51 protein-coding genes (1 of these 51 cut by a window edge) are annotated in these 56,679 nt (G+C 71.4%); 15 read left to right on the top strand and 36 right to left on the bottom strand.

The genetic code is table 11. From position 1 onward, the window contains the following. Window positions 1–783 carry the 5' portion of a hypothetical protein gene (locus ACZ5D2_RS03585; RefSeq protein WP_371679345.1) on the bottom strand. Its footprint begins 12 nt before the window's first position, so only the first 783 of its 795 coding nucleotides appear in the window; it begins with the start codon at window positions 781–783; its stop codon lies off the left edge, out of view. Window positions 784–1,007: 224 nt separating this feature from the next. On the opposite strand from ACZ5D2_RS03585, the gene ACZ5D2_RS03580 reads away from it, so the two are divergent. Next, on the top strand, window positions 1,008–2,201 hold the full coding sequence (locus ACZ5D2_RS03580) for an amino acid deaminase/aldolase (protein ID WP_371679344.1): 1,194 nt from the start codon (window positions 1,008–1,010) through the stop codon (window positions 2,199–2,201). Here ACZ5D2_RS03580 and ACZ5D2_RS03575 read toward each other — a convergent pair. The 4 genes from ACZ5D2_RS03575 to ACZ5D2_RS03560 form a co-directional block, all read right to left on the bottom strand. Beyond that, a complete protein-coding gene (locus ACZ5D2_RS03575) occupies window positions 2,198–3,502 on the bottom strand; it encodes a haloacid dehalogenase-like hydrolase (RefSeq protein ID WP_371679343.1) in 1,305 nt (434 codons plus the stop codon). The genes ACZ5D2_RS03580 and ACZ5D2_RS03575 overlap by 4 nt on opposite strands. Before the next feature lie 108 nt (window positions 3,503–3,610). Continuing rightward, window positions 3,611–4,396 carry a 3-oxoacyl-ACP reductase gene (locus ACZ5D2_RS03570; RefSeq protein WP_030233697.1) on the bottom strand — a complete coding sequence of 262 codons (786 nt, stop codon included), beginning with the start codon at window positions 4,394–4,396 and terminating at the stop codon, window positions 3,611–3,613. A gap of 5 nt (window positions 4,397–4,401) precedes the next feature. After that, window positions 4,402–5,766: an aldehyde dehydrogenase family protein gene (locus tag ACZ5D2_RS03565; RefSeq protein WP_468926937.1), complete on the bottom strand. Its 1,365-nt coding sequence runs from the start codon at window positions 5,764–5,766 to the stop codon at window positions 4,402–4,404. A 61-nt stretch (window positions 5,767–5,827) separates the two neighbouring features. Continuing rightward, window positions 5,828–7,192, bottom strand: a complete 1,365-nt coding sequence (locus ACZ5D2_RS03560; protein ID WP_371679341.1) for a glutamine synthetase family protein — start codon at window positions 7,190–7,192, stop codon at window positions 5,828–5,830. 77 nt (window positions 7,193–7,269) lie between these two features. Here ACZ5D2_RS03560 and ACZ5D2_RS03555 point away from each other — a divergent pair, with 77 nt between their 5' ends. From ACZ5D2_RS03555 to ACZ5D2_RS03540, 4 genes are all read left to right on the top strand, one after another. After that, window positions 7,270–8,016, top strand: a complete 747-nt coding sequence (locus ACZ5D2_RS03555) for a FadR/GntR family transcriptional regulator (protein WP_468926933.1) — start codon at window positions 7,270–7,272, stop codon at window positions 8,014–8,016. 134 nt (window positions 8,017–8,150) lie between these two features. Beyond that, window positions 8,151–9,608, top strand: coding sequence for an ethanolamine permease (eat, locus tag ACZ5D2_RS03550; protein WP_371679339.1), 1,458 nt, complete (start codon window positions 8,151–8,153; stop codon window positions 9,606–9,608). Between the two features lie 48 nt (window positions 9,609–9,656). After that, window positions 9,657–10,364 (top strand): gamma-glutamyl-gamma-aminobutyrate hydrolase family protein, encoded by a 708-nt coding sequence (locus tag ACZ5D2_RS03545; protein WP_371679338.1) that lies wholly within the window; start codon window positions 9,657–9,659, stop codon window positions 10,362–10,364. Window positions 10,365–10,487: 123 nt separating this feature from the next. Beyond that, window positions 10,488–11,273: a hypothetical protein gene (locus ACZ5D2_RS03540; protein WP_371679337.1), complete on the top strand. Its 786-nt coding sequence runs from the start codon at window positions 10,488–10,490 to the stop codon at window positions 11,271–11,273. A gap of 383 nt (window positions 11,274–11,656) precedes the next feature. On the opposite strand, the gene ACZ5D2_RS03535 is transcribed toward ACZ5D2_RS03540, so the two are convergent. Next, a complete protein-coding gene (locus ACZ5D2_RS03535; RefSeq protein WP_371679336.1) occupies window positions 11,657–12,580 on the bottom strand; it encodes a LysR family transcriptional regulator in 924 nt (307 codons plus the stop codon). A 70-nt stretch (window positions 12,581–12,650) separates the two neighbouring features. Between ACZ5D2_RS03535 and ACZ5D2_RS03530 the strand changes: the two genes are divergently transcribed. Continuing rightward, window positions 12,651–13,775, top strand: coding sequence for a TDT family transporter (locus ACZ5D2_RS03530; protein WP_468926927.1), 1,125 nt, complete (start codon window positions 12,651–12,653; stop codon window positions 13,773–13,775). Here the strand turns inward: ACZ5D2_RS03530 and ACZ5D2_RS03525 are convergent. From ACZ5D2_RS03525 to ACZ5D2_RS03510, 4 genes are all read right to left on the bottom strand, one after another. Continuing rightward, the gene (locus tag ACZ5D2_RS03525) at window positions 13,744–14,475 is read right to left on the bottom strand and encodes a helical backbone metal receptor (RefSeq protein WP_371679334.1); all 732 of its coding nucleotides are present in this window, start codon (window positions 14,473–14,475) and stop codon (window positions 13,744–13,746) included. The genes ACZ5D2_RS03530 and ACZ5D2_RS03525 overlap by 32 nt on opposite strands. 4 nt (window positions 14,476–14,479) lie before the next feature. After that, the gene (locus ACZ5D2_RS03520) at window positions 14,480–15,085 is read right to left on the bottom strand and encodes a helix-turn-helix domain-containing protein (protein WP_371681333.1); all 606 of its coding nucleotides are present in this window, start codon (window positions 15,083–15,085) and stop codon (window positions 14,480–14,482) included. Window positions 15,086–15,213: 128 nt separating this feature from the next. After that, complete coding sequence (locus ACZ5D2_RS03515; protein ID WP_468926923.1) at window positions 15,214–17,178, bottom strand: Dyp-type peroxidase; 1,965 nt, start codon at window positions 17,176–17,178, stop codon at window positions 15,214–15,216. A gap of 474 nt (window positions 17,179–17,652) precedes the next feature. Next, window positions 17,653–17,787, bottom strand: coding sequence for a hypothetical protein (locus ACZ5D2_RS03510; RefSeq protein WP_468926920.1), 135 nt, complete (start codon window positions 17,785–17,787; stop codon window positions 17,653–17,655). A gap of 203 nt (window positions 17,788–17,990) precedes the next feature. Here ACZ5D2_RS03510 and ACZ5D2_RS03505 point away from each other — a divergent pair, with 203 nt between their 5' ends. The 3 genes from ACZ5D2_RS03505 (at window position 17,991) to ACZ5D2_RS03495 (ending at window position 20,844) form a co-directional block, all read left to right on the top strand. Next, window positions 17,991–18,896, top strand: a complete 906-nt coding sequence (locus tag ACZ5D2_RS03505) for a 5'-3' exonuclease (RefSeq protein WP_371681332.1) — start codon at window positions 17,991–17,993, stop codon at window positions 18,894–18,896. A gap of 48 nt (window positions 18,897–18,944) precedes the next feature. Further along, window positions 18,945–19,790, top strand: a complete 846-nt coding sequence (locus tag ACZ5D2_RS03500; protein WP_371679331.1) for a siderophore-interacting protein — start codon at window positions 18,945–18,947, stop codon at window positions 19,788–19,790. Window positions 19,791–19,866: 76 nt separating this feature from the next. Next, a complete protein-coding gene (locus tag ACZ5D2_RS03495; protein WP_371679330.1) occupies window positions 19,867–20,844 on the top strand; it encodes a pseudouridine synthase in 978 nt (325 codons plus the stop codon). Here the strand turns inward: ACZ5D2_RS03495 and ACZ5D2_RS03490 are convergent. From ACZ5D2_RS03490 to ACZ5D2_RS03430, 13 genes are all read right to left on the bottom strand, one after another. After that, window positions 20,780–21,484: a TetR/AcrR family transcriptional regulator gene (locus ACZ5D2_RS03490; protein ID WP_371679329.1), complete on the bottom strand. Its 705-nt coding sequence runs from the start codon at window positions 21,482–21,484 to the stop codon at window positions 20,780–20,782. The two genes, ACZ5D2_RS03495 and ACZ5D2_RS03490, sit on opposite strands and share 65 nt — an antisense overlap. Before the next feature lie 90 nt (window positions 21,485–21,574). Continuing rightward, window positions 21,575–24,427: a DEAD/DEAH box helicase gene (locus ACZ5D2_RS03485; protein WP_468926915.1), complete on the bottom strand. Its 2,853-nt coding sequence runs from the start codon at window positions 24,425–24,427 to the stop codon at window positions 21,575–21,577. Between the two features lie 46 nt (window positions 24,428–24,473). Beyond that, complete coding sequence (locus tag ACZ5D2_RS03480; RefSeq protein ID WP_371679327.1) at window positions 24,474–25,361, bottom strand: diacylglycerol kinase; 888 nt, start codon at window positions 25,359–25,361, stop codon at window positions 24,474–24,476. Window positions 25,362–25,445: 84 nt separating this feature from the next. After that, window positions 25,446–26,408, bottom strand: coding sequence for a twin-arginine translocase subunit TatC (gene tatC, locus ACZ5D2_RS03475; protein WP_371679326.1), 963 nt, complete (start codon window positions 26,406–26,408; stop codon window positions 25,446–25,448). Between the two features lie 54 nt (window positions 26,409–26,462). Continuing rightward, the gene (gene tatA / locus ACZ5D2_RS03470) at window positions 26,463–26,759 is read right to left on the bottom strand and encodes a Sec-independent protein translocase subunit TatA (protein WP_266838152.1); all 297 of its coding nucleotides are present in this window, start codon (window positions 26,757–26,759) and stop codon (window positions 26,463–26,465) included. A 201-nt stretch (window positions 26,760–26,960) separates the two neighbouring features. Beyond that, the gene (locus tag ACZ5D2_RS03465; RefSeq protein WP_356215615.1) at window positions 26,961–27,161 is read right to left on the bottom strand and encodes a hypothetical protein; all 201 of its coding nucleotides are present in this window, start codon (window positions 27,159–27,161) and stop codon (window positions 26,961–26,963) included. Between the two features lie 23 nt (window positions 27,162–27,184). Then, a complete protein-coding gene (locus ACZ5D2_RS03460; protein ID WP_266838156.1) occupies window positions 27,185–27,412 on the bottom strand; it encodes a CpXC domain-containing protein in 228 nt (75 codons plus the stop codon). Between the two features lie 15 nt (window positions 27,413–27,427). Next, a complete protein-coding gene (locus ACZ5D2_RS03455) occupies window positions 27,428–28,396 on the bottom strand; it encodes a helix-turn-helix transcriptional regulator (RefSeq protein WP_371679324.1) in 969 nt (322 codons plus the stop codon). A gap of 44 nt (window positions 28,397–28,440) precedes the next feature. Continuing rightward, a complete protein-coding gene (locus tag ACZ5D2_RS03450) occupies window positions 28,441–29,397 on the bottom strand; it encodes a helix-turn-helix transcriptional regulator (protein ID WP_371679323.1) in 957 nt (318 codons plus the stop codon). Between the two features lie 123 nt (window positions 29,398–29,520). Continuing rightward, complete coding sequence (locus ACZ5D2_RS03445) at window positions 29,521–29,913, bottom strand: FKBP-type peptidyl-prolyl cis-trans isomerase (RefSeq protein WP_266838160.1); 393 nt, start codon at window positions 29,911–29,913, stop codon at window positions 29,521–29,523. Between the two features lie 28 nt (window positions 29,914–29,941). Then, window positions 29,942–30,949 carry an FKBP-type peptidyl-prolyl cis-trans isomerase gene (locus ACZ5D2_RS03440; protein ID WP_371679322.1) on the bottom strand — a complete coding sequence of 336 codons (1,008 nt, stop codon included), beginning with the start codon at window positions 30,947–30,949 and terminating at the stop codon, window positions 29,942–29,944. A gap of 127 nt (window positions 30,950–31,076) precedes the next feature. Continuing rightward, window positions 31,077–32,438, bottom strand: a complete 1,362-nt coding sequence (gene pafA, locus ACZ5D2_RS03435; RefSeq protein ID WP_030233622.1) for a Pup--protein ligase — start codon at window positions 32,436–32,438, stop codon at window positions 31,077–31,079. A gap of 58 nt (window positions 32,439–32,496) precedes the next feature. Next, window positions 32,497–33,759 carry an MFS transporter gene (locus ACZ5D2_RS03430; protein ID WP_468926902.1) on the bottom strand — a complete coding sequence of 421 codons (1,263 nt, stop codon included), beginning with the start codon at window positions 33,757–33,759 and terminating at the stop codon, window positions 32,497–32,499. Between the two features lie 136 nt (window positions 33,760–33,895). On the opposite strand from ACZ5D2_RS03430, the gene ACZ5D2_RS03425 reads away from it, so the two are divergent. Next, entirely contained in the window at window positions 33,896–34,894 is a 999-nt protein-coding gene (locus ACZ5D2_RS03425) for a LacI family DNA-binding transcriptional regulator (RefSeq protein ID WP_285539288.1), read from the top strand. A 60-nt stretch (window positions 34,895–34,954) separates the two neighbouring features. Here the strand turns inward: ACZ5D2_RS03425 and prcA are convergent, their stop codons facing one another. The 6 genes from prcA to arc all read right to left on the bottom strand — a co-directional run bounded on the left by prcA (window position 34,955) and on the right by arc (window position 41,132). Beyond that, window positions 34,955–35,719: a proteasome subunit alpha gene (prcA, locus tag ACZ5D2_RS03420; protein WP_078950451.1), complete on the bottom strand. Its 765-nt coding sequence runs from the start codon at window positions 35,717–35,719 to the stop codon at window positions 34,955–34,957. Between the two features lie 46 nt (window positions 35,720–35,765). Then, complete coding sequence (gene prcB, locus ACZ5D2_RS03415; protein WP_030233611.1) at window positions 35,766–36,605, bottom strand: proteasome subunit beta; 840 nt, start codon at window positions 36,603–36,605, stop codon at window positions 35,766–35,768. Next, window positions 36,557–37,156, bottom strand: a complete 600-nt coding sequence (locus ACZ5D2_RS03410; protein WP_030234210.1) for an endonuclease VII domain-containing protein — start codon at window positions 37,154–37,156, stop codon at window positions 36,557–36,559. Before ACZ5D2_RS03410 ends, prcB begins: the two co-directional genes overlap by 49 nt. 36 nt (window positions 37,157–37,192) lie before the next feature. Then, a complete protein-coding gene (locus ACZ5D2_RS03405; RefSeq protein ID WP_030233608.1) occupies window positions 37,193–37,405 on the bottom strand; it encodes a ubiquitin-like protein Pup in 213 nt (70 codons plus the stop codon). 184 nt (window positions 37,406–37,589) lie between these two features. Next, complete coding sequence (gene dop / locus ACZ5D2_RS03400) at window positions 37,590–39,101, bottom strand: depupylase/deamidase Dop (protein ID WP_030233605.1); 1,512 nt, start codon at window positions 39,099–39,101, stop codon at window positions 37,590–37,592. 264 nt (window positions 39,102–39,365) lie between these two features. Further along, window positions 39,366–41,132: a proteasome ATPase gene (gene arc / locus ACZ5D2_RS03395; RefSeq protein ID WP_266838169.1), complete on the bottom strand. Its 1,767-nt coding sequence runs from the start codon at window positions 41,130–41,132 to the stop codon at window positions 39,366–39,368. Window positions 41,133–41,396: 264 nt separating this feature from the next. Between arc and ACZ5D2_RS03390 the strand changes: the two genes are divergently transcribed. Further along, window positions 41,397–41,717: a ferredoxin gene (locus ACZ5D2_RS03390; protein WP_030233599.1), complete on the top strand. Its 321-nt coding sequence runs from the start codon at window positions 41,397–41,399 to the stop codon at window positions 41,715–41,717. Between the two features lie 4 nt (window positions 41,718–41,721). On the opposite strand, the gene ACZ5D2_RS03385 is transcribed toward ACZ5D2_RS03390, so the two are convergent. The 3 genes from ACZ5D2_RS03385 to ACZ5D2_RS03375 form a co-directional block, all read right to left on the bottom strand. After that, window positions 41,722–42,318 carry a hypothetical protein gene (locus ACZ5D2_RS03385; RefSeq protein ID WP_371679320.1) on the bottom strand — a complete coding sequence of 199 codons (597 nt, stop codon included), beginning with the start codon at window positions 42,316–42,318 and terminating at the stop codon, window positions 41,722–41,724. 181 nt (window positions 42,319–42,499) lie between these two features. Further along, the gene (locus ACZ5D2_RS03380; RefSeq protein WP_007263187.1) at window positions 42,500–43,396 is read right to left on the bottom strand and encodes a tRNA (adenine-N1)-methyltransferase; all 897 of its coding nucleotides are present in this window, start codon (window positions 43,394–43,396) and stop codon (window positions 42,500–42,502) included. Between the two features lie 18 nt (window positions 43,397–43,414). After that, on the bottom strand, window positions 43,415–44,548 hold the full coding sequence (locus ACZ5D2_RS03375) for a site-2 protease family protein (RefSeq protein WP_371681331.1): 1,134 nt from the start codon (window positions 44,546–44,548) through the stop codon (window positions 43,415–43,417). A gap of 224 nt (window positions 44,549–44,772) precedes the next feature. Between ACZ5D2_RS03375 and ACZ5D2_RS03370 the strand changes: the two genes are divergently transcribed. Continuing rightward, window positions 44,773–45,648 carry a RecB family exonuclease gene (locus tag ACZ5D2_RS03370; RefSeq protein ID WP_371679319.1) on the top strand — a complete coding sequence of 292 codons (876 nt, stop codon included), beginning with the start codon at window positions 44,773–44,775 and terminating at the stop codon, window positions 45,646–45,648. A gap of 65 nt (window positions 45,649–45,713) precedes the next feature. Beyond that, the gene (locus tag ACZ5D2_RS03365) at window positions 45,714–46,385 is read left to right on the top strand and encodes a response regulator (RefSeq protein WP_371681330.1); all 672 of its coding nucleotides are present in this window, start codon (window positions 45,714–45,716) and stop codon (window positions 46,383–46,385) included. Window positions 46,386–46,454: 69 nt separating this feature from the next. Here the strand turns inward: ACZ5D2_RS03365 and ACZ5D2_RS03360 are convergent, their stop codons facing one another. The 4 genes from ACZ5D2_RS03360 to metH all read right to left on the bottom strand — a co-directional run bounded on the left by ACZ5D2_RS03360 (window position 46,455) and on the right by metH (window position 54,519). Next, window positions 46,455–48,038, bottom strand: a complete 1,584-nt coding sequence (locus ACZ5D2_RS03360; protein WP_371679318.1) for an ABC transporter substrate-binding protein — start codon at window positions 48,036–48,038, stop codon at window positions 46,455–46,457. 71 nt (window positions 48,039–48,109) lie between these two features. Continuing rightward, window positions 48,110–49,714, bottom strand: a complete 1,605-nt coding sequence (locus tag ACZ5D2_RS03355) for an ABC transporter substrate-binding protein (RefSeq protein ID WP_371679317.1) — start codon at window positions 49,712–49,714, stop codon at window positions 48,110–48,112. A 480-nt stretch (window positions 49,715–50,194) separates the two neighbouring features. Then, the gene (locus tag ACZ5D2_RS03350) at window positions 50,195–50,896 is read right to left on the bottom strand and encodes an HAD family hydrolase (RefSeq protein WP_371679316.1); all 702 of its coding nucleotides are present in this window, start codon (window positions 50,894–50,896) and stop codon (window positions 50,195–50,197) included. Window positions 50,897–51,006: 110 nt separating this feature from the next. Further along, the gene (gene metH / locus ACZ5D2_RS03345) at window positions 51,007–54,519 is read right to left on the bottom strand and encodes a methionine synthase (protein ID WP_371679315.1); all 3,513 of its coding nucleotides are present in this window, start codon (window positions 54,517–54,519) and stop codon (window positions 51,007–51,009) included. Window positions 54,520–54,771: 252 nt separating this feature from the next. Between metH and ACZ5D2_RS03340 the strand changes: the two genes are divergently transcribed. Then, window positions 54,772–55,539, top strand: a complete 768-nt coding sequence (locus ACZ5D2_RS03340) for an IclR family transcriptional regulator (RefSeq protein WP_356222995.1) — start codon at window positions 54,772–54,774, stop codon at window positions 55,537–55,539. A 324-nt stretch (window positions 55,540–55,863) separates the two neighbouring features. Next, window positions 55,864–56,646 (top strand): MIP/aquaporin family protein, encoded by a 783-nt coding sequence (locus ACZ5D2_RS03335; protein WP_371679314.1) that lies wholly within the window; start codon window positions 55,864–55,866, stop codon window positions 56,644–56,646. Window positions 56,647–56,679 lie beyond the last annotated feature (33 nt).

Raw genomic sequence — 56,679 nt, 5'->3', positions numbered from 1 at the left:
CTCCGGGCGCGGGGTGGCCGTGGGGGCGGGCGGGGCCGCGAGCGCGCCCAGGGTGCGGCCGACCCGGTCGGCCACGGCCTGGGCCGCGTGGCCCAGGCCCGCTTCGGCGACCGTTCCGGTGGCGCCGTGACGGACCGCGTCGGCGGCCGGGAGCGGTGCGTCCATGGTGCGGCCGTCGGCGAAGGCGGAGACCGCGTAGACCACGGCCGGGGCCCGGTCGGTGACGGCCGCCGTCCAGGCGGCCCGGCGGGAGTCGGCGTACTCGTAGGCGGGCGGGGCGGGCAGGCGGCCCCGCAGGCCGGCCATCACGGTGGCGTCGGCGGGGGTGAAGACCAGGCCCACGGTGACCAGGGAGCTGCGGGTGGTGTCGGTGTAGGTGGCGCGGAGCACGCGGGTGCAGCCGGCCGCGGCGAGCGCGGCGCGCCACTCGGGGGTGAGGGCGGCGGCGCAGTCGGCGTCGGGTGCCAGTGCGATCCGGGTCCAGCTGCGGTCGGCGCCGCCGGGGCCGGTGTCGGGGCCGTCGAGCACGGGCGGCAGGAGGCTGTCCACGGGGGCCGAGCGCCAGAGCGAGGCGGCCTCGCGGTAGGCGGCGTCGGGGGGCAACGGCCGGTGCGCGGCGCGGTGTTCGTTCCAGGCGATGGTGGCCGCGCCGGCGAGGAGGCCGGTGCCGAGGAGGGCGCTGAGGGTGGCGGCGAGGACCCGGCCGGGGTGGCGGCGCGGGGCCGGGGGCGGGGGCGGTCCGTGCTCGCCCAGGACCGCGGTCCCTGGTGTCGACGTGGTCATCCGGCGGCTCCGCCCCCCGTTCCGTACGGCTGCCTGCCCGTACTCTACGGGGCGGTTGGCGCTGCCCTGGCCGGGCGGGGGTGGGGGTGGCCGGGGTCGGGGCATCGCAGCCGAACCCAGCCCCGCCGGCGTTCGAGGCGCGGGGGTCGGGGCGGAGCCACGGGGTTTTCGGCGGGGGTGCGTACCCCTACCCACCGGTACACCCGTCTGGCAAGCTGCCGCCCATGACTTCCGACCGGGCTCGGTACGACCGGGCGACCGCGCATCTCGACGCGCCCCTGGCCATCGTGGACCTCGACGCCTTCGACGCCAACGCCGACGACCTCGCACGACGCGCGGCCGGCAAGCCGATCCGCGTCGCGAGCAAGTCCGTGCGGTGTCGAGCCCTGCTCGAACGCGTGTTGGAGCGGCCCGGGTTCGCCGGGATCATGTCGTACACGCTCGCCGAGTCGCTGTGGCTGGCCCGGTCCGGGTTCGAGGACGTGCTGCTCGCCTATCCGTCGGCGGACCGGGCGGGTTTCGGGGAGCTGGCGCACGACGCGAAGCTGGCGGCGGCCGTCACGGTGATGGTGGACGATCCCGCGCAGCTGGACCTGATCCAGGGGGCGCGGAGCGGGGGCGCGGAGGAGATCCGGGTCTGCCTGGAGCTGGACACGGCCCTGCAGCTGTTCGGGGGCCGGGTGCGGGTGGGGGCGCGGCGCTCGCCGCTGCGGGAGCCCGGTGAGCTGGCCGCGCTGGCGCGGGCGGTGCAGGAGCGGCCCGGGTTCCGGGTGGTGGGACTGATGGGCTACGAGGGCCACATCGCCGGGGTCGGTGACGCCCTGGCCGGCCGGCCGCTGCGCTCGCGGGTGATCCGGCTGATGCAGGCGACGGCCCGCCGGGAGCTGGCCGAGCGCCGGGCCGAGGCGGTGCGGGCGGTGCGCGCGGTGGTGCCGGACCTGGAGTTCGTCAACGGCGGCGGCACCGGCAGCGTGGCCGAGACGGCGGCCGAGGACGCGGTGACGGAGATCGCCGCCGGGTCGGGGCTGTACGTGCCGCGGCTGTTCGACAACTACACCTCGTTCCGCGGCCGGCCCGCGGCGCTGTTCGCCCAGCCCGTGGTGCGCAGGCCCGGGGTGGGTGTGGTGACCGTGCTGGGCGGGGGCTATCCGGCCTCGGGGGCGGCGGGCGCCGACCGGCTGCCGGTGCCGTACCTGCCGGCGGGGTTGCGCTACGACCCCCAGGAGGGGGCGGGCGAGGTGCAGACGCCGCTGCTGGGGAGCCCGGCCGACGATCTGCTGATCGGCGACCGGGTGTGGTTCCGGCACGCCAAGGCCGGTGAACTGTGCGAGCGTTTCGACACGTTGCACCTGGTCGAGGGCGACCGGGTGACGGCCACCGCCCCGACGTACCGGGGCGAGGGCCGCACGTTCCTCTAGTTCTGGAAGACGCTGTCCGTCTGGTCGGGGACGACGCTCGTGTCGCCCCGGCGGACGGGGCCGGCCGTGCCGTCGTGGTCGACGTAGCCGGTGGTGGAGCAGGGGTAGGGGCCGGTCTTCTGCTTCTTGGGCTCGATGAACATCGGGTTCACGATCCACTTGCCGTCGCTGTTGTCGTACGCGCGGCACATCAGCTCGTTCTTGTTGCGGTTGACGACCAGGCGCAGGGCGGTCGCGTCGCGCAGGAAGGAGATGTCGGTGTCGGAGTCGCCGGCGGCGAAGACCTGGCGCCGTGAGGCGGGCTGGACCTTCTCGGCGGCCGGGCCGCGTACGCCGAAGACCTCCTTGTTGATCCAGCAGCGCTTGCCGTCGATGTAGGTGATCATCGTGTCGGCGCCGTCCTTGACGGAGCCGCAGCCCTGGAGGTGGGCGGTCAGCTTGCCGCCCCGGGTGGTGTTGCGGATGCCGATGACGTGGTCGGCCTTGACGCCGACTCCCTGGGCCCAGACCTCGACGACGGGCTGCGGGGAGGCGGAGCTGATCCACACGTCGAAGCCGGCCTTCTGGAGGCCCTTGATGAGGTCCTGCTGCTGGTCGTAGTAGCGGACCCAGCCGGTGGCGGTGGTGGTGCCGACCTGCTGCTTGGCGCCGACGGGCGCGGCGAGGTTCTCGGTGCGGGCGGCGGCGGCGAAGCCGCGGACCTCGCTCGCGGTCCAGCCCTGCATCAGCTGCGGCAGCCAGGCGTAGGCGGGTTCGGTCGTACGGTGGTCCCAGCCGGCGAAGGCGGCGGCGCCGGCGCGGGTGGCGGAGGTGCCGTAGACGGCGCCCAGCTCGTCGGCGCAGGCCGCGCCCGCGGGGGTGCCGGTGGGCAGCGGGGCGCCGGGGCGGGCGAGGGGGCCGCAGGCGGTGGCCAGGTCCCGGGCGGCGGCCGGGGTGAGGTAGCGGCTGGTGGTGGTCCAGTCGCCGCCGGCGGGCTGGCGGATCCTGCCGTTGCGCAGCAGCCAGAACATGGTGGCGTCGCCGACGTCGTTCTTGACGACGGTGTTGTCCCAGTCGAAGACGGCGACGGGCTTCTCGCGGGTGGGACGGTACGGGTTGCAGCTGCCGTACCGGTCGATGAGCTGCTGGAGGCGGGCCTGGTTGTCGCCGTACCAGCCGGCCGCGAGCTCCGGGGTGGTGCAGTGCGCGCCGGGCCGGGCCGCCTGGGCGGCGGGGGCGGCCGCGACGAGGGTGCCGGCCGCCATCGCGGCGGCGGCGACGGCTGCGGCCTGGAGCCGCCGGGTGGGGCTGAGTCGGGTCACTGGGATGGTCGCTCCTGATTCCGATGAAGATCGTCGGGGACGGTAGAGCACGACAGCCGGGCGTCGTGCGACGCCCGGCTGTCGAGGGGGTGGTGCGGAGGTGAACGTTTAGAGGGGAGTCACGTACGCGCCGGAGATACCGCCGTCGACGAGGAAGTCGGTGGCGTTGATGAAGGAGGAGTCGTCGCTGGCGAGGAAGGCCACGGCGGCGGCGATCTCGGTGGGCTCGGCGAACCGGCCGAGGGGGATGTGCACGAGGCGGCGGGCGGCCCGCTCGGGGTCCTTGGCGAACAGTTCCTGGAGCAGGGGGGTGTTGACCGGCCCCGGGCACAGGGCGTTGACGCGGATGCCCTCGCGGGCGAACTGGACGCCGAGTTCGCGGGACATGGCCAGGACGCCGCCCTTGGAGGCGGTGTAGGAGATCTGGGAGGTGGCCGCTCCCATGATGGCCACGAAGGAGGCGGTGTTGATGATGGAGCCGCGGCCCTGGCGCTGCATGTAGGGCAGGGCGGCCTTGCAGCACAGGTAGACGGAGGTGAGGTTGACGTCCTGGACGCGGCGCCAGGCGTCGAGCCCGGTGGTGAGGATGGAGTCGTCGTCCGGGGGCGAGATGCCCGCGTTGTTGAAGGCGATGTCGACGGAGCCGTAGGTGTCGAAGGCGGTCTTGAAAAGGGCCTCGACCTGCTCCTGGTCGGTGACGTCCACCTGGACGAAGGTGCCGCCGACCTCTTCGGCGGCGGCCTTGCCGGCGGCCGGGTCGATGTCGGCGCAGACGACGTTGGCCCCTTCGGAGGCCAGGCGGCGGGCGGTGGCGAGGCCGATGCCGCTGCCGGCTCCGGTGATGACGGCGGTGCGGCCGACGAGGCGGCGGCAGATGATCTCTTCGTTCGACATGCTGGTCAGGCCTCCGTGCTGATGAAGACGTTCTTGGTCTCGGTGAAAGCGGTGAGGGCGTCCGGTCCGAGCTCGCGGCCGAGCCCGGACTGCTTGTAGCCGCCGAAGGGGGTCGAGTAGCGGACGCTGGAGTGGGAGTTGACGGAGAGGTTGCCCGCCCGGACCGCGCGGGAGACGCGCAGGGCGCGGCCGAGGTCGCGGGTCCAGAGGGAGCCGGAGAGGCCGTACTCGGTCGCGTTGGCCAGGCGTACGGCGTCCTCCTCGTCCTCGAAGGGCAGGACGACGGCGACCGGCCCGAACACCTCCTCGACGGCGACGGGCGCGGTGGGGGCGGCGCCGGTGACGAGGGTGGGCGGGTACCAGAAGCCGGGGCCTTCCGGGGCCTTGCCCCGGAGGGTGGTGAGGTCGTCGGTGACGTACGCGCGCACGCGCTCCAGCTGGCTGCGGGAGATGAGCGGGCCCATCTGGGTCTTCTCGTCGAGCGGGTCGCCGACGGCGATGGACTCGATGGCGGGGGCGACGAGTTCGAGGAAGCGGTCGTAGGCGCCGCGCTGGACCAGGATCCTGGTGCGGGCGCAGCAGTCCTGGCCGGTGTTGTCGAGGTAGGCCATGGGGGCCGCGGCCGCGGCCGCCTCGATGTCGGCGTCGGCGAAGACGATGTTGGGGCTCTTGCCGCCGAGTTCGAGGGTGATCCGCTTCACCCGGTCGGCGCACTTGGACATGATCTGCTTGCCGACGCGGGTGGAGCCGGTGAAGACGATCTTCGCGACTCCGGGGTGCTCGACCAGGGCGTCCCCGGCGACCGCTCCGTGACCGGGGAGCACCTGGAAGAGGTGCTCGGGGATCCCGGCTTCGAGGGCGAGTTCGGCGAGGCGCAGGGCGGTGAGCGGGGTGGTCTCCGCGGGCTTGAGGATGACGGCGTTGCCCGCGGCGAGGGCGGGGGCCAGGCCCCAGGCGGCGATCGGCATGGGGAAGTTCCAGGGGGCGATCACGCCGATGACGCCGAGGGGTTCGAGGAAGGTGACGTCGATGCCGCCCGCCACGGGGATCTGCCGGCCGGAGAGGCGTTCGACTCCCCCTGCGGCGAATTCCAGCAGGTCGCGTACGTTGCCCGCTTCCCAGCGGGCGTTGCCGATGGTGTGGCCGGCCTCGCGGACCTCCAGCCGCGCCAGTTCCTCCAGGTGTCCGTCGACGGCCGCGGCGAAGCGGCGCAGAAGTCTGGCCCGGTCGGCGGGGGCGAGTGCCGCCCATCCCCGCTGGGCCGTGGCGGCCCGCCCGACGGCCGCGTCGACATCGTCCCGTGTGGCGGCCGGGACGGTGGCGACGAGTTCCTCGGTGGCCGGGTTCAGGACTTCCAACACGTCGGACAACGTGGTGCCTCTCTGGTGTGCGGTGAGGTGCGGGTGGCGTGCGGTGGGGTGGACCCGGGCCCTACAGGCGCTCGAAGGAGCGGCGCAGTTCCCAGTCCGTGACGGCGGAGTCGTAGGCGTCGAGTTCGACGCGGGCCATGTTGCGGTAGTGGGCGACGACTTCGGGGCCGAAGGCCGCCTTGGCGATCTCGCTGTTCTCCCAGAGCTCCGCGGCCTCGCGCAAGGTGGCCGGGACGTGGGCGTAGTCGGCGGTGTAGGCGTTGCCGGTACAGGCCTCGGGGAGTTCGAGGCGGTTCTCGATGCCGTAGAGGCCTGCCGCGACCAGGCCGGCGACGGCGAGGTAGGGGTTGACGTCACCGCCGGGGAGGCGGTTCTCGAAGCGGGTGGAGCGGCCGTGGCCGACCACGCGCAGGGCGCAGGTGCGGTTGTCGAAGCCCCAGGCGACGGCGGTCGGGGCGAAGGATCCGGGGCGGAAACGCTTGTACGAGTTGATGTTGGGGGCGTAGAGAAGGGAGAAGTCGCGCAGGGCGGCGAGCTGGCCGGCCAGGAAGTGCCGCATCACGGGCGACATGCCGTCCGGGCCGTCACCGGCCATGGCGTTGTTGCCGTCGGCGTCACCGAGTGAGAGGTGGATGTGACAGGAGTTGCCCTCGCGCTCGTCGTACTTGGCCATGAAGGTGAGCGAGACGCCTTCCTGGGCGGCGATCTCCTTGGCGCCGGTCTTGTAGACGGAGTGCTGGTCGCAGGTGGTGAGCGCCTCGTCGTAGCGGAAGGCGATCTCGTGCTGCCCGAGGTTGCACTCGCCCTTGGCGGACTCCACGACCAGCCCGGCGGCCTGCATCTCGTTGCGGATGCGGCGCAGCAGGGGTTCGACGCGGCCGGTGCCGAGGACGGAGTAGTCGATGTTGTACTGGTTGGCGGGGGTCAGGCCGCGGTAGTTGGCGTTCCAGGCCGCCTCGTAGGTGTCCTGGAAGACCATGAACTCCAGCTCGGTGCCGACCATCGCCTTGTACCCGTGTTCGGCGAGGCGTTCCAGCTGGCGGCGCAGGATCTGGCGGGGGGCGGCGACGACGGGAGAGCCGTCGTTCCAGGCGAGGTCGGCGAGGACGAAGGCGCTGCCGGGGTTCCAGGGGACGCGGCGCAGGGTGGCGAGGTCGGGGTGCATGGCGAAGTCGCCGTAGCCGCGGTCCCAGGAGGACATCTCGTAGCCGTCGACGGTGTTCATGTCGGTGTCGACGGCGAGGAGGTAGTTGCAGCCCTCGGTGCCGTGGGCGAGGACCTCGTCGAGGAAGAACTGTGCGGCGAACCGCTTGCCCTGGAGGCGTCCCTGCATGTCGGGGAAGGCCAGGACGACGGTGTCGATCTCACCGCTCGCTACGAGGGCACGGAGCTCCTCGGGGGCGAGCGGGGGCTTGCGGTCTACCACTGGAATCTCTCCTTCGGTGAGCCGAGGGGGCCTAAGGTATTGAATAGAACCATTGCTTGGGAAGGGGAGGAGCCGAGATGACCGACACGGCGGGTGAGGGTGGCGCGATCGCGCGGCTGAATCCCGTACTGCGACAGGTGCGGGCGGGCAACGGTTTCGAGGAGGCCCTGGAGCAGATCCTCCAGGTGGTGAGGCTGGGTCTGGTGCCGGGCGGGGAACGGCTGCCGCCGGAGCGCGAGTTGGCGGAGCGCATGGGGATCAGCCGCGTCACCCTGCGCGAGGTGCTGAAGGTGCTCCAGGACCAGGGCCTGGTGGAGGCCCGGCGCGGCCGGTACGGAGGGACGTTCGTGCTGTCCCGCCCCGACACCCCGGCGGGCGGGGCCGAGGAGGAGCTGCGGCGCCGGGTGGCCGGGGTCGACATCGAGGACGTCCTGCGCTTCCGCGAGGTGCTGGAGGTGGGCGCGGCCGGCCTGTGCGCCGCGCACGGGCTGACCGAGGAGGGCACGGAACGGCTGCTGCGCGCGCTCACCGCCACCCATGACGCACCGCTGCCCGACTACCGCCGCCAGGACACCCTCTTCCACCTCACCCTGAGCGAACTCGCCGGCTCCGCCTCCCTGACGGCCCAGTACGCGGCCGTCCGGGCCAAGGTGAACGACCTGCTCGACTGCATCCCGCTGCTGGTGCGCAACCTCGAACACTCGCAGCAGCAGCACACGGCTCTGGTGGAGGCGGTGCTGGAGCGGGACGCCGAGGGGGCGCGGGCGGTGATGCGCGAGCACTGCTGCGGGACGGCGGCGCTGCTGCGCGGCTTCCTGGCCTGAGCGGATCCGGGTCGGTCCGGTGGGGCGGGAGAGGTTTTCGTAACCCCTGTTTAACGCACGGGTCTTGCGCCCGCCACACCCAGGACGCAAAGGTACGCCTCACAACCATTGCATTGCCCTAGGCAGGAGCGCACATGGCCGACGACACCGCACCCGTATCCGCACCGCCCTCCCCAGGGGACGCGGACGCCGAGTACCTCCAGCGCCGCACCCTGCGCCGCGGCAGCGCCGGCTGGCTGCTGCTGACCGGCCTCGGCGTCGCCTACGTGGTCTCCGGGGACTACTCCGGCTGGAACGTGGGCCTGGCCAAGGGCGGCTTCGGCGGCCTGGCCATCGCCACCGTGCTGATGGGCGCCATGTACGCCTGCCTGGTCTTCTCCCTCGCCGAACTGTCGACCATCCTGCCCACGGCGGGCGGCGGCTACGGTTTCGCCCGCCGCGCGCTGGGCCCCTGGGGCGGCTTCCTCACCGGCACGGCCATCCTCATCGAGTACATCCTGGCCCCGGCCGCGATCGTCATCTTCATCGGCGACTACGTCGAGTCCCTGGGCCTGTTCGGGCTCACCTCCAGCTGGCCCGTCTACCTCGGCTGCTTCGTGATCTTCATCGGCGTGCACCTGTGGGGCGTGGGCGAGGCCCTGCGCTTCAGCCTCGTCGTCACCGCCATAGCCGTCGCCGCGCTCCTGATCTTCGCCTTCGGGGCGCTCTCGGACTTCGACGCGGGCTCCCTCGACAACATCGCCGTGGACCCCGACGCGTTCGGCTCCAGCTCCTGGCTGCCCTTCGGCGCCCTCGGCATCTGGGCCGCGTTCCCCTTCGGCATGTGGTTCTTCCTGGGCGTCGAGGGCGTCCCGCTGGCCGCCGAGGAGGCCAAGGACCCGGTCCGCTCCATGCCGAAGGCCCTGGCCATCTCCATGGGCATCCTGGCCCTGCTCGCCCTGATCACCTTCTTCGCCGCCACCGGCGCCCAGGGCGCCGACGCCGTCAAGTCCGCCGGCAACCCCCTCGTCGTGGCGCTGGAGGGTGACGGCGGCCCCACCGCCCTCAGCCGCTTCGTCAACTACGCCGGCCTCGCGGGCCTCGTCGCCTCCTTCTTCTCCCTCATCTACGCCGGCTCCCGCCAGCTGTTCGCCCTCTCCCGGGCCGGCTACCTGCCGCGCTTCCTCTCCCTCACCTCGAAGCGCAAGGCCCCCTACCTCGGCCTGGTGATCCCGGGCGCGATCGGCTTCGCCCTGGCGGCGGCCACCGGCAACGGCGCGCGGATGCTGAACATCGCCGTCTTCGGCGCGACCATCTCCTACGCCCTGATGGCCCTCTCCCACATCGTGCTGCGCCGCCGCGAGCCCGGCCTGGAGCGGCCCTACCGCACCCCCGGCGGGGTCCTGACCTCGTCCGTCGCCTTCGTCCTCGCCCTGTCCGCCCTGGTCGCCACCTTCCTGGTCGACAAGGACGCCGCGTTCATCGCCCTCGCCGTCTACGCCGTCGCCCTCGCGTACTTCGCCTTCTACAGCCGTCACCGCCTCGTCGCCTCGGCACCCGAGGAAGAGTTCGCGGCGCTTGCCGAAGCCGAGGCGGAGTTGACCCGCGACTGAAATCCTGATCCCCGCACCGCTGTCCAGTACCACCCTGGAGGTATCACCGTGCCCAGGCCGCTCATCGGCATCAGCACCTACGTGGAGGACTCCACCCGCTACGGCGTGTGGGACCTGCCCACGTCCCTCGTCCCGTCCGGGTACTACGAGCTCGTCCAGGCGGCGGGCGGCGCGGCCGTCCTGCTGCCGCCGGACGAACCGGAGCGGGCGGCGGAGGTACTGGGCCGGCTCGACGGCCTGATCATCTCCGGCGGCCCGGACGTGGACCCCGTACGGTACGGCGCCGAGCGCGACCCCCGTACGGGCGCCCCTGCGACGGTCCGCGACGAGTGGGAGCTGGCGCTGATCGGAGCGGCCCTGGAGGCGGACCTCCCGCTGCTCGGCATCTGCCGGGGCATGCAGGCCCTCAACGTCGCCCTCGGCGGCACGCTCGTCCAGCACATCGACGGGCACGTCCACACCCCGGGCGTCACCTCCTGGCACCCGGTCCGCCCCGTCGCCGGCACCCGGTACGCGGCGCTGGTCCCGGAGGTGGCGGAGGTCCCGACCTACCACCACCAGGCCGTGGAGCGACTCGGCCGCGACCTCGTCGTCTCCGCCTACGCGGAGGACGGCACGGTGGAGGCCATCGAGGACCCCGACCGCTCGAAGTGGGTCGTCGGCGTCCAGTGGCACCCCGAGCGGGACAAGGACACCCGGGTGATGGCGGCCCTGATCGAGGCGGCCACCGCCCACCGGACGGTCCTGGTCTCCTGACCGCCGCCCCGTGACCGGGCCCCGGCGCCTTCTCCCCGGCGCCGGGGCCCTTGCGCGTCCGGGGCCCGGCCCGCGTTCCTCCGCCGAATGGCCGGGGTCCCGCCGGGCGGGCACGCTGGAACCATGCGGACCGAGGCGCACGGCACGGCCCCCGGCCCGGTGTCCGGATTCCTGGAGAACCCGGTCGTCGGGATGGCGCCGTGGATCATCTTCTCCCTGGTGGTCGGCCCGGGACGGTTCGAGATCGCGGTCGGGATCGCCCTGGCCTCGGCCGTGGCCCTGGTCGTACTGGGGCGGGTCGTGCACCGGGGCAGCTCGTGGAAGCTGCTGGAAATCGCCGACGTGGTGTTCTTCGCGGCGATGGCGGTGGTGGGCGCCCTGGCGAGCCAGGGCACGCTGCGCTGGCTGGAGACGTACGCGGGCGAGGTCGCGAACCTCACCCTGACTCTGATCGCCTTCGGCTCGATGGCCGTGGGGATGCCGTTCACCCTGCAGTACGCGCGGGAACAGGTCGATCCCTCGCTGTGGCACTCCCCCGCCTTCCTGCGGACCAACTACGTGATCACCGGGGCGTGGGGGCTCGCCTTCCTGGTGGCGGCCATCGCGGGCGCGTACGGGGACCTGGTGCTGCACAACCCGGACAACCTCTGGACGGGCTGGATCATCCAGATCCTGGCGATCGTCGCCGCCCTGCGGTTCACCGCCTGGTACCCGGGGGTGGTCCGGGCCCGGGCGCGGGGCGAGGCGGGACCGGGCAGGGCCTCGCTGATGCTGCCGCTGGCGGGGCTGCTGGTGCCGATCGGCATCGCGGTGCTGGTCTTCGACGGCAGCGTGTGGTGGCTGGGCGTGGCCCTGATCGTGGCGGGCGGGCTGCTGACGAAGGCGCTGCGGGCCCGGGTCCAGGACTGAGACGGGACCAGCCCTCCCCCGGGCGGGCGAACGTTCCTCAGCCGCCACCGCCCGCCCGACCGGATCGGATCACTCGCTGAACGCGACCGAGCGGACCTTCATGTTCGTGTTGCCGTAGCCGTCAGCGGCTTCAGCGTGAAGTACGTGTCGCCCTCGCGGTCCGCCTCGGCGAACACGGTGGCCGACGCGGTGGTCCGGTTGCGGGGCGAGAAGGCCGGCTGGCTGGCGCCGGAGTCCCGCACCTCGAAGCCTCACCCTCCTGCCCCTGCCGCCCCGGGTCACCGCCCACCCCTCGCCGAAACGATCCTCCCTTGCCCGATCGGCCCAGGGGGTGTCTGACGGATGTCCCTGGGGAAAGAGCGGCGAGATCCGTCGGACAGCCCCTACACCCGCCTCCGGGTCAGCGACAGCAGGTCCCGCGCCGGGCCCGCCGGGCGGGAGCCCGTCGGCCAGACCGCCCGCAGGGCGCGGGCCAGGGCCGCGCCCGGCACGGGGACCTCCACCAGGCGGCGGGACGCCAGTTCGTCCCCCAGGGCCAGCTCCGACAGGACGCACGGCCCGGCGCCACTGACGGCGGCGGCCTTCACGGCGGTGGTGGAGGCCAGCTCCAGCAGCGGGGCCGCCAGCCCCCCGGTCGAAGCGAGAGCGGCGTCGAGGACCTGACGGGTTCCGGAGCCGCGTTCCCGCAGGATCAGCGGGGTCCCGGCCAGCTCGGCCGGCTCCACCCCCTTCGAGCGCCGGGCCCACGGATGCGTCGGGGCCACCGCCACCACCAGGCGGTCCTGCGCGATGACGGCGGAGTCCAGGCCGTCCGGCACCCGCAGCCCCTCCACGAAGCCGAGGTCCGCCTCGTGGGTCAGGACCCGCTGGGCCACGTCCGCCGAGTTCCCGGCGTGCAGGGAGACCGCCGTGTCGGGGCGGTCCCCGCGCAGGGCGATCAGCCAGCCCGGCAGCAGGTACTCCGCGATGGTCATGCTGGCCGCGACCCGGAGCCGGGAGTCGCGCCGGCCCCGTAGCGCCTGGGCCCCCGCGTCGAAGGCCTCGGCCGCCTCCACGACCTGCCGGGCCCAGTCCGTGACGAGCGCGCCCTCGGCCGTCAGCGTCGAGCCGCGCGGGGAGCGGTCCACCAGGGCGACCCCGAGCCGGGTCTCCATCGCCCGGATGCGGCTGCTCGCGGCGGGCTGGGTGATGCCCATCCGGCGCGCGGCCCCGCTCAGGCTGCCGACCCGCGCGACCGTGAGCAGCAGCTCCAGCGCCCCCAGGTCGGGCACGCGGTGCGCCAGCGGAACCATCTCCTCATCACCCATAACACCAGTTTATGGCCTCATAGGACCGCGACCTCTGCCACCCGCTCCCACCGGGGACGACGCTGGACCCATGGCCACCACCATCGTGCGACCCCGCACCGTCATCGACATCGCGCCCCGGATCCACAAGGTCCCCGCGCTGCGCCACCTCGGCCCCAACTGGTACGCCTCCGTCATGGGCACGGCCATCATCGCCAACGCGGGAGCGGCCCTCCCGTACCAGCTCCCGGGCCAGCGCGTGGCCTGCCAGATCGTCTGGGCGCTGTCGGCCGTGGCCCTCGCCGTCCTGCTGACCGCTCGCGCGGGGCACTGGCTCCACCACCGCGACCAGGCCCGCGCCCACCTCGCCGACCCCGCCGTGGCCCCCTTCTACGGGTGTCTGGCGATGGCCCTGCTGGCCGTCGGGGCCGGCACCCTGACCGTCGGCAAGGACCTGATCGGGACCGGCGCCGCCGTCGCCGCGGACGCCGTGCTCTTCACCGCCGGCACCGCGATAGGCCTGGTCATGGCCGTGCTGGTGCCCTACCTGATGGTGGTCCGGCACAAGATCGAGGCCTCGCAGGCCAGCCCCGTCTGGCTGCTGCCCGTGGTCTCCCCCATGGTCTCCGCCGCCGTCGGGCCCCTGCTCGTGCCCCACCTGCCCGCCGGTCAGCCCCGGGAGGCGCTGCTGCTGGCCTGCTACGCCATGTTCGGCCTCAGCCTGCTGGCCACGCTGCTGCTGCTCCCCCTGGTCTTCGGCCGGCTGATCGTGAGCGGCCCCCTGCCCCTGGCGCTGACCCCGGCCCTGTTCCTGGTGCTCGGCCCCCTCGGCCAGTCCACCACCGCCGTGAACCAGCTCGCGGACGTGGCCCCCGGCGCGATCGGCGCCCCCTACGCCGACGCCCTCGCCGCCTTCGCGGTCGTCTACGGGGTGCCCGTGATGGGATTCGCCCTGCTGTGGCTGGCCCTGGCGGCCTCGATGCTGGTCCGGGCCGCACGGGGCGGCATGGGCTTCGCGATGACCTGGTGGGCGCTGACCTTCCCCATCGGCACCTGCGTCACCGGCGCCGCCGGACTGGCCCGGCACACCGGCCTGGACGCCTTCGCCTGGCTGGCCACCGCCCTGTTCCTCGGCCTGGTCGCCGTCTGGCTGCTGACCGCGGCCCACACCCTGCGCGGCCTGTTCACCGGCCGGCTGCTCCCCACGACCCGCTGAGCGCCCTCCCCAGCACCTCCGGGGCCTCGGCCAGCGAGGGCCCGTACCAGGTCAGGTGGCGTCCGCTGACGAGGGCGGCCGGCAGGCCCGGAAAGGCCTCCGGGCCGTCCTCGGCGGTGAAGGCGTAGGGCTCGTCCGGGAGCACCACCAGATCGCAGCCGCTCGCCGCCAGCTCGGCGAGCGGCACTTTCGGGTACCGCTCGGGGTGGTCCCCGTAGGCGTTGCGGACCCCCAGCCGGGCGAGGAGGTCACCCGCGAAGGTGTCGCGGCCGAGCACCATCCAGGGCCGGCGCCAGACGGGCACGAAGGCCCTCAGCTCTCCGGGCGGCTCCACCGCCGACCAGGCCGCCTCCGCCCGGTCCAGCCACTCGGGCCGCTCCAGCCCCAGCGCCCCCACCAGTACACGCTCCAGCTCGGCGAAGGCCTGCGGGAGGTCACGGATCTCGGTCACCAGCACCTCCACCCCGGTCGCACGCAGGGCATCGAGGTCCGGGAGCCGGTTCTCCTCCTCGTTGGCGATCACCAGGTCCGGGCGCAGGCCGGCGATCCTCCGCACGTCGGGGTTCTTCGTCCCCCCGATCCGCACCGCGGCCCCGAAGTCCGCCGGGTGCGTGCACCAGTCCGTCACCCCCACGAGCAGCCCCGGCGCGGTCACCGCCACCGCCTCGGTCAGGGAGGGCACGAGCGAGACGACGCGCACCGGCTCAGTGCTCCGGCGAGGGGGGCTCGGAGGTGGCGTGGATGTGGTCGCCGACGGCGACGACCAGGAGCCTGGTGTCCTCGCTCGTGGCCCGCCAGCGGTGTCGCACCCCACCGGAGAGGAACAGCGCGTCCCCGCTCTCCAGCCGGTAGGCCCGCCCCTCCGCCTCCACCTGGCAGGCGCCGGAAACCACGTACATCAGCTCGTCGTTGCGGTGCTGGTACTCGCGGCCGGCGTCCTGGTCCCCGGTGAACTCCAGCGCGTGCAGCTGGTGGTGCCCGCGCACGAGGGGGCGTACGCCCATCACCGGGCTCAGCCCGGACTCGTCACCGGCCCGTACGAGGTCCACGGTGCGCGCCGTGTCGGAGGCGGCCAGCAGCTCGACCGCCGTGGTCTCCAGCGCGTCGGCCACCCGCTCCAGCGATCGCATGCTGGGGCGGGCCCGTTCGTTCTCTATCTGGCTCAGGAAGGGGACGGACAGGCCGCTGCGCGCCGACACCGCGGCGAGGGTCAGGTGGAGCGCGCGGCGCCGTTTGCGCACGGCCACGCCCACCCGCAGCGGCTCTTTGGAGTCCTTCTCCTTGTCGTTGCCGTCTTCCTTGTCGTTCATCTCGGGGCTGCCCTCCCCTGTCCTGGTGCACATCGGTGTGCTGTAAGCACCTTACGCAGCAACCGCCCCCGGATTCGCCCGCACGGGCCCACCGGGCCCCATCCCGGCGCTTTCCCGTGGTCCCCCGGTCACCCTACGTGGCCCCCGGGTGCGCGCCACAGCACACGGTCGACGTCGAGGATCACTACGTCACCTGACGGCTTGACCAACAGCCGGGCGCCGGGGTGGCCGGCGGTGCCGCTGGTCCAGACGGTGGCGCCCGCCTCGGTGCGCACGGTCAGCTCGCCGTCGCGTGAGAAGAGGGCGTCGTGGCCGGTGCCCGCCGTGCCGGCGCTCCACCGGTGGGCCCCGGAGCCGTCGAGGACGACGAGGTCCCCGTCGGCGCCGAGGGCCAGCCGGACCGCACCGGCGTCGAGGACGTCGCCGGACCGCAGGACGGTGCCGGGGTGGACCTCCACGGAGTCGTCGAGGGTGCCGCGGGAGAGGGCCAGCAGGGTGGGCAGCGAGGGGGTGAAGGCGTACAGGGCGCCCTGGGTGCGCACGTAGCGGCCGAAGCGCAGGGTGGTGGCCCGGCTGCCGTCGTCCGACTCGGTCTCGAAGGTGACCGGTGAACCCGGGCCGAGCACCGGGTCGGCGCCGACGCGCGGGTTGCGGCCGGCCGGGAAGTCCAACTCGTTGATCCACTTCTTGGCGACGAACTCGAACTGCTGGACCAGGTCGGCCTGATAGCCGATGAACAGCAGTCCGCGCGGGGTGTCGGGGCCGCCCGCGCCCTTGGGGTTCTGGGGGTCGTAGGCGGGGCCGAAGGGGATGCCGCGCCGGATGATGCGTCGGTTGTCGAGGACGTCGGGGGCGAGCGGGGGCCGGCCGGGGCCGGGGACGAGACCGTCGCGCGGGTTGCCCTTGCGGATGTGGGCGAACAGCGGGGTGTGCCAGCCCTGCGCGTCCTCGTGGTAGGTGAGCCGGGCGTCCGGGTCGGCGCCCACCGGGCCCGGCTGTTCGGCGAGCGGGCACCCGGCGATGGGGGTGCCGCCGGGCCAGCGGCCGACCAGCCGGGCCGCGACCCACGTCGCGGTCGCGTCCGCCGGCGCGGCCCCGGCCTTCTTCAGTTCCACCAGCCGCTGCCGGGCCTGCTCCCACCAGCCGGGGACGTCCTGGGCGAGGCGGCGCACCACCTGGAACGACCCCCCGGTGGCCCAGGCGGGCAGCCCGGCGGGCCGCTGCCCGGCCTTCTCCTGTCCTACGAGGAACTCCCCGGCCGGGACCAGCCGCGTCCCGGGCTTGCCCTGCACGGTGGTCCCGGTCTCCGCGTCGGGTGCGTGGAAGCCGCGGACGCCGGGCTGGCTGATGCCGTCGGTGAACCCGAAGTGCTCGTGGCCGCGCAGGGCTCCGGGCAGCGTGCCGGCGTCCTGCCGGAAGACGATCGTGGCCCCGGCGGTGGCGAGGGCCTCCCGGTGGCGGGTGACGGTGCTCGCGAGCCGGTCGGGGTCGTCCGCGGAGAGGCTGAGGACCGCGTGCACGGCGCGCCGCGGTTGCTCGGCGCCGAACAGCCAGGACGCGGGGGCGCTGGCGCCGGTGTCCCCGACCGCCTCGGCGCGAAGGGCGGCGCCCTGTGTGAACGCCTCGGCGGTGCTGCCGGCCGGCACCGCGGGGAAGGGCTCCCGTCCCGCGAACAGCCGCAGCCCGGGGTAGGTGAGGGAGAGCCCGGTCCACAGGGCCGACAGGGAGGCCGGGTCGGTGCCCCCCGCCTTGACCCGGGCCGCGCTGAAGAGGGCGTTGAAGCGGGCCATCTCCTCGGTGGTGGAGAGCTCGGGGACCAGCCGGGCGAGCCAGCGGCGGGCCAGGACCACGTCCCGGAAGTGCAGGAGCAGCAGGCAGGCGTGGTCCTTGCGGGAGCCGGCCAGGACGTCGCCCTGGGTGGTGCGGTCGGCGCGCAGGGGCAGCGCGGCGGCCTCGGCCGGCCGGTCCCCGAGGGGCGCCGGAGCGGCCGTCGCGGCCGCGGCGGTGCGGGGACACACCGCGAGGGCGGCGGCCCCCGCGCCGGCCATGATCACGGTCCGGCGGGCGGGGGCGGAGGAGGGGACGGCATCCATGGGAACTCCTGGGTGGGGAACGGACGGAACCACGCCCCCGGCCGCGCCCGGGACCGGGCGGCGGGCAGTGCGGGCGGCGGGCGGCGGGCGGCGGAGCGGGGCGGGGCGCGGGGAACACGGGGGCCGGGCCTCGGGGCGGCGCGAGCGCGGACACCGGACCGCGCGGCCGGGGTGCGGGGTCGGGGCCAGGGGGAGGCGGGGTGCGGATCCCGGGCCCGGCCCGCACGGAAGCGGGCGAAGCGGGCCCGGTAGTCCGGGTCCGTGTCGGTCGGTGTCCGTGTCCGTTGCCGTGTCGGTGTCCGACGGGAGGCAGCCCCCGGCCCGCCCGAAAGGAGTACGGAAGGCGGCCACGGGAGGGCGCCGCGGCCTCACGGCCCCCTCGACGGATCGATCGCGGAACCGTGCCCGGTGACCCGGCCCCGGGCACGGGGTGGGGTCACCCGGACCGGGGGGCGCACCCCGCGGACGGACCCGTCACCCGATCAGGACCGCGCCTATGAGCCCCGCGCCCGCCGGGCCGGCGGCCGGAGCGGCACGGACGGCGACGGAAACGGCGACGACGGCGACGGAAACGGCGGCGAATGCGACGACGGCGATGACGGCGGCCATGGGCGTCCGAGACTCCTCGCATTGGGGGGACCGGGCGGGCAGAACGTCCTGCCAGTGATCAACACCCTCCGCGAAAGCCCGCCCCCGCGCGCGCCGGACGCACTGTTGGAGTGACGGGACCGCCGCCGCCCGCGGCCCCGTCGGCCCCCACCGGCCCCCACCGCCCGTGCGGCATCATCGTCTGCGTGACGACACGACGCCTGATGCTCCTGGACACCGCCTCCCTCTACTACCGCGCCTACTTCGGCGTGCCGGACTCCGTGAAGGCCCCCGACGGCACCCCGGTCAACGCGGTGCGCGGGCTGCTCGACTTCATCGGGCGCCTGGTCCAGGACCACCGCCCGGACGACCTGGTGGCCTGCATGGACGCCGACTGGCGGCCCCACTGGCGGGTGGAGCTGATCCCCTCCTACAAGGCGCACCGGGTCGCGCGGGAGACGGAGACCGGCCCCGACGTGGAGGAGACCCCGGACACCCTCGCCCCGCAGGTGCCCATCATCGAGGCGGCCCTGGACGCCTTCGGCATCGCCCGGGTCGGCGTCGCCGGGTACGAGGCGGACGACGTGATCGGCACGCTCACCGCACGGGCGACCGGCCCGGTGGACATCGTCACCGGCGACCGGGACCTCTACCAGCTGGTGGACGACGCCCGGCAGCGCCGCGTCCTGTACCCCCTCAAGGGCGTCGGCACCCTCCAGGTCACTGACGAGGCCTGGCTGCGCGAGAAGTACGGGGTGGACGGCCCCGGGTACGCGGACCTCGCGCTGCTGCGCGGCGACCCGAGCGACGGCCTGCCGGGCGTTCCCGGCATCGGCGAGAAGACGGCGGCGAAGCTGCTGGACGCCTACGGGGACCTCGCGGGGATCCTGGCCGCTGTCGGCGACCCGAAGTCGAAGCTGACCCCCACCCAGCGCAGGCGCCTCGAAGAATCCCGCCCGTACCTGGCGGTGGCGCCCAAGGTCGTCCAGGTGGCCTCCGACGTGCCGCTCCCGGCCTTTGACCCGGCACTTCCGCACCTCCCGGCACAGCCGGAACTGGTCGACGCACTCGCTCATCGGTGGGGTCTGGGAGGAGCGGTGTCACGCCTGAGCAGCGCGCTGCGCCCATGAGGTGCTAACTTAGGTAATCCTAAGCTTTGTGAGTTCAGGGGAGACGCCGTGGCAGAAGGACGCGCCCGCACTGTCGGCACCGCAGTCGTCGTACGCACCGAGCGGCTGACGCCGCACATGGTCCGGCTCGTGCTGGGCGGTGACGGGCTGGCCGACTTCGGCGCGGGCGTGTGCACCGACCACTACGTGAAGCTCCTGTTCGCCCCCGAGGGCGTGCGCTACGCGGAGCCCTGGGACCTGGACCGGATCCGCGCGACGCACCACCGCGAGGCCTGGCCGCGCCAGCGCGCGTACACGGTCCGCGCGTGGGACCCGACGCACCGGGAGCTGACCCTGGACTTCGTCGTCCACGGCGACGAGGGCCTGGCCGGCCCCTGGGCGGCCCGCGTCCAGCCGGGCGAACGGGTGCACTTCCTCGGCCCGGGCGGCGCCTACGCCCCCGACCCGATGGCCGGATGGCACCTCCTGGCGGGCGACGAGAGCGCGCTTCCGGCGATCGCCGCCGCCATGGAGCGGATGCCGGCGGGCGCGCGGGTGCACGCCTTCATCGAGATCGACGGCCCGGCCGACGAGCAGAAGATCACCACGCCGGACGGGATCGTCCCGGTCTGGCTGCACCGTGGGGACCGTCCGGTGGGCGCGGCCCTCGTGGAGGCCGTCACCTCGCTGGAGTTCCCCTCCGCGGACGTCCACGCCTTCGTCCACGGCGAGGCGGGCTTCGTGAAGGAGCTCCGCCGCCACCTCCGCCTGGACCGCGGGATCACGCGCGACCGCCTGTCGATCTCGGGCTACTGGCGCCAGGGCGAGACGGACGAGGGCTGGCGCGCGATCAAGCGCGACTGGAACGCCACGGTGGAGGCCGAACAGGACCTCACCGCGGCCGCGGCGGCCTGACCGCCGCCGCGTCGAACACCCGGACGGGAACCACCTCGGCCCCTTCGCCCCGGAGTGGCCCCCTACCCTGGTCCCGATGAGCCGCAGATCCCACATCCCGCCCGCACCGCTCCCCCAGATCGCCGGCATCGACCCGGTCCGCATGCGCCTGCCCCCCGACCCGGACGGGCGGTGGCGGCTCCTCGGCGACTACCTGACCGAGCGCTACGCCGGCACCCGCGGCGCCGAATCGATGGCGCGGCTGCTGTCCGACGGCCGGGTGCTCGGCCCAGGCGGCCGGGTGCTGCGCCCGCAGGACCCGTACGAGCCGGGCGGCTGGCTCTGGTTCCACCGGGACATGCCCCCCGAGCCCCGCGTACCGTTCCCGATCGGTGTCGTGTACCGCGACCGGCACCTGCTGGTGGTGGACAAGCCGCACTTCCTGGCGACCATCCCGCGCGGCAGCCACGTCACGCAGACCGCCCTGGCCCGGCTGCGCCTGGAACTGGACCTGCCGACGCTCAGCCCGGCGCACCGGCTGGACCGGATGACGGCGGGACTGGTGATGTTCAGCATCCGCCCCGAGGACCGCGGCGCCTACCAGCTGCTGTTCCAGGAGCGCCGGGTCCGCAAGGAGTACGAGGCGGTCGCCCGCCACGACCCGGCGGTGGAACTCCCCCGCGTGGTCCGCAGCCACATCGAGAAGGTGCGCGGGGTGATGGCGGCGGTCGAGGTCCCCGACGCCGAACCCAACGCCGAGAGCCTGGTCGAGCTCACCGGCACCCGGGGCGCCCTGGGCCGCTACCGGCTGACCCCGCACACCGGCCGCACCCACCAGCTGCGGGTGCACATGAACGCGCTGGGCCTGCCCCTGCTCGGCGATCCGGTCTACCCGGTGGTGGCCGCGGCGGCCGACCCGGCGGACTACCGCCGCCCGCTCCAGCTGCTGGCCCGGACCCTGTCCTTCACCGATCCGGTCACCGGCCTGGAGCACCGCCTGGAGACGAACCTCACCCTGCGGGCCTGGGAGGACCCGGAAGGCTGGGAACGGGACCCGGGGCCGCAGACGCCGTGACGCCCGCGATCCGCAGGGCGGCGTCGGCCGCCGCCTCGGCGAAGGCGGCCACCGGGCGGCCCGGAGCGGACCGGTGGATCAGCATGACGCCCTCGATCAGGCCGAACACCAGGTCGTTGCGGAGCGTCAGACCCTCGGTGTCCCCGGCGAGTTCGGCGCCCACGGACGTGGCGTGCAGCAACGTCCGGTAGGCGTCGCGCAGTTCGTCGCGCATCCGCCGGAACGACGCAAAGCGCGGACCCCGCAGCTCCGGCAGCAGGTACAGGGCGCCGAGGTCGTACGGCCCCCCGCACAGCAGCAGCACGTCCGAGCGGCACAGCTCCCACAGCCGGTGCGCTGCGGGCCGGCCGCCGTCGGTCAGCAGCCGCCGGGCCAGGGCCAGGGAGGGCGTGACCGTGGACTCCAGCAGTTCGGCGAGGAGTTCCTCCTTGCCTGCGAAATAGTGGTACATCGTGGCCTGGCGCAGTCCGGCCCGTTCGGCCACCGCCCGCGTGGTGGTGGCCGCGTACCCGCGTACCGTGAAGAGCTCGGCCGCCGCGCAGAGGAGCTCCTCGCGCGGCGGCCGGCCGCTGTACGGTCTCAGCTGGTCGGCGCGTGGCCGACCGACCCGTCTCGGTCCTTCGTCCGTTCCCCCGCTCATGCGCCGATCGTCGCACAGGACGCGCGCGAACGATCATGGCAAGAGATGAGATCCGGCCATCCCGGCGTTTAGAGGAAGACCCAAAAGGGCCTATCCGACCGAGCTGTAGGCCACTACACCCCGAAGTAGGGCGTCCACGGCCTTACGGGCATTGCGCGCCACCGTGCTCCCGCCCGCCGAGGACGCCGGGGCCGAGGAGCCCGGGGCCGCCGCGGCGATCTGCCCCAGGACGTCGATGACCTGCTTGCACCAGCGCACGAAGTCACCGGCCGGCATCTCCGCCTCGCGCAGCACCTCGTCCAGGCTCTTGTCGGAGGCCCACTGGTACGCCGCCCACGCGAAGCCGAGGTCCGGCTCGCGCTGGCCCACGCCCTCCGCCTGGTTGATGCGGTGCTCCTCCTCCAGCGCGTCGAGCCGGCCCCAGATCCGGACCATCTCGCCGAGCGCCGCCTTGGCCGGACCGTTGGGCACCTTCGGCGGCACGGCGTCGTCCGACTGCCGGGCCTCGAAGACCAACGCCGAGACGCAGGCCGCCAGTTCCGCCGGGCTGAGCCCCTCCCAGACCCCCTCGCGCAGGCACTCCGACGCCAGCAGGTCGAGCTCCCCGTAGAGCCGGGCCAGCCGCTTGCCGTGCACGGTGACCTCGTCCTCGCGCAGGTAGTCCAGCTCGGTCAGCAGCGCGTGGATCCGGTCGAAGGTGCGGGCGATGGTGTTCGTCCGGCCCTCGATGCGCCGCTCCAGCTGCTGCGTGTCCCGCTTGAGCCGGTGGAAGCGCTCCGCCCACCGCGCGTGGTCCTCACGCTCGTCACAGCCGTGACAGGGGTGCGCGCGCAGCTCGGCCCGCAGCCGGGCGATCTCGCGGTCGTCGGCCGCCGCCGCCCGGCCCGGACGGTGCCGCTCGGGCGCGATGTGACCGGCCTTGTTGCGCAGCGCCGTCGCCAGGTCCCTGCGGGACTGCGGCGAACGGGCGTTGAACGTCTTGGGGATCCGCATCCGGTCGATGGCTTCGACCGGCACCGGGAAGTCGATCGCGGCGAGCCGCTTGACCTGCCGCTCCGCGGTCAGCACCAGCGGGCGCGGACCCTCGGCGTACTCGTACCCGCGGTGGCCGTGGACCCGCCCCGCCGGCACGCCCGGGTCCAGCACCAGCGCGAGCCCGGCGAACTTGCCCGTCGGCACGTGGATGACGTCGCCCGGCTTGAGCCGCTCCAGCGAACTGGCCGCCTGCGCCCGGCGCTGCGCCGCGCCCTGCTTGGCCAGGTCCGTCTCACGGTCCTTCAGGTCGCGGCGCAGCCGCGCGTACTCCTCGAAGTCGCCCAGGTGACAGGTCATGCCCTCGCGGTAGCCCGTCAGGCCCTCCTCGTTGCGCTGGACCTGCCGGGAGATGCCCACGACGGAGCGGTCGGCCTGGAACTGCGCGAAGGAGGTCTCCAGGAGCTCGCGCGAGCGGTGCCGCCCGAACTGCTGGACCAGGTTCACGGCCATGTTGTACGAGGGCTTGAAGCTGGAACGCAGCGGATAGGTACGGGTACCCGCGAGCCCCGCCAGCCCCACCGGGTCCATGCCGCGCTGCCAGAGCACCACCGCGTGGCCCTCGACGTCGATGCCGCGCCGCCCGGCGCGGCCGGTGAGCTGCGTGTACTCGCCGGGGGTGATGTCGGCGTGCTGCTCGCCGTTCCACTTGACCAGCTTCTCCAGGATGACCGTGCGCGCGGGCATGTTGATGCCCAGCGCGAGGGTCTCGGTGGCGAAGACGGCCTTGACCAGACCGCGGACGAAGAGCTCCTCCACGACCTCCTTGAAGGTGGGCAGCATGCCCGCGTGGTGCGCGGCGATGCCCCGCTCCAGGCCTTCGAGCCACTCGTAGTAGCCCAGGACGTGCAGGTCCTCGGCCGGGATGGAGGCGGTCCGCTCCTCGACGATCTCGCGGACCTTCAGCCGCGCGGTGTCGTCGTTGAGCCGCAGGCCCGCGTACAGGCACTGCTGGACGGCGGCCTCGCAGCCGGCCCGGCTGAAGATGAAGTTGATGGCGGGCAGCAGGTTGTCGCCGTCCAGGCGCGCGATGACCTCGGGCCTGCTGGGGGTCCAGATCCGGCCTCGGGAGCGGCGCTCGCGCTCGCGGTCGGCCTCGCGGACCATCTTGCCGCGCCGCCGGTCCTTGGGGCTGTAGGTACGGGTGTTCTCCTCGCGGGCCATGCGCAGCAGGTCGGGGTTGACCTCGCGGCGCGCGGAGCCGCGGCCGCCGTGGTCGGACTCCTCCTCGAAGAGGTCGTAGACCCGCCGGCCGGCCATCACGTGCTGCCACAGCGGTACGGGCCGCTCCTCGGAGACGATCACCTCGGTGTCGCCGCGCACGGTGTCGAGCCAGTCGCCGAACTCCTCGGCGTTGGAGACGGTGGCGGACAGCGACACCAGGGTCACCGACTCGGGGAGGTGGATGATCACTTCCTCCCAGACGGCTCCGCGGAACCGGTCGGAGAGGTAGTGCACCTCGTCCATCACGACGTAGCCCAGGCCCAGGAGCGACCGGGAGCCCGCGTAGAGCATGTTGCGGAGCACCTCGGTGGTCATCACGACCACCGGCGCCTCGGAGTTGACGCTGTTGTCGCCGGTCAGCAGGCCCACCTCGGAGGCGCCGTAGCGCTTGACGAGGTCGGCGTACTTCTGGTTCGACAGGGCCTTGATCGGCGTCGTGTAGAAGCACTTGCGCCCCTGCTGGAGCGCGAGGTGCACGGCGAACTCGCCGACGATGGTCTTTCCCGAACCGGTCGGGGCGGCGACCAGGACGCCCTTGCCGGCCTCCAGTGCCTTGCAGGCCTCGACCTGGTACGGATCCAGGTCGAATTCGTACATCTCGCGGAAGGGGGCCAGGGCGGTGGCCTCTTCGGCGGCGCGGATCCGGGCAGCGGCGTACCGCTCGGCGGGGGAGAGTTCTTCGGTCATCTTGCTGTCGAGCCTACCCGCCACCTCCGACAACAGTCGCGATCATTTAAGTGAGCAGCCGCAGGGCCCCGGGGACGCACCGCGCGGTCACCGGCAGCGGGCCCAGCCGCTCCCCGTCGGCGTAGGCGGTGAGCGCGGCCGACTCCAGGGTGACCTCGGCGGCCCGGTGCACGGTGACCTTGGGGTGGGTGAGGTGCGTCCCCTTGTAGACCTGCGGGAACACCTTCAGCAGGGTGCCGCGGCCGCAGTCGCCGACCACCGTGACGTCGAAGAGCCCGTCGTCCGGCTCGGCGTCCGCGCAGATGCGCATCCCGCCGCCGTACGAGGACCCGTTGCCGACGGCCACGAGCGTGGCCTCCGTCTCGATCACCCGTCCCCCGTCGAGGGTGATCCGGTACGGGAAGGGCCTGAAGGCGGCCAGCTCCGCGAGGATGGCCAGGTCGTACTTGAAGCGGCCGAGCGGCAGCCGCATCCGGTTGCCGCGGTCGTTGACCCGCGAGTCGAAGCCGGAGCACAGCACGGTCCCGTACCAGGTGTCACCGGCGCGGCCGAGGTCGATCTCCCGTATCCGGCCCTCCTTGAGGGCCTCGGCGGCGAGACGCCCGGCCCGCTCGGGCTCCCGTACGGGCAGTCCCATCGAGCGGGCGAAGTCGTTCCCGGTGCCGGCCGCGACCACGCCGAGGGGGACCGCCGTCCCGGCCAGTGCCTGGAGGGCGAGGGAGACCACCCCGTCACCGCCGACGGCGATCACCGCGCCGGTGCCGTCGCGGACGTCCGCGCGCAGCCGGGCCAGGGCGTCGGCCGCGTCGGTGCCGACCACGGTCCGGACGGAGAATCCGGCCTCCCGGAGCGCGGAAGCGGCCGGCTGCGCGGCGTGCGCGCCCCGGCCGCGTCCCGCGGTGGGATTGACGAAGAGGGTGATCTCGGAGGACACCCGGGGAATGTACCCGAGGGTGATCTCCGCGCTCACCCGCCCCCCGGGGGGGGCGCCTCCCGGCGGCGGCCGGGGGCGCACCCGTCAGGTGGCGTCGTCGTAACCGTTGATCTGCCGACGCCCGCCGTCGGCCTGCTCGGGGAGCGCGGAGGCGGCCGGGGCCCGCTCCGCCGCGCCGATCGGGGCCGGGGTCAGGTCGACCTCGGAGGCCTCGTCGTCGTCGAGGTCGGCGTCGGGGTTGGCGCGCTTGCGGCGCCGGTCGTTCAGCAGGCAGATCCCGAGGGCGATGAAGTACAGGGCCACGATCGGGGAGGCCAGCGTCAGCATGGTGAGCGGGTCGCCGGTGGGCGTCGCGAAGGCCGCGAAGATCGTGATGCCGAGGACCATGGCACGCCACCAGCTGCCCAGCCGCTTGGCGCTCAGCACACCGGTGAAGTTCAGCAGCACCAGCATCAGCGGCAGCTCGAAGGCCAGGCCGAAGACCACGACCATGCGCGTGACGAGGTCGAGGTAGTCGTCGACCGGCAGCAGGTTCTTGACGTGGTCCGGGGTGAAGCCGAGGAGGATCTCCGCCGTCTGCGGCAGGATCTTGTACGCGAGCACCGCGCCGGCGAGGAACAGCGGGGCGCCGACCGCGACGAAGCTCAGCGCGTACTTCTTCTCGTTGCGGTGCAGGCCCGGGGCGGCGAACGCCCACAGCTGGTAGAGCCAGACGGGCGCGGACAGCACGACGCCCGCGGACAGACCGACCTTCAGCGCGATGGAGAAGGGCGCGGTCAGGCCGTTCGTCGTCATCTCGGCGCAGGGGGCACCGTTGCTCTGGTGCGTGGCCCCGTTGGTGCAGCCGACGGACGAGAGCATCGGCTCCAGCAGGAAGTCGATGATCGGCCGGTAGAAGTAGGCCGCGACGATGGTCACCACGACGATCGCCAGCACCGACTTCAGCAGGCGGTTTCTCAGCTCACGCAGGTGCTCGACCAGCGGCATGCGCCCTTCGGCGTCCTTGGCCCGGTCCTTGTTCCCCTGCTTGCGGGCAGACTTGAGCAACCCACGTCCCTTGTCTCGTTACAGATGACTCGTACGACGGGCGACCGCCGGATGTCAGGCCTGGGTGGTGCGGTTCGGCTCGCTGACCGGGCGGGCGCTGGTGACGTCGCCCGGAGCGGCCTGGATGGTGCGCGGGGCGACGGGCTGGGCCGGGGCCTGGTCGGCGACCGGAGCGGTGGCCGCGGCGTCCTCGGCCTCGCCGTCCTTCTTCATGGCCTTCGCCTCGCTCTTGAGGATCCGGGCCGACTTGCCCAGGGAGCGGGCCATCTCGGGAAGCTTCTTGGCGCCGAACAGCAGCACGATGACAGCGATGATCAGAAGGATCTCAAGGGGCTTCAGATTGCCGATCATGTGTGTCTTCCTTCTCACCGAAACGGCTGGTTGTGGTGGCCCGGCGCCTCCGGACGGAGCTCCGGCACCTCTCTGACAAGGATCGTAACCCCCGAGGGTTAACGCCCGGCAATCCCCCGGGGTATCCCCGCTTGCTTACCGCACCGACGGTACGGGTCCTCCTCCACGGATTCCATAAGCGCGGGCCGACGGCCCGCGCGTCTACGGCCGCAGTCCCTGTCCGGCCCGTGCCAGGTCGGCCGCCGCCTGCTCCAGGTCCCCCGAGGCCTGGGTGATCCGGCGGCTGGCCAGGGCCACCTGCCCGGACAGCCGCCGCACCTCCAGGAAGACCCGCACGGCCAGCACGGCGAGAACGGCGACCCCGAGGAAGCCCAGGACAATTGCGAGCATCGGCCACAGCATGGGACGAGCCTAGCGCGCCCGCCTCACACGCTGCGCAGCGTGCTCACCCCACCGCCCGTCAGCAATTCCACAATGCGTTCACCTGCGGGTTTACGGACCGGAGCCGAGCACTCGGGGCAGGTGAAGGAGTAGAAGGTGGCCCGCCGGCCGATCGCCAGCCGCAGCGCGTCCGCGGCCAGCTCGAAACGGGCCCGGCACTCGGGGCAGGCCGCCTTGAAGGTGACCGCTGCCGGCCCGGATGATGGCGACATCGCTGTCCGCTCCCCCTAGACCCGTTCCCCGTACCCCGCGAGTGCCTCTGCGGCGGCCTTCCGCGCGCTCTCCGCCAGTTCCGGAGGCGACACGATCCGGCCGTCCCGGCCCAGGCGCAGCGCCAGCCGGCGCAGGGAGGCCGGGTCGGGGCTGCGCAGGGTGATCCGCAGGCCGCCGTCGGGCCGCTCCTCGGCACTGTCGTGCGGGTAGTACTCGGCGACCCAGCGCCCGCCGGGCCCCACCTCGACCACCACCTCCGGGTCCTCGGCGGCCGGCTGCACCAGCCCCTCGGACAGGTCCCGGGGCTCGATCGCGGGCGGCTCGGCCCGCTCGTCGAGCAGCCTGATCTCGGCCACCCGGTCGAGCCGGAAGGTGCGCCGGGCCTCCGAGAGGTGACACCACCCCTCCATATAGGTGTGCCCCACGGCGAACAACCGGATCGGGTCGACGGTGCGCTCGGTCAGCTCGTCACGGGCGGGCGAGTAGTAGCGCAGCCACAGCCGCCGCCGCTCCGCGATGGCCCGGTCGACGTCCGCGAAGACCCCGCCCTCGGACTCGAAGGTCACCGACAGCCGGGAGCTGGCCCCGGCCGCCTCCCCGGCGGCCGCCTCCAGCTTCGCGGTGGCGCGCAGCAGCGCGTCCCGGTCGCTCTCGCGCAGCCCCGGCAGGGTCGCCACCGCGCGGGCGGCGACCAGCAGGGCCGTCGCCTCGTCGGCGGCCAGCCGCAGCGGCTCGGCCGTGGACTCCCCGGAGGCGTCGGGATTGCGCCACCAGATGCGCTCCCCGTCGGTGTCGATGTCGAGCAGGTCCCCGCCGCGGAAGCTGGTCCCGCACATGGGCAGGACGTCGAGGTCCGAGATCAGCTCGTCCTCGGTGATCCCGAAGGCGCGGGCGACGTCGGCGACGTGCGCGCCCGGCCGCTCGCGCAGGTAGGTCACCAGGGACAGCATCCGGCGGGTCTGGTCGATGGCGTTGGCAGCCATGCTGGTACGTCTCCCCCTCAGGGCGTTGCTACGGATGGTGCGGTTCAGCCCCGGGCGACGGCGCGCAGCCGGTCCACCACGTCGGCCCGCAGATCGGCCGGCTCCACCACGACGACGTCCGGGCCGAACTCCACGAGCCAGGCGTCGAGCCCGTGCCCGTAGGGGACCTCCAGCTCGTCCCAGCCGTCGGCGCCCTCGCGCACGGCGGTGGCCTTGGCCCGCAGCGGGTACCCGGCCCCGGCCCGCAGGCGGAGCAGCGCGGAACGCTCGCCGCCCTCCCCGGCCCAGCTCGCCACGGTCTCCCGCACGGTCACCACGTCGGGCACCTCGGCGGTGTACTTCCCGGCCCGGGAACGGACCTTGCCGGTGATCCGGGAGAGCCGGAACACGCGCTCCGCCCCGCGGTCGCGGTCGTACCCGGCCAGGTACCAGTGGCCGCGCCAGCACTCCAGGGCCCACGGCTCGACCTGACGGGGCTCGGGCCGGGCCGCGTTGGACTTGCGGTACTCGAAGACGACCGGCCGCCGGTCGCGGCAGGCCAGCATCAGCGGCTCGAAGGCCGCTTCGTGGACCGGGATGCGCGGCTCGATGGCACTGTGCTGGCCCTCGTACGGGTCACCGGCCTCCGGCATCCCGCCGGCCCGCAGCTTCTGCAGGGCGCCACTGGCCGCCCCGGCAAGCCGGGCCTGCTGCCACACCTTGGCCGCCAGCCCCAGGGCGGCGGCCTCCTCGGCGTCCAGCGAGACGGGCGGCAGCCGGTTGCTGTCCCGGCGGGCCAGGTACCCGGTCTCCCCCTCCAGGTTCTCCACCGTCTCGATCACCAGACCGAGTTCGCGCAGATCGTCCTTGTCCCGCTCGAACATCCGGTTGAAGGATTCGTCGTTCCCGGCTTCCAGGTAAGCCTCGATGGAACCGCGCAGCTCACGCTTGCTGAGGGGACGACGGGTCCCCAGCAGACACAGCGCCAGATTCATCAGCCGCTCGGCCTTGGCAATCGCCATCGACGCCGTTCCCCCGCTCCTCGACACACACTCGTGACCGTTGACCGTACCGCCCCGGCCGTCCCGGACAAAAGCGAGGGCCCCCGCCTCACGGCGGGGGCCCTCACGGTGACTGCCGGTGAATCAGGCGGCCATCAGGTCACAGACGAAGATCAGCGTCTCGCCCGGGGCGATCGCGTCGCCCGCGCCGCGGTCACCGTAGGCCATGTGCGCCGGGATCGTCAGCTTGCGACGGCCGCCGACCTTCATGCCCGCGATGCCCAGGTCCCAGCCCGCGATGACGCGGCCGGCACCGAGCGGGAACTGCAGCGCGGAGCCGCGGTTCCACGAAGCGTCGAACTCCTCACCGGTGGAGAAGGCCACGCCCACGTAGTGGACGGAGACCATGGAACCGGCCTTGGCCTCGGCGCCGTCGCCCTCCCAGATGTCCTCGATGACGAGGTCGGTCGGAACCGGGCCCTCGGGGAAGTCGATCTCGGGCTTCTCGAGCTTCTGGCTCACGGAACTGCTCCTCATACGTACGAAACGGTCAACCGGAACAGTCTTACACTGCCCCGACGATGTCCACGACGAAGACCAGCGTCGAGTTGGCCGGCAGGTCCTCGCCCTTGGCCTGATCCTTGTACGCCTGCTCCGGCGGGATCACCAGCAGCACGCGGCTGCCGACCTTCTTGCCCACCAGGCCCTTGTCCCAGCCCTCGATGACCTGGCCCTGACCGATCACCGTCGAGAACGGCGCCCCGGTCTTCCAGGACGTGTCGAACAGCTTCGCCGCGTCCTTGCCCTGGTTCGGCGCCCACGCCGCACCGCTGTACTGCATGTACACGGTCTGGCCGGACTTGACCTCAGGACCCTTGCCCTCGATCAGGACCTTGTCGACCAGCTCCTTCGGAGGGTCGTTCTTCGGGACCGTGATCGTCGCGGCCTCGTCCTTGTCCGCCTTCACCTGCGGCAGGTCGGACGGGATCGGCGCCTGCGTGCCCTCGGCCTTCTTCGGCATCACCGAATCCAGGTCCAGCACGAACACCAGGTTGTCGGTCGGCCCGACCCCCAGCTGGGGCTGGCCCTGCGCACCGAACGCCGCCGCCGGCGGGGCGACGACCAGCACACGGCTGCCGACCTTCTTGCCGAGCACCGAGTCACTGAACAGCGGCAGGATCGACTGCGAACCGGCCGGCACGACCAGCGGCTGGCCGTCCTTGTCGTACGAACCCTGGAGGTCCTTGCCGCTCTTCCAGACCTTGCCGGTGTACTTCGTCAGGACGAGGTCGTCCTTCTTGATCTCCGGGCCGCTGCCCTCCGTGACGGTGTGCACCACGAACTTGCCGCTCGGGTCGCCCTTGGGGACGGTGATCTCCGCCTTCTTCCCCGCCTCGCCCGCCACCGACGGCATCGGGTCCGCGGAGTCCACCGGCTTCGGAACGTCGGCGGGCTTCGAGGCGTCGGCCGACGGAGACGCGGAGTCCTTCTTCCCGGAGTCGTCGCCCCCTCCGCAGGCCGCGGTGAGCATCAGAGCCGGCACGATGAGCGCGGCAGCAAGTCGGCGTCGCACAGTGGTCCTCAGGGTCGCTGGAATGGTCCGTCCTAGCGGCCCACTCTACGGGCTGCCCCTCCGCGACAAGGCGGTGGCGTGCGAAGACCCCGCACGCCACCGCGCACGGGGTCCCCGGACCACCGGCTCACATGCCGGCGATGAGCTTCTCCACCCGGTCGTCCACCGACCGGAACGGGTCCTTGCACAGCACGGTCCGCTGCGCCTGGTCGTTGAGCTTCAGGTGCACCCAGTCGACGGTGAAGTCCCGCCGCTGCTCCTGCGCCCGGCGGATGAAGTCGCCACGCAGCCTGGCCCTCGTCGTCTGCGGGGGCACCGACTTGCCCTCGAAGATCTTCAGGTCGTTGCAGACCCGCGCCGCCTGCCCCTTGCGCTCCAGCAGGTAGTACAGCCCCCGCCGGCGGTGGATGTCGTGGTACGCGAGGTCTATCTGCGCGACCCGCGGATTGGACATCGTCATGTTGTGCTTGGCCCGGTACCGCTCGATCAGCTGGTACTTCATGACCCAGTCGATCTCCGTGCCGATCCGGTCCAGGTCCTCGGCCTCCACGGCGTCCAGGGTCCGGCCCCACAGCTCCAGGACCTGCTCCACCACCCCGGTGCGGATGCCCCGCCGCTCGGCGAAGTCCAGCGCCTTCTCGTAGTACTCGCGCTGGATCTCCAGGGCCGACGCCTCGCGACCGCTGGCCAGGCGCACCTTGCGCTGACCGGTGATGTCGTGGCTGACCTCCCGGATCGCCCGGATCGGGTTCTCCAGGGTCAGGTCCCGCATCACCGTGCCCGCCTCGATCATGCGCAGCACCAGGTCGGTGGCCCCGACCTTGAGCAGCATGGTCGTCTCGGACATGTTCGAGTCCCCGACGATCACGTGCAGGCGCCGGTAGCGCTCGGCGTCCGCGTGGGGCTCGTCCCGGGTGTTGATGATCGGCCGGGACCGGGTCGTCGCGGAACTGACGCCCTCCCAGATGTGCTCCGCCCGCTGGCTGACGCAGTAGACCGCGCCCCGCGGGGTCTGGAGCACCTTGCCCGCGCCACAGATCAGCTGGCGCGTGACGAGGAAGGGAATCAGGATGTCCGCCAGGCGGGAGAATTCTCCGTGCCGGGCCACGAGATAGTTCTCGTGGCAACCGTACGAATTGCCCGCCGAGTCGGTGTTGTTCTTGAAGAGGTAGACGTCGCCCGCGATTCCCTCCTCGTGCAGGCGACGTTCAGCGTCGACGAGCAGGCCTTCGAGAATGCGCTCGCCGGCCTTGTCGTGGGTGACCAGTTCGATCAGGTTGTCGCATTCGGGAGTTGCATATTCCGGATGCGATCCCACGTCGAGGTACAGACGGGCGCCGTTCCGCAGGAAGACATTGCTGCTGCGGCCCCATGACACAACACGGCGGAAGAGGTAGCGCGCCACTTCGTCAGGAGACAGTCGGCGCTGTCCCCTGAACGTGCACGTGACGCCGTACTCGTTCTCCAGCCCGAAAATGCGGCGGTCCATGACTGAACATTACGCCTTCTGCCCTCTTCTGAAACCGGGTTCGAGAGCGGCGTTCCGATCAGTTTTTGACCATCGGCTCCACGACGGCCCCCACGGCACCCTCCACCGGTCCCGTCGAGGACCCCGCGACGGCGCGGCTGCGACCCCCGCCGGACAGGGCCCGCTGAGTCACCGTCAGCACCAGCAGCGCCGCGACACCCGCCGCGCACGCCACCGCGTAGCCCGCCACGGTGCCACCCGCCTCCACCGCCGGACCGGCCGCCGCCGTACCGATGGCCGCACCCACCCCGAAGAACGTCACCAGCCAGGAGAAGGCCTCCGTCAGAGTGCCCGCCGGAGCGTGCCGGTCCACCACCACGAACGCACACGCCAGCGACGGGGCCAGGAACACCCCCGCCAGCGCCGACAGCCCCACCATCGCCACCGTGCCCACCGGAACCGTCAGCGGCAGGTAACACACCGCCAGCAACGCCACCAGAAGCCGCAGCCGCCGCTCCGGCGCACCGGCCCACTGCCGCGCCCCGTAGAACACGCCGCCGAACAGGGCGCCCAGCCCCAGCGCCGCCAGCAGCCAGCCGTACACCGCCTGACCGCCGTGACCGTCCGCGTACGACACCGCGGCCACCGTGATCGCCCCCAGCGCCATCCCCACGAAGAAGAACGCCCCCAGCAGCGCCAGCAGCCCGCGCGAACGCAGCGCCCCCAGCCAGTGCGCCTCACGCGGCTCCGAACGCCAGGTACGCGAAGGCTCCGACACCACCACAGACAGCGCGCCCAGCACCCCCAGCGCGTTCAGCGCCAGCAGCGCCACCGCCGGCGACCACAGTGCCACGAACAGGGTCACCAGCAGCGGCCCGACCGTGTACATGACCTCCTGCGCCACCGCGTCCATGGCGTACGCGGCGTGCACCCGCTCCTCCTTGCCGCCGAGCACCTTGGGCCACAGCGCCCGCAGCCCGCCCTCCAGCGGCGGCGTGAACAGGCCCGCGATCACCACCGCCGCGTAGGCCACGACAGCCGAACCCGTACCCGCCAGGGCCAGCCACACCATGCCCAGCGCCGAGACCACGGCCGCCGGCAGCTGCACGCGCGGCTGCCCGTACAGGTCCACCGCCCGGCCCAGCAACGGCTGACCCACCGCGTTGGCCAGCCCGTACGCCGCCGCGAGCGCGCCCGCCAGGCTGTAGCTGCCCCCCTCGGCCCGGGTGAAGAGCACGATCGCGATCGGCCCGGTACCGTTCGGCAGCCGGCCCATCAACGTCCCCGCCAGCAGCCTCGCCGCGTGCCGGGTCCTGAGCAGCTCCGCGTATCCCGCGGCCATGTCCGCCCCCTTCTGCCCGGACCCTGCCGGAGTAATACGTATAACTTGACCCGTCATACGTACCATGGCGGCAGTCCACAGGTCCACCCGCCGAACCACCCCCACCCCCTCCCACCTCGCACTTCAGGAGCACCGTGTGACGAGACCCACCAGCCGCGACGTGGCCACCGCCGCCGGGGTCTCCCAGGCCACCGTCTCCCTCGTCCTCGGCGACAAATGGCGCGGCCGCGTCTCCGAACGCACCGCCACCCTCGTCCGCGAAGCCGCCACCGCACTCGGCTACCGCCCCAACCTCGCCGCCCGCAACCTCCGCCTCGGCAGCACCCGCACCGCCCTCCTCGTCGTCCCCGCCCTCACCAACGAATTCTTCGCCCGCGTCTACACCGGCGCCGCCCGCGTCGCCGCCGACCACGGCTTCGGCGTCGTCCTCTACCCCTCCCCCGACGGCACCGGCCCCGCCCGCGACCCCTTCGCCTCCGCCCGCGCCGCCCTCGACGGGGTCATCGCCTCCTCCATGGCCGCCGACGCCCTCACCGCCATCGGCGGCGACGGCCTCCCCCTCGTCATGCTCGACAGCGACCCCACCGCCGGAACCGCCGCCGCCCACGTCAACCTCGCCATGACCGACGGCGTCCACCAGGTCACCACCCACCTCCTCGGCCACGGCCACCGCCGCTTCCTCCACCTCGCCGCCGACATCGAGACCTGGACCTTCGACGTCCGCGCCCGCGCCCTCGCCGCCCGCCTCGGCCCCACCACCGAGCTGCGCACCGTACGGGCCGCGCTCACCGTCGACGCCGCCCGCACGGCCATGGAGGCGGCCCTCGCCGGCCCCCACGACCGGCCCACCGCCATCGTCTGCGACGACGACATCCTGGCCGCCGGCGCCTGCAAGGCCGCCCGCCGCCTCGGCCTGCGCGTCCCCGAGGACCTCTCCGTCACCGGCTTCGACGACCTCGGCCTCGCCACCGCCGTCGAACCCGAGCTCACCACCGTCCGCCTCCCGGCCGAGCTCGTCGGCGAACAGGGCATGACCGCCCTCCTCGCCGTCCTCGAAGGCACCCCCTGGACCGCCCCCGACATCCCCGTCGAACTCGTCGTCCGCGACTCCTCGGGCCCCGCCCCCACCCCCTGAACGCACAGGGGCCCCGGCCCGCCGGAAACGGCGGACCGGGGCCCCACGCGCACGCACGCCCTACTCGGCGTCGTCCTCCGGCGCCTCGTCGTTCGACACGGCATCCGCCTGGGCGGCCGCCGGAACGTCCGCCTCCAGCAGCCGCGACAGCTGCCGGCCGCGGATCCGCTTGAACTTGCGCTGCTGCGACCGCGTACGGTCCAGCACCGCCACCTCCAGCCGCTCAGCCGGAATCGCCTTGTCCGCGCCGTTGGCCTGACTGGACAGCGCCTGCACCGCCAGCTTCAGCGCCTCGGACAGGGTCATCCCGTCCTGGTGCCGCTGGTCGAGGAAGGTGCTGATCTGCTCGGCGTTCCCGCCGACCGCGACCGAGCCGTGCTCGTCCACGATCGAGCCGTCGTGCGGCAGCCGGTAGATCTGGTCCCCGGCCGCCGTGGCACCCACCTCGGCGACGACCAGCTCCACCTCGTACGGCTTCTCCCCGGCCGAGGAGAAGATCGTGCCGAGCGTCTGCGCGTACACGTTCGCCAGCCCACGGGCCGTCACGTCGTCGCGGTCGTAGGTGTATCCGCGCAGATCGGCGTAACGCACGCCGCCGATCCGCAGGTTCTCGTACTCGTTGTACTTGCCGGCGGCCGCGAAGCCGATCCGGTCGTAGATCTCGCTGAACTTGTGCAGCGCGCGGGACGGGTTCTCGCCGACGAACACGATGCCGTCGGCGTACTGCAGCACGACAAGGCTGCGACCGCGGGCGATGCCCTTGCGGGCGTATTCCGCCCGGTCGGCCATGGCCTGCTGGGGTGACACATAGAACGGAGTCGACACCGGCTGTCCGTCCCTTTCTTCTGGGCTCCTACGGGGCGACGGATGGTCAGAGCAGGGCGGCGCGCGGGCCGTCGGGCTGCTCGAGACGACGGTTGGTGACCGTACGGGCGAGCTCCTGCGACTCGTCGTCGGTCAGCCTGCGGAAGCCCTCGTCGGTGATGACGGTGACGATGGGATAGATGTGCCGGTACAGGTCCGGACCGCCGGTCGCCGAGTCGTCGTCGGCGGCGTCGTACAGCGCCTGCACGACCAGCGTGGTGGCCTGCTCCTCCGTCAGGTCGGGACGGAACAGCTTCTTCATCGAGCCCCGGGCGAAGATCGAGCCCGAACCGGTGGCGGCGTACCCGTGCTCCTCGGAACGCCCGCCGGTCACGTCGTAGGAGAAGATCCGGCCCTTCTCCTTGGCCTCGTCGTACCCCGCGAACAGCGGCACGACGGCCAGCCCCTGCATCGCCATGCCCAGATTGCTCCGGATCATGGTGGAGAGCCGGTTGGCCTTGCCCTCCAGGGAAAGGGTCGTCCCCTCCACCTTCTCGAAGTGCTCCAGCTCCAGCTGGAACAGCTTGACCATCTCCACGGCCAGACCGGCCGTACCGGCGATGCCCACCGCGGAGTACTCGTCGGCCGGGAACACCTTCTCGATGTCCCGCTGCGCGATCATGTTCCCCATGGTCGCCCGCCGGTCACCGGCGAGCACGACCCCGCCGGGGAAGGTGGCGGCCACGATGGTCGTCCCGTGCGGCGCCTCGACGACGCCCTCGGGCAGCTTGCGGTTGCCCGGCAGCATCTCGGGCGAGTGCGCGCCCAGGAAGTCCATGAAGGACGACGACCCCGGCGTCAGGAAGGCTGCCGGTAGACGCCCTGTGCTACGAGTGTTGGGTTCCACAGGTTTCCTTCCACGTAAGCGGCTGCACGCCGTATGACGTCCGGCCGATCCTTGAACTGCCCCAAGGCTGCGTTGCAGCTGAAGCACAGTACGCCTCGGACCTTACCCGTCTGATGATCGTGATCAACGTGCTCGGCCGGAGCATTCCGACAGACCACGCAGACCCCGCCCTGGGCGGCGATCATCGCATCGCGCTGCGCCTCGGTGATGCCGTACGAACGCTTCAAGTGGCCAGCCCTGCCCTGGATGGCGCGACACGCCTTGCAGCGAGTGGACAACCCGTCCGACGCCGAAGCGTTCCTGTGCCACTCGCTGTGCGGTTTGACCTCACCGCACTGCCGGCACAGCTTGTGACCGGACGGAACGTCCACTTTCTCTTTGACGACCTTGCCCCTGGCCGCCTGGCGGCGCCGGTAGTGCAGGGCTCCGTACTCCGCCACGCACTCCCGGCACCTCGGCTGCAGGCCGTCCCCACGATTCCGATCTGAGGCGAATCCGCTCAGCGGCACGTCCCGGCTGCAGCCGCGACACCACTTGGTTCCATTGGACATGACCCAATGCTGGCGAGTTCACCTTGGATTCGAAGGCTATTCGCCGCCTTTTTGTACGAAGCTCCGAACGAAATCCTCGGCATTTTCCTCGAGTACATCGTCAATCTCGTCAAGTACGGAGTCGACGTCGTCGGAGAGCTTTTCCTGCCGCTCCTTGAGGTCGGTCGATTCCTCGACCGCCGCCTCCTCGACCTCCTCGGTCGAGCGCGTCGCCTTCTGCTGTCCGCCGCCGGTGTCCTTGGTCGCCATGTCTACCTCACCCCGCTCGGTTCGCACGCCCACATGGAAAGGCCCCGGGATTCGGGACCTCTCAAGATCAGACCCTACGTCGGACCCTACAAGGAGGGCCCGACATTCGTCCCCGCACTTTCATAACGTCCGGGCATTCTCATGATTCCCGGACCGGAGCCATTTCAGGCCACCTTCGGGTGCCTCACTGCCCCGAGAGCACCCGCACCAGGTCCTCCGCCGTCCGACAGCGGTCCAGCAGCTCCTTGACGTGGTTGCGGGTCCCCCGCAGGGGTTCCAGGGTCGGGACCCGCTGGAGCGAGTCGCGGCCCGGGAGGTCGAAGATCACCGAGTCCCAGGAGGCCGCCGCCACGTCGTCCGCGTACTGCTCCAGGCAGCGCCCGCGGAAGTACGCCCGGGTGTCCTCCGGGGGCTTGCTCTCCGCCCGCTCCACGGCCGGCTCCTCCAGGAGCCGCTTCATCTTCCCGCGGGCGACCAGCCGGTTGTACAGGCCCTTCTCGGGGCGGACGTCCGCGTACTGGAGGTCCACCAGGTGCAGCCGGGCCGCGTCCCAGCCCAGTCCGTCGCGCCTGCGGTAGCCCTCCAGGATCTCCCGCTTGGCGATCCAGTCGAGCTCTCCCGACAGGCTCATCGGGTCGGTCTCCAGCCGGCCGAGTACGTCCTCCCACCGAGTGAGGACATCCTTGGTCTGCTCGTCCGCGTCCGACCCGAAACGCTCGTCCACGTACTTCCTGGCCAGCTCGAAGTACTCCATCTGGAGTTGTACGGCGGTCAGGGTGCGCCCGCTGCGCAGGGTGATGAGGTGCTGGAGGTCCGGGTCGTGGGAGACCTGGTGCAGGGTGCGCACCGGCTGGTCCACGGCCAGGTCGACGTTGATGAACCCGTCCTCGATCATCGACAGGACCAGCGCGGTCGTGCCGAGCTTGAGGTAGGTGGAGATCTCCGAGAGGTTCGCGTCGCCGATGATCACGTGGAGCCGGCGGTACTTCTCGGCGTCGGAGTGCGGTTCGTCCCGGGTGTTGATGATGGGCCGCTTGAGGGTGGTCTCCAGCCCCACCTCGACCTCGAAGTAGTCCGCGCGCTGGCTGATCTGGAAGCCGTGCTCGCGGCCGTCCTGGCCGATGCCGATGCGGCCCGCGCCGGTGACGACCTGGCGGGAGACGAAGAAGGGCGTCAGGTGGCGCACGATCTCCGAGAAGGGGGTCTCCCGCTTCATCAGGTAGTTCTCGTGCGTGCCGTAGGAGGCGCCCTTGTTGTCGGTGTTGTTCTTGTAGAGGTGGATGGGCTGGGCGCCGGGGAGCTGGGCGGCCCGCTCGGCGGCCTCGGCCATGATCCGTTCGCCGGCCTTGTCCCAGAGCACGGCGTCGAGCGGATTGGTGACCTCCGGCGAGCTGTACTCGGGGTGCGCGTGGTCGACGTAGAGCCGTGCGCCGTTGGTGAGGATGACGTTGGCGAGGCCGATGTCCTCGTCGGTCAGCTGGCTGTTGTCGGCGGCCTCGCGGGCGAGGTCGAAGCCGCGGGCGTCCCGCAGCGGATTCTCCTCCTCGAAGTCCCAGCGGGCGCGTCGCGCCCGGTGCATCGCCGCCGCGTAGGCGTTGACGATCTGGGACGAGGTGAGCATGGCATTGGCGTTCGGGTGCCCCGGAACGGAGATCCCGTACTCCGTTTCGATCCCCATTACTCGCCGTACGGTCATGCGGCCCTCCTTGCCCGGCGGCGCTCCTGTTCGGGAGCGGCGCTCAAGTACCGCTTGTTCTCCGGTGGGTCATGTGCGGTGTCCGTCCCCGCACTGCGGAGGAGGCGGTACGGAAGAGCCTAGAACCACTCCGCGCTGGTGGGGAGATCATTTCAGTCATTGACTTTGCCCTGTCACCGGCCGAAAAGGGCGGGCGGCAATGCCGGGGGGTAAAGCAGTCGGCTGCGGGTGCCCGGTGAGGGCACCCGCAGCCGCCCCGCTCGGTCAGAGGTACTGGCCGGTATTCGCCACCGTGTCGATGGAGCGTCCGGTGTCCGCGCCCTGCTTTCCGGTGACGAGGGTACGGATGAATACGATCCGCTCGCCCTTCTTTCCGGAGATCCGGGCCCAGTCGTCCGGGTTGGTGGTGTTCGGCAGGTCCTCGTTCTCCTTGAACTCGTCCACGCATGCCTGGAGGAGGTGGGAGACGCGCAGGCCCTTCTGGTTGTGCTCCAGGAAGGCCTTGATCGCCATTTTCTTCGCGCGGTCCACGATGTTCTGGATCATCGCGCCCGAGTTGAAGTCCTTGAAGTAGAGGACTTCCTTGTCGCCGTTGGCGTACGTGACCTCGAGGAAGCGGTTTTCCTCGGTTTCGGCGTACATCTGCTCGACGACGGTCTGGATCATGCTGTGGACGGTGCCGGCCGTGGAGCCCTGGTGCTCGGACAGGTCGTCCGTGTGCAGGGGCAGCGAGGCCTTGAGGTACTTGGCGAAGATGTCCTTGGCGGCCTCCGCGTCCGGGCGCTCGATCTTGATCTTCACGTCGAGGCGGCCGGGGCGCAGGATGGCGGGGTCGATCATGTCCTCGCGGTTGGAGGCGCCGATGACGATGACGTTCTCCAGGCCCTCCACACCGTCGATCTCGGCGAGGAGCTGGGGGACGATGGTGTTCTCCACGTCCGAGCTGACGCCGGATCCGCGGGTGCGGAAGAGGGACTCCATTTCGTCGAAGAAGACGATGACGGGGGTGCCCTCGCTGGCCTTCTCACGGGCCCGCTGGAAGACGAGGCGGATGTGCCGCTCGGTCTCGCCGACGTACTTGTTGAGGAGTTCGGGGCCCTTGATGTTCAGGAAGTAGGACTTCCCGGCGGGCTGGCCGGTCACCTCGGCGACCTTCTTGGCAAGGGAGTTGGCGACGGCCTTGGCGATGAGCGTCTTGCCGCAGCCGGGAGGGCCGTACAGCAGGATGCCCTTCGGGGGCCGCAGTTCGTGCTCCTTGAAGAGGTCGGGGTAGAGGTAGGGGAGCTCGACGGCGTCGCGGATCAGCTCGATCTGGTCGCCCAGGCCGCCGATCTTGTCGTAGTCGATGTCCGGGACCTCTTCGAGGACGAGTTCCTCGACCTCGCTCTTGGGGACCACTTCGTAGACGTAGCCGGAGCGGGGCTCCAGGAGCAGGGCGTCGCCGGGGCGGATGGTGATGTCCAGGAGCGGCTCGGCGAGCCTCACCACCCTTTCCTCGTCGGTGTGCCCGACCACCAGGGCGCGCTCGCCGTCCTCCAGGATCTCCTTGAGGGTGACGATGTCGCCGGCGCGCTCGAACTCCATGGCCTCGACCACGTTGAGCGCTTCGTTGAGCATGACCTCCTGGCCGCGCCGGAGGTCTTCCGGTTCGACGCTGGGGCTCACGTTCACGCGGAGCTTGCGCCCCCCGGTGAAGATGTCGACGGTGCCGTCCTCGTTCGCCTGCAGGAAGACACCGAAGCCGGCCGGAGGCTGTGCGAGCCGGTCGACCTCTTCCTTGAGGGCCACGATCTGGTCGCGGGCCTCACGGAGGGTGTTCGCCAGTCGTTCGTTCTGCGCGGAGACGCCTGCCAGATTCGTCTGGAGCTCGACGATCCGCTCTTCGAGAATCCTCGTGTGACGCGGAGAGTCGGCGAGCTTGCGTCGCAGGACGGCGATTTCCTGCTCTAGATAGGCAACCTGGCCAGCGGGGTCCTCAGACCCTCGCCCGGGCCGGATGCCGCGGTTGATGTCGTCGTCGTGGGCTGCCACGGTCCTCACCTCCTCCAAGGGGAGCTGGACGCTTCCTGACCCTACCTGGGCTGGTGGTGATTGAAACCCCTAGATCACAAAGACGGTAGAGGTGTGTCCGATCTTCACCCTTGCGTACTCCCTCACGCCAGGGAAATACCCACCCTTCAACATCGGAAAGCAGCCGGTTGTAAGGTCGAACTGTTCAACACCCGTCAGGGCTCGCGCGACTTGTCGCGAGTTGTGTCCGGGACGGATCACTCAGGGCAGGAAACGGCAGGAGATATGACCGTGCAGCAGGAGGCCCCGACGGGCGGTACCGGCGAGGCCGGGGAGCCGCTTGAGGTCTGGATCGACCAGGACCTCTGCACCGGGGACGGCATCTGCGTGCAGTACGCGCCGGAGGTGTTCGAGCTGGACATCGACGGTCTGGCGTACGTGAAGAGCCCGGAGGACGAGCTGCTGCAGGACGCGGGGGCGACCACTCCGGTTCCGCTGACGCTGCTCCAGGACGTGGTCGACTCGGCCAAGGAATGTCCGGGCGACTGCATTCACGTAAGGCGCGTTTCGGACAGGGTCGAGGTGTACGGCCCGGACGCGGAGTGACGCTTCAAACACGTGTGGCGGCCGAGTCCGTCAGCTCCTGGCGGAATTTCCCGCCGGTCCAGCGCCACTTGGCGAGCTGCTTCACGTCCGGGCTGTAGCGCGGGACCGAGGGCGAGGAGTAGCCGAGGAGGCGTGCGGTGACGGTCCGGTCGCTCACGGTGAGCTCGGTGGCGGTCTGCCGGCGGCCGGCGTCGAGGAGGGTGGCGACGACGCGGGGGGCGGCGCCCTGTTGCCGGTCGCGGGCGAGTACGTAGATCGCGTGGGGCGGGGTGCCCGAGCCCGCGTCGCAGCGTACGGCGACGACCGTCTCGGGGCTGCCGTCGCCGTCGAGGTCGCCTTCGGCGGTGTCCGTGACGACCTGTGGGGCCCCCTTGCAGTCGAGGGGGTACGTGACGGCGTGCGCGTCGGGGGCGGTGGCCGGCGGGCCGCTCGCCGCGGTGGGTCCGGGGGTGGCTCCGGTGGCCCGGTCCGGCTGGAGCAGTCCCGCGCCGGCTATGACGGCGGCCATGGCGCAGGCGGTGGCGACCCAGTGGACGGGTCGGGTGTGGTGGTGCGCCAGGACGTCCGGTGCCGGGGTCGGCGGGGTGGGGCTGTGCAGCACGCGGGGTGTCTCCTGTGCGAAGGGTGACGGGGAGCCAGCATCGTGCCATACCTCACACGGGGGTGGAACGGCCGGGTCCGGGTGGGTTTCCCCGGTGCAACGAAAAGGCGCTGTGGCGCAGTTCCCGGGTTGGCCGGGGAACTGCGCCACAGCGCTTTCGTGTTGGGCGTGAGGACGGGTCCTAGGCGGAGCGGTCGCTGCCGGGGCCCTCGTAGTCCTCGCCGTAGGCGCCCTTGGAGGGGCGGCGGCGGCGCATGGGGGGCTCGACGCCGTCCGCGAGGCGGCGGGCGGTGACGAGGAAGCCGGTGTGGCCGATCATCCGGTGGTCCGGGCGGACGGCGAGGCCCTCGACGTGCCAGTTGCGGATCATCGATTCCCAGGGCTGCGGTTCGGCGTAGCAGCCGAATTCGCGGATGGATTCGACGGTGCGCGAGAGCTGGGTGGTGGTGGCCACGTAGCAGCAGAGGATGCCGCCGGGGACGAGGGCCTTGGAGACGGCCTCCAGGCACTCCCAGGGGGCGAGCATGTCGAGGATCACGCGGTCGACGTCGGTGTCGGACAGGTTGTCCTGGAGGTCGCCCACGGTCAGCTGCCACGCGGGGTGGGGGCCGCCGAAGTAGCGTTCGACGTTGGCCGTGGCGATCTCGGCGAAGTCCGCGCGGCGCTCGTAGCTGTGGAGCATGCCCTGGTCGCCGATGGCGCGCAGCAGGAAGCTGCTCAGGGAGCCGGAGCCCACTCCTGCTTCCACGACGCGGGCGCCGGGGAAGATGTCGGCGAAGGCCAGGATCTGGCCCGCGTCCTTGGGGTAGACCACGGCGGCGCCGCGGGGCATGGACAGGACATAGTCGGGGAGCAGGGGGCGCAGCGCGAGGTACGCGACGTTGCCCGTGGTGCGGACAACACTGCCCTCGGGAGCACCGATCAGCTCGTCGTGCGGGAAGGAACCCTTGTGGGTGTGGAAATTCTTCCCGGCTTCGAGCGTGAACGTGTAGTGGCGGCCCTTGGGGTCGGTGAGCTGAACCTGGTCCCCGACCTCGAAGGGCCCGCGTCGGCGGGCGGCACCGGTCGGTTCGGACATGTGACCAGTGTATTGGGTTCAGGACTGGGGCCGCGCCATGGCCTTCACGAAGGCCTTCTCGACGTCGAGGGTGGACAGGACGCCGTAGATCTCGCCGCCGGTTTCGAGGACGAGGTATTCGCTGGCGGGGGTGGCGCGGAGGTGGTCGAGGAGTTCTTCGCCGGTGAGCTCGGCTGAAACCTTCATGCCGTCGGTGAGGTCCTGGGCGAGGGTGCTGACGGCGACCCAGGGGCGGCGGTGTTCGGGGACGGAGGCGATGGCGGTTTCGCGGACGATGGCGGTGGGGTCGCCGTGGCCGTCGACGACGACGAGGGCGCGGGCTCCGGCTTCGTTGGCGCGGCGGAGGGCTTCGGAGAGGGGGGTGGCGTTCTCGACGGGGATGGCGCGGCGGGTGAGGGCGCGGGCCTGGAGTTCGGGGAGGTGCTCGCGCAGGCGGGCGAGGCGGAGGCTGTTGCCGGCGCCGGTCCAGATGATCGCGGCGAGGATGGCGGCGAGGAGGGCGTCCATGACGGTGTCCATGCCGCCGATCTCCTGGGTGCGGTTGCCGAGGAGTCCGGTGTGGGTGAGGAGGGGGAGCCCGAGGAGGACGGTGACGGCGAGGCCGCGGCCGACCCAGGCGGCGGCGACGGTGCCGGTCATGGGTTTGCCGGTGATGCCCCAGATGACGGCGCGGAGCATGCGGCCTCCGTCGAGGGGGAGGCCGGGCAGGAGGTTGAAGGCGGCGACGAGGAGGTTGGAGATCATGAGGCCGGCGAGGAGGACGCCGGGGACGGTGGCGGGGTCGACGGCCTTCATGCCGAGGTAGAAGAGTCCGGCGAGGACGAGGGAGAGGAGGGGGCCGACGAAGGCGAGGACGAATTCGCGGCCGGGCGTCTCGGATTCCTTCTCGATCTCGGAGACCCCGCCGAAGAACTGGAGCTGGATGCGGCGCACGGGGAGTTTGAAGCGGAGCGCGGCGATGGTGTGCGCGAGTTCGTGGACGAGGACGGAGGCGTAGAAGGCGACGGCGAAGAAGAGGGAGACGAGGTAGCGGGCCGGGCCGAGGTCGGGCAGGACCTGGTCGAGCCGGTCGCCGAAGACCCAGGTGATGAGGGCGGCGACGAGGAACCAGCTGGGCGAGACGTAGACGGGTACGCCGAAGGGGCGGCCCATCAGGATCCCGCCGCCCGGGTCGGAGCGCTTGGGCGTGCGCTCGCCGGTTTCGTCGGTGTCTGCCACGGTTGTCCTTCGTTCGGTGCCGGTGGTTCCAGTGTGGTCCACGTCGTGGGTTCGCCGCTGGTGCGGTAGCGCGGTGTGATGCTCCGATCATGCAGTGCGAGGGCGCCGGAGTCGATGGTATGCGCGTGCTGTCGGCGGTGGGCCGTAGGGTTTCACGCATGACGACGATCCCCGGTGCCGATCCTTCCCCGGCTGCTGCCCGGCCCACCTCGCTGTCGCCTTCGCGGGCGGGTGATTTCATGCAGTGTCCGCTGCTGTACCGGTTCCGGGTGATCGACAAGCTGCCGGAGAAGCCGAGTGCGGCGGCGACGCGGGGCACTCTGGTGCACGCGGTGCTGGAGCGGCTCTTCGATCATCCGGCGGCGGAGCGGACGGCGCCGGTGGCGAAGGCTCTGGTCCCGGGGCAGTGGGACCGGTTGCTGCGGGCGAAGCCGGAGCTGGCGGAGCTGTTCCCGGAGGGGGACGAGGGGGCGGGGCTGGCGCGCTGGCTGACGGAGGCCGAGGCGCTGGTGGAGCGGTGGTTCACGTTGGAGGACCCGACGCGGCTGGAGCCTGTGGAGCGGGAGTTCTTCGTCGAGACGGAGCTGGAGTCGGGGCTGCGTCTGCGGGGGATCATCGACCGGGTGGACGTGGCGCCGTCGGGTGAGGTGCGGATCGTCGACTACAAGACGGGGAAGGCGCCGCGGCCGGAGTACGCCGAGGGCGCGCTGTTCCAGATGAAGTTCTACGCGCTGGTGGTGTGGCGGTTGAAGCGGGTGGTGCCGCGGCGGTTGCAGCTGGTGTACCTGGGCAGTGGGGACGTGCTGACGTACGACCCGGTGGTGGCGGATCTGGAGCGGGTGGAGCGCAAGCTGCACGCGTTGTGGGAGGCCATCCGTGAGGCGACGGAGACGGGTGAGTGGCGGCCTCGGCCGACGAAGCTGTGCGGCTGGTGTGATCATCAGGCGGTGTGTCCGGAGTTCGGGGGGACTCCCCCGGCCTATCCGCTGGTGATCACTCCGAGGCCGGGGGCGGACCGGCCGGCCGATTCCTGATCGTCCGGTCAGGGCACAATGGGCGGGGTCCGCCGATGCCGTCCGACGAATTCGAGGTACACCCCGTGGCGATCCGCGTCCTGCTGGTCGACGACCAGCCACTGCTGCGCACCGGTTTCCGGATGATCCTGGAGGCCGAGCAGGACCTGGTGGTGGTGGGTGAGGCCGGGGACGGTCTGCAGGCGCTGGACCAGGTGCGGGCGCTGCAGCCCGACGTGGTGCTGATGGACATCCGGATGCCGCGGATGGACGGGGTGGAGGCGACGCGGCAGATCACGGGTCCGGAGCGGAACGGGCCGGCGAAGGTGCTGGTGCTGACGACGTTCGACCTGGACGAGTACGTGGTGGAGGCGCTGCGGGCGGGGGCGAGCGGCTTCCTGCTGAAGGACGCTCCGGCGAACGAGCTGGTGCAGGCGATCCGGGTGGTCGCGGGCGGCGAGGCGATGCTGGCGCCGAGCATCACGCGGCGGCTGCTGGACAAGTACGCGGGGCACCTGCCGTCGGGTGAGGACAGCCTGCCGGACACGCTGGGGACGCTGACGGAGCGCGAGGTGGAGGTGCTCAAGCTGGTGGCCCGGGGGTTGTCGAACGCGGAGATCGCGGCCGACCTGTTCGTGAGCGAGACGACGGTGAAGACGCACGTGGGTCACGTGTTGACGAAGCTGGGGCTGCGGGACCGGGTGCAGGCGGCGGTGTACGCGTACGAGAGCGGGCTGGTGCGTCCGGGCGCCCAGTAGCGGGACCCGATCGCGAAGGGGCCGGCGGCCGCGTGAGCGGCTGCCGGCCCTTCGTCGTGCCGGGGCGGGTCAGCCCTTGCTGATCTCCCAGAAGCGGAAGACCGTGGAGGCGTCCAGGGACCACTGGAGGCCGGTGACGTTCTGGCGGGTGACGGCGTACTGCTTGCCCTGCCAGAGCGGGATGATCGGGAGTTCGTCGGCGACGATGTCCTGGAGACGGGTGTAGTCCGTGTTGGCCGCGGTGCGGTCGGACTTGGTGTTGGTCGCCGGGATGAGGGTCCCGGTGATCTCCTTGTTGTCGTAGTTGTTGTGCAGGACGTTCTCCGGGCCGAAGAACGGCTGCGTGAAGTTGTCGGCGTCCGGGTAGTCGGGGACCCAGCCCTTGACGTAGACGCCGTACTTGCCGTCCTGGATGTCCTTCTCGTACTGCTCGTACTCGACGGACTTCATGTCGGCCTCGAAGAGGCCGCTGTCGTTGAGCTGCTTCGCGATGACCTGGAACTGCTGGTCGGTGGAGGGGCCGTAGCGGGACGGCGTGGAGTACAGGGTGAGCTTGATCTTGCCGGTGATGTTGGCGGCCTTCAGGACGGCCTTGGCCTTCTCGACCTGGGGGCTGCCGCCGTAGCGGTCGAAGAAGGGGGTGGTGTGTCCGGCGATGCCCGCGGGGACGATCGAGTAGAGCGGGGCGGCGGTGCCCGCGTACACGTCCTTGACGAGCGCTTCGCGGTCGATCAGGTAGGCGATGGCCTTGCGGACGGGGAGCTTGCCGACGACGGGGTCGTTGACGTTGAAGACCATGTGCTCGACTTCGGCGCCGGTGCCCTGGACGACGTCGACCTTGTTGTCGCCGGTCTTGACCGAGGCCAGGGCGGCGATGTCCTTGGCGGCGAGGCCGCGGAAGGCGAAGTCGACGTCGCCGCTCTCCAGGACCGTCTTGAGGCCGGCCTGGTCGCCGTTGAAGAACTTCAGCGTGACGCCGGTGTTCTTGGCCTTGGCCTTGCCGCTGTAGGACTCGTTGACGGAGAAGCTGGCGCTCTTCTCGTTGATGGAGTCCAGCTTGTAGACGCCGGAGCCGATGGCCTTGCCGTCCGTGCGGAGCTTGTTCGCCGGGTACTCGGCGTGGTCGACGATGGAGCCCGCGCCGGACGCGATCTTGCTGGGGAAGGTCGCGTCGGACGTCTTGAGGCGGAAGACGACGGTCTTCTCGTCGGGGGTGTCGATGCCGGCGATCGAGGACAGCATGACGGCCGGGCCGGCGTCGTCGTTGATCTTCAGCGTGCGCTCGAAGGAGAACTTGACGTCCTTCGAGGTGAGGCTGTGGCCGTTGCTGAACTTCAGGCCGGTGCGCAGGACGCACTTGAACTGCTTGCTGTCGGCGCCCTCGAAGGCGCAGGACTGCGCGGCGTCGGGCTCGGGGGTCGTGCCGCCCTTGGGGAAGCTGAGCAGCGACTGGAAGACGTTGTTGAAGAGCAGCCAGGAGCCCGGGTCGTAGCCCGCCGCCGGGTCGGTCGACTTCACCCTGTCGGATATCCCCATGACCACGCCCTTGCCGCTGCCGGCGTTGGCGCCATCGGTCGAACCGCAACCGCTGAGCAGCGCGGCGGCGGTGGCCGCGCCGAGCGGGGCCGCCAACCACTGGTTACGTCTCTTCACGCGAATGTCCTTCACAGTCTTGTCTGGTCGTTGCGCCGGCCTGCGACGTCCGCCGCCGGTTGCTGCCGGTTTCAGCCGCTGACACCCCGGCCGAGTTCCCACAGCTGGAGGTCGGAGATGGCGTTGACCGACCACTCCACCCCGGTGATCCCGTCGCGTGCGGCGACGTACTGCTTGCCCTGCCACAGGGGCAGGACGGGTACGTCCTCGGCGACGATGTCCTGCATGTCCGCGATCGCGGGTGCGGCGGTGTTGCGGTCGGCCGCGCGCCGGGAGTCGGGGATGAGCCTGGTGCGCACCGTGCTGTTGGCGTACGGCGTGCCCAGGAAGTTGTCGGCCTCCAGGAAGGGGGCGAGGAAGTTGTCGGCGTCCGGGTAGTCGGGGAACCAGCCGAGCCCGTAGGCGGCGTAGTCGCCCTTCTTCTGCGCGGGCCGGAAGTCGGACCAGTCGTTGCCCTGGACGGTGATGTCGAACAGCTGGGTGGAGTTCAGCTGGGTCTTGAGGGCCTCGAACTCGGCGGCGGTGCCGTCGCCGTAGTGGTCCTTGGTGTAGTTCAGGGTGAGCTTGACCGGGGTCTTGATCCCGGCGGCCTTCAGCAGGTCGGCCGCCTTGGCGGTGTTGGCCTCGCCGTACTTGTTGAAGAACGAGTTGACGTGGCCGGTGACGGTGGTGGGGACCAGCGAGTACAGGGGCTGCGCGGCCTTGCCGTAGACCTTGGAGATGACGTTGTCGCGGTCGACGGCGGCGGCGAGGGCCTGGCGTACGGCCTTGTCCTTGACGACCGGGGCGTCGGTGTTGAAGCCGAGGTAGCGGATCTCCAGGCCGGGCAGGGGGACGAGCTTGACGCCCTTGGGCGGCTTCGCGGAGAAGTCGGCGATCTGGGCGGGCGCCAGGGTGCGCGAGACCATCTGGACGGAGCCGTCGGTGAGGGCCTTGCCCATGGAGGCGGAGTCGGCGAAGGTGCGCAGTTCGACCTTGTCGTTCTGCAGCTTGATGTCGCCCTTGTAGTTCGGGTTCTTGGTGAAGACGGCCCGGACGAGGTGGTCGTCCTTGACCTCCGCCTTCATCGTGTAGGGGCCGGAGCCGTCGACGGCGAAGCCGGGGCGGAGCTTCTTGGCCTCGTAGTTCTTCTCGCTGACGATGCCGGCGGCGGGGGTGGAGAGCTTGTACGGGAAGGTCGCGTCGGCGGTCTTCAGGTGGAAGACGACGGTGTCGGCGCCCTTGACCTCGACGGTGTCGAGGGTGGAGAGGAGGGAGGAGGGGCCGTTCTCGTCCTTGATCGCGAGGACGCGGTCGATGGAGAACTTGACGTCCTTGGCGGTGAGCGGGTCGCCGCTCGCGAACTTCAGGCCGGGCCGCAGGACGCAGCGGTAGCTCTCGTTGCCCGTGTCGGTGAAGCGGCAGTCGGACGCGGCTTCGGGGACGGGCTGGCCGCCGCCACGCGGGGTGTGCATCAGCGTCTGGACGGTCTGGCGCAGGACGTTCCAGGCGCCGGCGTCGTAGGCGTAGGCGGGGTCGAAGGGGGCGGGGGCGTAATCGGCGGCTTCGAACCGGTCGGTGGTGCCGACGACGATCGCTCCGGACGCTGCTCCTCCGCCGCTCGCGCTGCCGCATGCGGACAGCGCGGGGGTGAGCAGGCCGATCGCGGCCGTCAGCACCATGGTCTTGCGGTTCATGCTGGAAGTACTCCCTCACCCGGCACTTGGTCAAAGCGGCGTAGAGGGCACTTCGCGGCGGTCGCCCGTTCAGGGCGGAACGATCGGGCCGGTGTTTGACGATCGGTCCACGCGGTACCGGCGCAAGGGTGTGCGGCCGGTGCGGCAGAGGTGCGTGCGGAGTGCCCGGATCGACATTAGTGGCCCGGAACGGGATGGCTTGAACCGGCAGGAGTTGGGGCGTAATCGCACCGTGATGGGAGCGGACTGACCGCTTATGCCGGAGTCTTCGCAGATGTGGTCAGGAGATGATCAATCCGGACACATGGGAAGGGCTCGGGGCACTCCGACGGGCCCGTCCGGGGCTCCCCGGGTGACCAAGGTCACCCGCTGCTACATTTCCCGGCAGGATGGAATTTCGGCCTCCGGGGGCGGGGGCGGAAGATCCTCTCGTGGGACCTTGACCCCACCCCCGTTCCGTTCGGCACGGAGCGTGCGCGGTCAGTTCAGCGGAGTGATGAGGGACCGCAGGAACGGCAGGTCCACCTCTTCGAGCGAGGCCACGACGGTGCGGCCCGGGGCCGGCTCGATCCGGCCGACGGAGGGCACGGCCACGACCCGGCAGCCGGCGGCCTCGGCGGCCGCGACACCGGTGGCGGTGTCCTCGATGACCGCGCACCGCGAGGGGTGCGCGCCCAGGGCGCTCGCGGCCAGCAGGTACGGGTCGGGGTGCGGCTTGGTGCGCGGGACCTCGTCCCCGGCGACGGTCATGGTGAACCGGTCGCGGCCGAGGGTGAGCAGCACCTGGTCGATGACCCGGCGGTGGGAGGCGGAGACCAGGGCGGTGGGCACGTTGTGCCGGGCCAGCTCGCTCAGCAGCCGCTCGGCGCCGGGCATCAAGGGGACCTGGTCGGCGATGCGGGCCTCGAAGCGCTCGTTGAGCAGCACGCTCAGCTCGGCGAGGCCGATGGCGGCGCCGGTGGCCTCGATGAGGAACGCCGCGCTGCGGCTCATGGGGCCGCCGACGACGATGTCGCGCCAGGCGTCGTCGAGCCGGTGCCCGAGTTCCCGGAAGATCTCCGCCTCGATCTCCCACCAGAAACCCTCGGTGTCCACGAGGGTGCCGTCCATGTCGAGGAGCACCGCCTGCAGGGCGTGCCCGTCTGCCGTACGGGCGACGGGAGCGGGAACGGTGCTGGTCATGCGTACGCCTCTCGCAGGGGACGACAAGGCCGGTCACCTCGCCGTGGGGGCAACCCCTCGGTACCAGGTGACCGGCCTGTATGGGACCGACCAGTGTACGCCGGTCCGCGTCAGCGTGCGTTGAAATACTTCGCTTCGGGGTGGTGAATCACGATGGCGTCGGTGGACTGCTCGGGGTGGAGCTGGAACTCCTCCGAGAGGTGGACGCCGATCCGCTCCGGCTGGAGGAGGTCGGCGATCTTCGCCCGGTCCTCCAGGTCGGGGCAGGCGCCGTAGCCGAGGGAGAAGCGGGCTCCCCGGTACTTGAGGTCGAACATGTCCTCCACGGCGGCCGGGTCCTCGCCGCCGAAGCCGAGCTCGGCGCGGACGCGGGCGTGCCAGTACTCGGCCATGGCCTCGGCGAGCTGGACGGAGAGGCCGTGCAGCTCCAGGTACTCGCGGTAGGAGTCGGACTCGAACAGCTTGGCCGTGGCCTCGCCGATCTTCGAGCCGACGGTGACCACCTGGAGGCCGACCACGTCGGTCTCACCGGACTCCTCGGGGCGGAAGAAGTCCGCGAGGCACAGGCGGCGGCCCCGGCGCTGGCGCGGGAAGGTGAAGCGGGTCCGCTCGTTGCCCTGCTCGTCGAGGATGATCAGGTCGTCGCCCTTGGAGACGCAGGGGAAGTAGCCGTAGACCACGGCCGCTTCCAGGAGGTTCTCGGTGTGCAGCTTCTCCAGGAGGCCGCGCAGGCGCGGACGGCCCTCGCTCTCGACGAGCTCCTCGTACGTGGCTCCGCCCGCGCGGGCCTGCTTGAGGCCCCACTGGCCCTTGAACAGGGCTCCCTCGTCCAGCCAGGAGGCGTAGTCCTTGAGCGGGATGCCCTTGACGACGCGGGTGCCCCAGAAGGGCGGGGTGGGGACCGGGTTGTCGACGGACACGTCCGAACGGCCGCCCGGCTCCTGCGGCTCCTCCACCTGGAGCGCCGGGGTGTCCCGCTTGGCGACGCGGCGCTGCTTCAGCTCGGGCAGCGAGGCGCCGGGGACGCCGCGCTTGACCGCGATGAGGGCGTCCATGAGGCGCAGGCCTTCGAAGGCGTCGCGGGCGTAGCGGACTTCGCCTTCGTAGATTTCGTGGAGGTCCTGTTCGACGTAGGCGCGGGTGAGGGCGGCGCCGCCGAGGATGACGGGGTAGTCGGCGGCCAGCTTGCGCTGGTTGAGCTCTTCCAGGTTCTCCTTCATGATCACCGTGGACTTCACGAGCAGGCCGGACATGCCGATCACGTCGGCCTTGTGCTCCTGCGCGGCTTCGAGGATCGCGGAGACGGGCTGCTTGATGCCGATGTTGACGACGTTGTAGCCGTTGTTGGTGAGGATGATGTCGACGAGGTTCTTGCCGATGTCGTGGACGTCCCCGCGGACGGTGGCGAGCACGATCGTGCCCTTGCCCTCGTCGTCGGTCTTCTCCATGTGCGGTTCGAGGTAGGCGACGGCCGTCTTCATGACCTCGGCGGACTGGAGCACGAACGGCAGCTGCATCTGGCCGGAGCCGAAGAGCTCGCCGACGACCTTCATGCCCTCCAGGAGGGTGTCGTTGACGATGTCGAGGGCGGGGCGGGTCTGCAGCGCCTCGTCGAGGTCGGTCTCCAGGCCGTTCTTCTCGCCGTCGATGATGCGGCGCTGCAGTCGCTCGTCCAGCGGCAGGGCGAGGAGTTCCTCGGCGCGGCCGGCCTTGAGCGACTTGGTGTTGACGCCCTCGAAGAGGGCCATCAGCTTCTGCAGCGGGTCGTAGTCGCCCTCGCGCCGGTCGTAGATCAGGTCGAGTGCGGTGGTGACCTGCTCCTCGTCGAAGCGGGCGATCGGCAGGATCTTGGAGGCGTGGACGATCGCGGAGTCCAGGCCGGCCTTGACGCACTCGTCGAGGAAGACCGAGTTGAGCAGTACGCGGGCGGCCGGGTTGAGGCCGAAGGAGATGTTGGACAGGCCGAGGGTGGTCTGGACGTCCGGGTGGCGCCGCTTGAGCTCGCGGATCGACTCGATCGTGGCGATGCCGTCCTTGCGGGACTCCTCCTGGCCGGTGCAGATCGTGAAGGTCAGGGTGTCGATGAGGATGTCCGACTCGCGGATCCCCCAGTTGCCCGTCAGGTCGTCGATGAGCCGTTCGGCGATGGCGACCTTGTGTTCGACGGTTCGGGCCTGGCCCTCCTCGTCGATGGTCAGCGCGATGAGCGCGGCGCCGTGCTCCTGGGCCAGTCGGGTGACCTTGGCGAAGCGGGAGTCGGGGCCGTCGCCGTCTTCGTAGTTGACGGAGTTGATGACCGCGCGGCCGCCGAGCTTCTCCAGGCCCGCCCGGATGACGGGGACCTCGGTGGAGTCCAGGACGATCGGGAGGGTGGAGGCGGTGGCGAAGCGGCCGGCGAGCTCCTCCATGTCGGCGACGCCGTCGCGGCCCACGTAGTCCACGCAGAGGTCGAGCATGTGCGCGCCCTCGCGGATCTGGTCGCGGGCCATCTCCACGCAGTCGTCCCAGCGGGCCTCCAGCATGGCCTCGCGGAACTTCTTGGAGCCGTTGGCGTTGGTGCGCTCGCCGATCGCCATGTACGAGGTGTCCTGGCGGAAGGGCACGGTCTGGTAGAGGGAGGCGGCGCCGGGCTCGGGCTGGGGGGTGCGCTCGGTGATCGCCGTGCCGCGGACGCGCTCGACGACCTGGCGCAGGTGCTCGGGGGTGGTGCCGCAGCAGCCCCCGACCAGGGAGAGCCCGTACTCGCGGACGAAGGTCTCCTGGGCGTCGGCCAGTTCGGGGGCGCTGAGCGGGTAGTGCGCGCCCTGCTTGGTCAGGACGGGCAGGCCCGCGTTGGGCATGCAGGAGATCGGGATGCGGGCGTTGCGCGCGAGGTAGCGCAGGTGCTCGCTCATCTCGGCGGGGCCGGTGGCGCAGTTCAGACCGATCATGTCGATCCCCAGCGGCTCCAACGCCGTCAGCGCCGCGCCGATCTCCGACCCCAGGAGCATGGTGCCGGTGGTCTCCACGGTGACGGAGCAGATCAGCGGGACGCTGACACCCAGGGCCTCCATCGCCCGGCGGGCACCGATGATCGAGGACTTCGTCTGCAGGAGGTCCTGCGTGGTCTCCACCAGGAGGGCGTCCGCGCCGCCGGAGATCAGGCCTTCGGCGTTGATCTGGTAGGCGTCGCGGATCTGCGCGTAGGTGATGTGGCCGAGGGTGGGGAGCTTGGTGCCGGGGCCGATGGAGCCGAGCACCCAGCGCTGCTGTCCGGTCGTGGCGGTGAACTCGTCGGCGACCTCGCGGGCGATCCGGGCGCCGGCCTCGGAGAGCTCGAAGTTCCGCTCGGGGATGTCGTACTCGGCGAGGGCGGCGAAGTTCGCGCCGAAGGTGTTGGTCTCGACGCAGTCCACGCCGACCGAGTAGTAGGCCTCGTGGACCGAACGCACGATGTCGGGGCGGGTCACGTTCAGGACCTCGTTGCAGCCTTCGAGCTGCTGGAAGTCCTCCATCGTGGGGTCCTGCGCCTGGAGCATGGTTCCCATGGCCCCGTCGGCGACGACCACGCGGGTCGCGAGCGCCTCTCGGAGGGCATCGGCCCGGGTCTGGGTGTCTGCGGGCGGGTTCGGCAACGAGGCCATGGTTGAGCTCCCTGGGATGCGACGGCTGTCGGCTTTGCACCCCCTCTGTGTCAAGGGTGCACGCGGTCAGGGTAACCGCGCCGCACCGGACCCGGTGCGGTCGTCCCACGTGGCGGACTGCATTCTGTGCGCGGGGCCCGGACGGGTGAGGGTGCGGCGCGCGGCGCGCCGGAGGCCGCCCGACCATACACAAGGTCGGCATCGACCGATAGTGTTCAGCATTGTCGAACTACGTCAGCAGGAGGCTGCGCGATGGCACGGAACATCCAGTCGCTCGAACGAGCCGCTGCGATGCTGCGGCTCCTGGCGGGCGGGGAACGCCGGCTGGGCCTCTCGGACGTGGCGTCCTCCCTGGGCCTGGCCAAGGGCACGGCGCACGGGATCCTGCGCACGCTGCAGGCCGAGGGCTTCGTGGAGCAGGACGCGGCCTCGGGCCGCTATCAGCTGGGCGCGGAGCTGCTGCGCCTGGGCAACAGCTACCTGGACGTGCACGAGCTGCGCGCCCGCGCGCTGGTCTGGACGGACGACCTGGCCCGGGCGAGCGGCGAGAGCGTGTACGTGGGGGTGCTGCACAAGAGCGGGGTGCTGATCATGCACCACGTGTTCCGGCCGGACGACAGCCGTCAAGTGCTGGAGGTGGGGGCGATGCAGCCGCTGCACTCCACGGCGCTGGGCAAGGTCCTGTCGGCCTACGACCCCGTGGCACACACGGAGGCCGTGGAGGCGGAGCGGGAGGCGTTCACCCCCCGTACGGTCACGGACGCCGCGGGTTTCGAGGAGGTCCTGGACCTGACGCGGGCGCGGGGCTGGGCCGCGGACGTCGAGGAGACCTGGGAGGGCATCGCCTCGGTGGCGGCGCCGATCCACGACCGGCGGCGGATGCCCGTGGGCGCCGTCGCGGTGGCGGGGGCCGTGGAGCGGGTCTGCGGGGACTCCGGGGAGCCCCGGGCGGCGCTCGTGGCCTCCGTACGGGACTGCGCGCGGTCGGTTTCGCGCGACCTCGGGGCGGGCCGGTTCTGAGCTTGACCTGATCCACCCGATCCACCCAGCGGCCACCCTGTGGGCCGTTTGGGTGGATTTTGTCTTTTACCGATCATCCATTGGCTGATTTTGGCTGATCGTACCTAGTGGTAACGATCCGGTTCTTTGACCTGGCCAGCCCTTGACGCGTTCTTCACCCAGGCGGAAAACTGCCGTTCATCGGTCGGCATTGTCGAACACCTACCGGCAATACGCGTTAGGCTATGGCGAGGCCAAGGACCGGTGCAGCACTCACCGAGTGCGTGGACCACCGGAGGGACCCGGTGTCCGCCCACCCCTGGACGTAAGACAAAGGAGTCGCGGGTGTCCAGCTCCGACATCTTCATCGGCGAGACCATAGGTACCGCCCTGCTCACTCTGCTCGGTGGTGGCGTCTGCGCCGCCGTCACCCTCAAGAGCTCCAAGGCCCGCAACGCGGGCTGGCTCGCGATCACCTTCGGCTGGGGTTTCGCCGTCCTGATCGCCGCCTACGTCTCCGCACCGCTCTCCGGCGCGCACCTCAACCCGGCGGTCACCGTCGGCATCGCCGTCAAGACCGGCGAGTGGGGCGACGTCCCGGTCTACCTCGCCGGCCAGCTCCTCGGCGCCATGATCGGCGCGGTCCTGATGTGGATCACGTACTACGGCCAGTTCCTCGTGCACCTGTCCGACCCGGAGCACATCCGCGACGCCAAGCTCGGTCCCGAGGACCCGCACCCGCACGACACGGCCGGTCCGGTGCTCGGCATCTTCTCCACGGGCCCCGAGATCCGTAATGTCGTGCAGAACCTCGCGACCGAGATCATCGGTACCGCCGTCCTGGTTCTGGCCATCCTGACCCAGGGCCTCCAGGACGACGGCAAGGGGCTCGGTGTCATCGGCGTCCTGATCACCTCGTTCGTGGTCGTCGGCATCGGCCTCTCGCTGGGCGGTCCGACCGGCTACGCCATCAACCCGGTGCGCGACCTCGGTCCGCGCATCGTCCACGCCCTGCTCCCGCTGCCCAACAAGGGCGGTTCGGACTGGGGGTACTCCTGGATCCCGGTCGTCGGCCCGCTCGTCGGTGCCGCCCTCGCCGGTGGTCTGTACAACATCGCGTTCGCCTGATCAGCATCGGCAAGATCGCAAGATCCGCACCGC

Source organism: Streptomyces sp. NPDC031479 (assembly GCF_055581065.1).
This window is presented reverse-complemented; position numbering and strand designations above follow the sequence as displayed.

Coding starts and splice junctions, on each gene's coding strand:
- ACZ5D2_RS03515 (WP_468926923.1), bottom strand. CDS start 17,178: ATGGATGCCGTCCCCTCCTCCGCCCCCGCCCGCCGGACCGTGATCATG.
- ACZ5D2_RS03405 (WP_030233608.1), bottom strand. CDS start 37,405: ATGGCGACCAAGGACACCGGCGGCGGACAGCAGAAGGCGACGCGCTCG.
- ACZ5D2_RS03390 (WP_030233599.1), top strand. CDS start 41,397: ATGACCGTGCAGCAGGAGGCCCCGACGGGCGGTACCGGCGAGGCCGGG.
- ACZ5D2_RS03490 (WP_371679329.1), bottom strand. CDS start 21,484: ATGAGCGGGGGAACGGACGAAGGACCGAGACGGGTCGGTCGGCCACGC.
- ACZ5D2_RS03460 (WP_266838156.1), bottom strand. CDS start 27,412: ATGTCGCCATCATCCGGGCCGGCAGCGGTCACCTTCAAGGCGGCCTGC.
- ACZ5D2_RS03555 (WP_468926933.1), top strand. CDS start 7,270: ATGACCGACACGGCGGGTGAGGGTGGCGCGATCGCGCGGCTGAATCCC.
- metH (WP_371679315.1), bottom strand. CDS start 54,519: ATGGCCTCGTTGCCGAACCCGCCCGCAGACACCCAGACCCGGGCCGAT.
- ACZ5D2_RS03495 (WP_371679330.1), top strand. CDS start 19,867: ATGAGCCGCAGATCCCACATCCCGCCCGCACCGCTCCCCCAGATCGCC.
- tatA (WP_266838152.1), bottom strand. CDS start 26,759: ATGATCGGCAATCTGAAGCCCCTTGAGATCCTTCTGATCATCGCTGTC.
- ACZ5D2_RS03505 (WP_371681332.1), top strand. CDS start 17,991: ATGCTCCTGGACACCGCCTCCCTCTACTACCGCGCCTACTTCGGCGTG.
- ACZ5D2_RS03580 (WP_371679344.1), top strand. CDS start 1,008: ATGACTTCCGACCGGGCTCGGTACGACCGGGCGACCGCGCATCTCGAC.
- dop (WP_030233605.1), bottom strand. CDS start 39,101: ATGACCGTACGGCGAGTAATGGGGATCGAAACGGAGTACGGGATCTCC.
- ACZ5D2_RS03535 (WP_371679336.1), bottom strand. CDS start 12,580: ATGGGTGATGAGGAGATGGTTCCGCTGGCGCACCGCGTGCCCGACCTG.
- ACZ5D2_RS03540 (WP_371679337.1), top strand. CDS start 10,488: ATGCGGACCGAGGCGCACGGCACGGCCCCCGGCCCGGTGTCCGGATTC.
- ACZ5D2_RS03450 (WP_371679323.1), bottom strand. CDS start 29,397: ATGGCGATTGCCAAGGCCGAGCGGCTGATGAATCTGGCGCTGTGTCTG.
- ACZ5D2_RS03455 (WP_371679324.1), bottom strand. CDS start 28,396: ATGGCTGCCAACGCCATCGACCAGACCCGCCGGATGCTGTCCCTGGTG.
- ACZ5D2_RS03375 (WP_371681331.1), bottom strand. CDS start 44,548: ATGGGCCGCCCCTTCGGCGTACCCGTCTACGTCTCGCCCAGCTGGTTC.
- ACZ5D2_RS03530 (WP_468926927.1), top strand. CDS start 12,651: ATGGCCACCACCATCGTGCGACCCCGCACCGTCATCGACATCGCGCCC.
- ACZ5D2_RS03570 (WP_030233697.1), bottom strand. CDS start 4,396: ATGTCGAACGAAGAGATCATCTGCCGCCGCCTCGTCGGCCGCACCGCC.
- pafA (WP_030233622.1), bottom strand. CDS start 32,438: ATGGACCGCCGCATTTTCGGGCTGGAGAACGAGTACGGCGTCACGTGC.
- ACZ5D2_RS03445 (WP_266838160.1), bottom strand. CDS start 29,913: ATGAGGAGCAGTTCCGTGAGCCAGAAGCTCGAGAAGCCCGAGATCGAC.
- ACZ5D2_RS03430 (WP_468926902.1), bottom strand. CDS start 33,759: ATGGCCGCGGGATACGCGGAGCTGCTCAGGACCCGGCACGCGGCGAGG.
- eat (WP_371679339.1), top strand. CDS start 8,151: ATGGCCGACGACACCGCACCCGTATCCGCACCGCCCTCCCCAGGGGAC.
- ACZ5D2_RS03340 (WP_356222995.1), top strand. CDS start 54,772: ATGGCACGGAACATCCAGTCGCTCGAACGAGCCGCTGCGATGCTGCGG.
- ACZ5D2_RS03355 (WP_371679317.1), bottom strand. CDS start 49,714: ATGAACCGCAAGACCATGGTGCTGACGGCCGCGATCGGCCTGCTCACC.
- ACZ5D2_RS03465 (WP_356215615.1), bottom strand. CDS start 27,161: ATGCTGTGGCCGATGCTCGCAATTGTCCTGGGCTTCCTCGGGGTCGCC.
- ACZ5D2_RS03410 (WP_030234210.1), bottom strand. CDS start 37,156: ATGTCCAATGGAACCAAGTGGTGTCGCGGCTGCAGCCGGGACGTGCCG.
- ACZ5D2_RS03370 (WP_371679319.1), top strand. CDS start 44,773: ATGACGACGATCCCCGGTGCCGATCCTTCCCCGGCTGCTGCCCGGCCC.
- ACZ5D2_RS03520 (WP_371681333.1), bottom strand. CDS start 15,085: ATGAACGACAAGGAAGACGGCAACGACAAGGAGAAGGACTCCAAAGAG.
- ACZ5D2_RS03485 (WP_468926915.1), bottom strand. CDS start 24,427: ATGACCGAAGAACTCTCCCCCGCCGAGCGGTACGCCGCTGCCCGGATC.
- ACZ5D2_RS03510 (WP_468926920.1), bottom strand. CDS start 17,787: ATGGCCGCCGTCATCGCCGTCGTCGCATTCGCCGCCGTTTCCGTCGCC.
- ACZ5D2_RS03350 (WP_371679316.1), bottom strand. CDS start 50,896: ATGACCAGCACCGTTCCCGCTCCCGTCGCCCGTACGGCAGACGGGCAC.
- ACZ5D2_RS03380 (WP_007263187.1), bottom strand. CDS start 43,396: ATGTCCGAACCGACCGGTGCCGCCCGCCGACGCGGGCCCTTCGAGGTC.